General features: G+C 68.9%; 54 protein-coding genes, 2 tRNA genes, 1 pseudogene and 1 riboswitch (2 of these 58 cut by a window edge). Of the genes and pseudogenes, 36 read left to right on the plus strand and 21 right to left on the minus strand.

Features of this window, described 5'->3' with window-relative positions; genetic code table 11:
• The 3 genes from LR948_RS16465 to LR948_RS16475 all read left to right on the plus strand — a co-directional run.
• Positions 1-689, plus strand: the 3' portion of a protein-coding gene (locus LR948_RS16465; protein WP_232755180.1) for a hypothetical protein. 2,044 nt of this gene lie to the left of the window's left edge; only the last 689 of its 2,733 coding nucleotides appear in the window; its start codon lies off the left edge, out of view; the stop codon is at positions 687-689.
• The gene (locus tag LR948_RS16470; RefSeq protein ID WP_232755181.1) at positions 686-1,711 is read left to right on the plus strand and encodes an alginate lyase family protein; all 1,026 of its coding nucleotides are present in this window, start codon (positions 686-688) and stop codon (positions 1,709-1,711) included. The genes LR948_RS16465 and LR948_RS16470 overlap by 4 nt, the downstream gene beginning before the upstream one ends.
• A 377-nt stretch (positions 1,712-2,088) precedes the next feature.
• The gene (locus LR948_RS16475; protein WP_232755182.1) at positions 2,089-2,877 is read left to right on the plus strand and encodes a hypothetical protein; all 789 of its coding nucleotides are present in this window, start codon (positions 2,089-2,091) and stop codon (positions 2,875-2,877) included.
• A gap of 316 nt (positions 2,878-3,193) precedes the next feature.
• Here the strand turns inward: LR948_RS16475 and LR948_RS16480 are convergent, their stop codons facing one another.
• The 8 genes from LR948_RS16480 to LR948_RS16515 form a co-directional block, all read right to left on the minus strand.
• The gene (locus LR948_RS16480; protein WP_232755183.1) at positions 3,194-4,129 is read right to left on the minus strand and encodes a glyoxylate/hydroxypyruvate reductase A; all 936 of its coding nucleotides are present in this window, start codon (positions 4,127-4,129) and stop codon (positions 3,194-3,196) included.
• Complete coding sequence (gene rodA, locus LR948_RS16485; protein ID WP_232755184.1) at positions 4,129-5,268, minus strand: rod shape-determining protein RodA; 1,140 nt, start codon at positions 5,266-5,268, stop codon at positions 4,129-4,131. The genes LR948_RS16480 and rodA overlap by 1 nt, the downstream gene beginning before the upstream one ends.
• Positions 5,265-7,208 carry a penicillin-binding protein 2 gene (mrdA, locus tag LR948_RS16490; RefSeq protein WP_232755185.1) on the minus strand — a complete coding sequence of 648 codons (1,944 nt, stop codon included), beginning with the start codon at positions 7,206-7,208 and terminating at the stop codon, positions 5,265-5,267. Before mrdA ends, rodA begins: the two co-directional genes overlap by 4 nt.
• Complete coding sequence (locus LR948_RS16495; protein WP_232755186.1) at positions 7,205-7,741, minus strand: rod shape-determining protein MreD; 537 nt, start codon at positions 7,739-7,741, stop codon at positions 7,205-7,207. Before LR948_RS16495 ends, mrdA begins: the two co-directional genes overlap by 4 nt.
• Entirely contained in the window at positions 7,738-8,658 is a 921-nt protein-coding gene (gene mreC / locus LR948_RS16500) for a rod shape-determining protein MreC (RefSeq protein ID WP_232755187.1), read from the minus strand. The genes LR948_RS16495 and mreC overlap by 4 nt, the downstream gene beginning before the upstream one ends.
• Before the next feature lie 32 nt (positions 8,659-8,690).
• Entirely contained in the window at positions 8,691-9,737 is a 1,047-nt protein-coding gene (locus LR948_RS16505) for a rod shape-determining protein (protein ID WP_232755188.1), read from the minus strand.
• An 853-nt stretch (positions 9,738-10,590) separates the two neighbouring features.
• Entirely contained in the window at positions 10,591-11,286 is a 696-nt protein-coding gene (locus LR948_RS16510) for a DUF1194 domain-containing protein (RefSeq protein WP_232755189.1), read from the minus strand.
• Positions 11,287-11,315: 29 nt separating this feature from the next.
• Positions 11,316-11,750, minus strand: coding sequence for a VOC family protein (locus tag LR948_RS16515; protein ID WP_232755190.1), 435 nt, complete (start codon positions 11,748-11,750; stop codon positions 11,316-11,318).
• A 338-nt stretch (positions 11,751-12,088) separates the two neighbouring features.
• On the opposite strand from LR948_RS16515, the gene thyX reads away from it, so the two are divergent.
• The 5 genes from thyX (at position 12,089) to LR948_RS16540 (ending at position 15,700) form a co-directional block, all read left to right on the plus strand.
• Positions 12,089-12,997, plus strand: coding sequence for an FAD-dependent thymidylate synthase (thyX, locus tag LR948_RS16520; RefSeq protein ID WP_232755191.1), 909 nt, complete (start codon positions 12,089-12,091; stop codon positions 12,995-12,997).
• 131 nt (positions 12,998-13,128) lie between these two features.
• Positions 13,129-13,524 carry a DUF2177 family protein gene (locus LR948_RS16525; protein WP_232755192.1) on the plus strand — a complete coding sequence of 132 codons (396 nt, stop codon included), beginning with the start codon at positions 13,129-13,131 and terminating at the stop codon, positions 13,522-13,524.
• Between the two features lie 198 nt (positions 13,525-13,722).
• Positions 13,723-14,328, plus strand: coding sequence for an outer membrane beta-barrel protein (locus tag LR948_RS16530; RefSeq protein WP_232755193.1), 606 nt, complete (start codon positions 13,723-13,725; stop codon positions 14,326-14,328).
• Positions 14,329-14,518: 190 nt separating this feature from the next.
• Positions 14,519-14,839 (plus strand): hypothetical protein, encoded by a 321-nt coding sequence (locus LR948_RS16535; RefSeq protein ID WP_232755194.1) that lies wholly within the window; start codon positions 14,519-14,521, stop codon positions 14,837-14,839.
• 69 nt (positions 14,840-14,908) lie between these two features.
• Positions 14,909-15,700, plus strand: coding sequence for an inositol monophosphatase family protein (locus tag LR948_RS16540; RefSeq protein ID WP_232755195.1), 792 nt, complete (start codon positions 14,909-14,911; stop codon positions 15,698-15,700).
• Between the two features lie 602 nt (positions 15,701-16,302).
• On the opposite strand, the gene LR948_RS16545 is transcribed toward LR948_RS16540, so the two are convergent.
• Complete coding sequence (locus LR948_RS16545; protein ID WP_232755196.1) at positions 16,303-17,082, minus strand: rhomboid family intramembrane serine protease; 780 nt, start codon at positions 17,080-17,082, stop codon at positions 16,303-16,305.
• Between the two features lie 397 nt (positions 17,083-17,479).
• Positions 17,480-20,902, minus strand: coding sequence for a bifunctional proline dehydrogenase/L-glutamate gamma-semialdehyde dehydrogenase PutA (gene putA, locus LR948_RS16550; RefSeq protein ID WP_232755197.1), 3,423 nt, complete (start codon positions 20,900-20,902; stop codon positions 17,480-17,482).
• A gap of 116 nt (positions 20,903-21,018) precedes the next feature.
• On the opposite strand from putA, the gene LR948_RS16555 reads away from it, so the two are divergent.
• The 3 genes from LR948_RS16555 to LR948_RS16565 all read left to right on the plus strand — a co-directional run bounded on the left by LR948_RS16555 (position 21,019) and on the right by LR948_RS16565 (position 22,183).
• The gene (locus LR948_RS16555; protein WP_370634994.1) at positions 21,019-21,483 is read left to right on the plus strand and encodes an Lrp/AsnC family transcriptional regulator; all 465 of its coding nucleotides are present in this window, start codon (positions 21,019-21,021) and stop codon (positions 21,481-21,483) included.
• Between the two features lie 32 nt (positions 21,484-21,515).
• Positions 21,516-22,055: a tetratricopeptide repeat protein gene (locus LR948_RS16560; protein ID WP_232755199.1), complete on the plus strand. Its 540-nt coding sequence runs from the start codon at positions 21,516-21,518 to the stop codon at positions 22,053-22,055.
• A 42-nt stretch (positions 22,056-22,097) separates the two neighbouring features.
• Positions 22,098-22,183, plus strand: a tRNA-Leu gene (locus tag LR948_RS16565).
• Between the two features lie 35 nt (positions 22,184-22,218).
• Here the strand turns inward: LR948_RS16565 and irrA are convergent.
• Complete coding sequence (gene irrA / locus LR948_RS16570; protein WP_232755200.1) at positions 22,219-22,638, minus strand: iron response transcriptional regulator IrrA; 420 nt, start codon at positions 22,636-22,638, stop codon at positions 22,219-22,221.
• Positions 22,639-22,831: 193 nt separating this feature from the next.
• Here irrA and fabA point away from each other — a divergent pair, with 193 nt between their 5' ends.
• The 5 genes from fabA (at position 22,832) to LR948_RS16595 (ending at position 26,754) form a co-directional block, all read left to right on the plus strand.
• The gene (fabA, locus tag LR948_RS16575) at positions 22,832-23,341 is read left to right on the plus strand and encodes a bifunctional 3-hydroxydecanoyl-ACP dehydratase/trans-2-decenoyl-ACP isomerase (protein WP_232755201.1); all 510 of its coding nucleotides are present in this window, start codon (positions 22,832-22,834) and stop codon (positions 23,339-23,341) included.
• A gap of 43 nt (positions 23,342-23,384) precedes the next feature.
• Positions 23,385-24,614: a beta-ketoacyl-ACP synthase I gene (fabB, locus tag LR948_RS16580; RefSeq protein WP_232755202.1), complete on the plus strand. Its 1,230-nt coding sequence runs from the start codon at positions 23,385-23,387 to the stop codon at positions 24,612-24,614.
• A 25-nt stretch (positions 24,615-24,639) separates the two neighbouring features.
• A complete protein-coding gene (locus LR948_RS16585; RefSeq protein ID WP_232755203.1) occupies positions 24,640-25,431 on the plus strand; it encodes an enoyl-ACP reductase in 792 nt (263 codons plus the stop codon).
• A 140-nt stretch (positions 25,432-25,571) separates the two neighbouring features.
• Positions 25,572-26,246: an FAD-binding oxidoreductase gene (locus tag LR948_RS16590; protein WP_232755204.1), complete on the plus strand. Its 675-nt coding sequence runs from the start codon at positions 25,572-25,574 to the stop codon at positions 26,244-26,246.
• A gap of 73 nt (positions 26,247-26,319) precedes the next feature.
• Entirely contained in the window at positions 26,320-26,754 is a 435-nt protein-coding gene (locus LR948_RS16595; protein WP_232755205.1) for a thermonuclease family protein, read from the plus strand.
• A gap of 782 nt (positions 26,755-27,536) precedes the next feature.
• On the opposite strand, the gene LR948_RS16600 is transcribed toward LR948_RS16595, so the two are convergent.
• Positions 27,537-28,406 (minus strand): hypothetical protein, encoded by an 870-nt coding sequence (locus LR948_RS16600; protein WP_232755206.1) that lies wholly within the window; start codon positions 28,404-28,406, stop codon positions 27,537-27,539.
• Positions 28,407-28,514: 108 nt separating this feature from the next.
• Between LR948_RS16600 and miaB the strand changes: the two genes are divergently transcribed.
• A complete protein-coding gene (miaB, locus tag LR948_RS16605) occupies positions 28,515-29,843 on the plus strand; it encodes a tRNA (N6-isopentenyl adenosine(37)-C2)-methylthiotransferase MiaB (RefSeq protein ID WP_232755207.1) in 1,329 nt (442 codons plus the stop codon).
• An 86-nt stretch (positions 29,844-29,929) separates the two neighbouring features.
• Here miaB and LR948_RS16610 read toward each other — a convergent pair whose 3' ends face one another.
• Entirely contained in the window at positions 29,930-30,274 is a 345-nt protein-coding gene (locus tag LR948_RS16610; protein WP_232755208.1) for a hypothetical protein, read from the minus strand.
• 473 nt (positions 30,275-30,747) lie between these two features.
• On the opposite strand from LR948_RS16610, the gene LR948_RS16615 reads away from it, so the two are divergent.
• The 7 genes from LR948_RS16615 to metK all read left to right on the plus strand — a co-directional run bounded on the left by LR948_RS16615 (position 30,748) and on the right by metK (position 36,947).
• Entirely contained in the window at positions 30,748-31,245 is a 498-nt protein-coding gene (locus tag LR948_RS16615; protein WP_232755232.1) for an OmpA family protein, read from the plus strand.
• Positions 31,246-31,259: 14 nt separating this feature from the next.
• On the plus strand, positions 31,260-31,583 hold the full coding sequence (locus LR948_RS16620; RefSeq protein ID WP_232755209.1) for a hypothetical protein: 324 nt from the start codon (positions 31,260-31,262) through the stop codon (positions 31,581-31,583).
• Between the two features lie 151 nt (positions 31,584-31,734).
• Positions 31,735-32,712, plus strand: coding sequence for a PhoH family protein (locus tag LR948_RS16625; protein WP_232755210.1), 978 nt, complete (start codon positions 31,735-31,737; stop codon positions 32,710-32,712).
• A gap of 7 nt (positions 32,713-32,719) precedes the next feature.
• Complete coding sequence (ybeY, locus tag LR948_RS16630) at positions 32,720-33,235, plus strand: rRNA maturation RNase YbeY (RefSeq protein ID WP_232755211.1); 516 nt, start codon at positions 32,720-32,722, stop codon at positions 33,233-33,235.
• A 24-nt stretch (positions 33,236-33,259) separates the two neighbouring features.
• Entirely contained in the window at positions 33,260-34,186 is a 927-nt protein-coding gene (locus LR948_RS16635) for a transporter associated domain-containing protein (protein ID WP_232755212.1), read from the plus strand.
• Positions 34,179-35,699, plus strand: a complete 1,521-nt coding sequence (lnt, locus tag LR948_RS16640) for an apolipoprotein N-acyltransferase (protein WP_232755213.1) — start codon at positions 34,179-34,181, stop codon at positions 35,697-35,699. The genes LR948_RS16635 and lnt overlap by 8 nt, the downstream gene beginning before the upstream one ends.
• 15 nt (positions 35,700-35,714) lie before the next feature.
• Positions 35,715-35,762, plus strand: a riboswitch (SAM-SAH riboswitch).
• A gap of 6 nt (positions 35,763-35,768) precedes the next feature.
• A complete protein-coding gene (metK, locus tag LR948_RS16645; RefSeq protein ID WP_232755214.1) occupies positions 35,769-36,947 on the plus strand; it encodes a methionine adenosyltransferase in 1,179 nt (392 codons plus the stop codon).
• Between the two features lie 508 nt (positions 36,948-37,455).
• Here metK and LR948_RS16650 read toward each other — a convergent pair.
• A complete protein-coding gene (locus LR948_RS16650) occupies positions 37,456-38,181 on the minus strand; it encodes an NUDIX hydrolase (RefSeq protein WP_232755215.1) in 726 nt (241 codons plus the stop codon).
• A gap of 44 nt (positions 38,182-38,225) precedes the next feature.
• Positions 38,226-38,627, minus strand: coding sequence for a DUF983 domain-containing protein (locus LR948_RS16655; protein ID WP_232755216.1), 402 nt, complete (start codon positions 38,625-38,627; stop codon positions 38,226-38,228).
• A gap of 828 nt (positions 38,628-39,455) precedes the next feature.
• On the opposite strand from LR948_RS16655, the gene LR948_RS16660 reads away from it, so the two are divergent.
• The 11 genes and pseudogenes from LR948_RS16660 to LR948_RS19050 all read left to right on the plus strand — a co-directional run bounded on the left by LR948_RS16660 (position 39,456) and on the right by LR948_RS19050 (position 47,152).
• Positions 39,456-39,917, plus strand: a complete 462-nt coding sequence (locus tag LR948_RS16660) for an EF-hand domain-containing protein (protein ID WP_232755217.1) — start codon at positions 39,456-39,458, stop codon at positions 39,915-39,917.
• Between the two features lie 77 nt (positions 39,918-39,994).
• Positions 39,995-40,555 carry an RNA polymerase sigma factor gene (locus LR948_RS16665; RefSeq protein ID WP_255703037.1) on the plus strand — a complete coding sequence of 187 codons (561 nt, stop codon included), beginning with the start codon at positions 39,995-39,997 and terminating at the stop codon, positions 40,553-40,555.
• The gene (locus tag LR948_RS16670) at positions 40,545-40,940 is read left to right on the plus strand and encodes a hypothetical protein (RefSeq protein ID WP_232755218.1); all 396 of its coding nucleotides are present in this window, start codon (positions 40,545-40,547) and stop codon (positions 40,938-40,940) included. Before LR948_RS16665 ends, LR948_RS16670 begins: the two co-directional genes overlap by 11 nt.
• Positions 40,941-40,943: 3 nt before the next feature.
• On the plus strand, positions 40,944-41,414 hold the full coding sequence (locus tag LR948_RS16675; RefSeq protein ID WP_232755219.1) for a periplasmic heavy metal sensor: 471 nt from the start codon (positions 40,944-40,946) through the stop codon (positions 41,412-41,414).
• Positions 41,415-41,529: 115 nt separating this feature from the next.
• Positions 41,530-41,814, plus strand: a complete 285-nt coding sequence (locus LR948_RS16680; protein ID WP_232755220.1) for a DUF3572 domain-containing protein — start codon at positions 41,530-41,532, stop codon at positions 41,812-41,814.
• Complete coding sequence (locus LR948_RS16685; RefSeq protein ID WP_232755221.1) at positions 41,811-42,527, plus strand: HAD family hydrolase; 717 nt, start codon at positions 41,811-41,813, stop codon at positions 42,525-42,527. Before LR948_RS16680 ends, LR948_RS16685 begins: the two co-directional genes overlap by 4 nt.
• A gap of 63 nt (positions 42,528-42,590) precedes the next feature.
• Positions 42,591-43,184 (plus strand): heme NO-binding domain-containing protein, encoded by a 594-nt coding sequence (locus tag LR948_RS16690; protein ID WP_232755222.1) that lies wholly within the window; start codon positions 42,591-42,593, stop codon positions 43,182-43,184.
• Positions 43,181-44,221 (plus strand): diguanylate cyclase, encoded by a 1,041-nt coding sequence (locus LR948_RS16695; RefSeq protein WP_232755223.1) that lies wholly within the window; start codon positions 43,181-43,183, stop codon positions 44,219-44,221. Before LR948_RS16690 ends, LR948_RS16695 begins: the two co-directional genes overlap by 4 nt.
• Positions 44,222-44,234: 13 nt before the next feature.
• Positions 44,235-44,309: transfer RNA gene (locus LR948_RS16700), tRNA-Gln, on the plus strand.
• A gap of 32 nt (positions 44,310-44,341) precedes the next feature.
• A pseudogene (locus tag LR948_RS19045) lies at positions 44,342-44,596 on the plus strand (DUF6538 domain-containing protein); the annotation flags it as partial.
• Positions 44,597-44,623: 27 nt separating this feature from the next.
• Positions 44,624-47,152, plus strand: a complete 2,529-nt coding sequence (locus LR948_RS19050; RefSeq protein ID WP_232755224.1) for a tyrosine-type recombinase/integrase — start codon at positions 44,624-44,626, stop codon at positions 47,150-47,152.
• Between the two features lie 505 nt (positions 47,153-47,657).
• Here LR948_RS19050 and LR948_RS18920 read toward each other — a convergent pair.
• Entirely contained in the window at positions 47,658-47,783 is a 126-nt protein-coding gene (locus tag LR948_RS18920; RefSeq protein WP_255703032.1) for a hypothetical protein, read from the minus strand.
• Between the two features lie 698 nt (positions 47,784-48,481).
• Between LR948_RS18920 and LR948_RS16710 the strand changes: the two genes are divergently transcribed.
• The gene (locus LR948_RS16710) at positions 48,482-49,411 is read left to right on the plus strand and encodes a LysR family transcriptional regulator (protein WP_232755225.1); all 930 of its coding nucleotides are present in this window, start codon (positions 48,482-48,484) and stop codon (positions 49,409-49,411) included.
• A 4-nt stretch (positions 49,412-49,415) separates the two neighbouring features.
• Here the strand turns inward: LR948_RS16710 and LR948_RS16715 are convergent, their stop codons facing one another.
• The 5 genes in view from LR948_RS16715 to LR948_RS16735 are tightly spaced (at most 58 nt apart) and all read right to left on the minus strand, a layout consistent with a single transcriptional unit that may run on beyond the window.
• Positions 49,416-50,753, minus strand: coding sequence for a lyase family protein (locus LR948_RS16715; protein WP_232755226.1), 1,338 nt, complete (start codon positions 50,751-50,753; stop codon positions 49,416-49,418).
• Positions 50,750-52,570, minus strand: a complete 1,821-nt coding sequence (locus LR948_RS16720) for an ABC transporter ATP-binding protein (protein WP_232755227.1) — start codon at positions 52,568-52,570, stop codon at positions 50,750-50,752. Before LR948_RS16720 ends, LR948_RS16715 begins: the two co-directional genes overlap by 4 nt.
• 7 nt (positions 52,571-52,577) lie before the next feature.
• Complete coding sequence (locus LR948_RS16725) at positions 52,578-53,537, minus strand: ABC transporter permease (protein WP_232755228.1); 960 nt, start codon at positions 53,535-53,537, stop codon at positions 52,578-52,580.
• Entirely contained in the window at positions 53,534-54,451 is a 918-nt protein-coding gene (locus tag LR948_RS16730) for an ABC transporter permease (RefSeq protein WP_232755229.1), read from the minus strand. Before LR948_RS16730 ends, LR948_RS16725 begins: the two co-directional genes overlap by 4 nt.
• Positions 54,452-54,509: 58 nt before the next feature.
• Positions 54,510-55,306, minus strand: the 3' portion of a protein-coding gene (locus tag LR948_RS16735; protein ID WP_232755230.1) for an ABC transporter substrate-binding protein. Its footprint extends 733 nt past the window's final position; only the last 797 of its 1,530 coding nucleotides appear in the window; its start codon lies beyond the right edge, outside the window; it ends in the stop codon at positions 54,510-54,512.

Genomic DNA, 55,306 nt, shown 5'->3' on the forward strand with positions numbered 1-55,306 from the left:
TCGCCGAGGCGCTGCAGGCGCTGGACGAGACCGAGCGCGCGCAGCACTGGCTCGAGATCGCACGCAGCCAGGCGCAGGGCTCGGGCTGGCGGCTGGTCTCCCTCGCCGATGCGATCCTCGAGGAAGGCTTCTACGAGACGCCCATGCCGCGCGCCGAAGAGCTTTACCGCGCGGCCATCGAGCTGGGCTACCCGCAGGGCATGCGGCGGCTCCTGTCGCTGCGCCAGGAAGGCCGGATCGAGATGCCCGCGCCCGAGGCGACCGACCTCTGGGTCGACTTCCTGAGGGATGCGCCGATCGACGAGGTCGCCTCGGGGCTGAACCTGCTCGATTATTCCGACGCCGAGGTCGCCCGCGCGGTCCGGGACCGGGTGGACACCCGCGCCCTCTACGAGACCGCCGCCGAGAAGGGGAACCCGCTGGCGCAGCTTGAACTCGCCCGGATCCTGCGCGACGAGGCCCGCGGCCCCGAGGAGATGGCGCGCTACGGCAGCCTTCTGCGCGCCGCGGCCGGGCAGGGCAACGCCGAGGCGATGTTCCTGCTGTCCCAGGCCTATGCCTACGGCATCGGCGTCGACCGCTCGCAAAGCCGCTCGGACGACTGGTTGTTCCGGGCCGCCGAGGCCGGCCACGCGCCGGCGCAATCCACCGCACGCATGATCGACAACGCAAGGACCGAACCGCAATGAGACAGACTGTCCTCACCGCAACCGCGCTGGCGCTTCTCGCGCCCGCCGTCCCGGCCCTCGCACAGGAAGACGCCGCCCCCGGCGACTGCTTCGAGGTGCCCGACCCCGTGGTCTCGCTGTCCTACGGCAGCCGCTACACCGAAAAGAGCGAGGACCGCTCGGACATCGACAAGGAATCCGATGCCGCCGTCGACGAAGCCCTGGGCCCGATCGACGACTTCGTGCAGGCCCTGGCCCAGAGCGCGAACAAGGCGCTGCAGGGCAAGGAGGCCGAGCGCCGCGCCGGCTGCATCTTCGCCGCGCTCGACAGCTGGGCCGAGGCCGGGGCGATGAGCGAGCTGGAGACCATGAACGCGCGGATCTCCTCGCCCTCGCGCTGGGGCGGCATGGCCATGGCCTACCTGCAGGCCAAGGAGGTCGCCTCGGTCGATCCTGAACGCCAGGCCCGGATCGAGGACTGGCTGGGCGAGCTGGCCCGCGCCTCGATGCAGTATTTCGACGCCGAGGCCCCGCCGATGGCGAGCCAGAACAACCTGCGCGCCTGGGCCGGTTACGCTGTGGCCGCGGTGGGCGAGGCGACCGACGACGACATGCTGCGCGCCTGGGCCGCCTATTCCATCGCCGAGGTCGCTTGCCAGGCCGATGACGCCGGTGCCCTGCCGCACGAGATGAGCCGCGGTCCCCGGGCGATGAAATACCAGCTGCATGCCACCGGTGCGCTGGTGGTCGGCGCGGCGCTTCTCGACGACGACGGCTTCGCGCCCTTCGAGATGTGCGACGGCGCGCTGCACCGGATCGCGGGCTTCACGCCCGCCGCCTTCGAGGACAATTCGCTGGTCGAGGAGCGCGCGGGCGAGGCGCAGCTGATGTTCTCGGGCGAGGACGATCTGCAGAGCTTCGAGCTGGCCTGGGCGGAGGCCTATCTCTCTCTCTTCGACGCCCCCGAGATCGCGGCATTCGTCGAGGACTACCGCCCGCTCGGCAACTCCAAGCTCGGCGGCAGCCAGTCCGCGCTCTGGTAGGTTTTTAGGGCCTTCGGGCCCCTTCTCCCGGGGCCGCCTGTTCGTGGCGGCCCCGGTCGGCGGGCGGATGCATCCTGTCCCGCCGCATCGCGACAGCGTTTGATCTGCGGCACGCCGTGCCCCGCGCCGGCTGCCCTGGGCACTGTGACTTGAGCACTCTGCCCCGTGCACTGTGACCTGGGCATCCCGCCTCGCGCACCGTGACCCGAGCGCTGTCGGCCCCTCGCGATGACCCCGACATCACACCCGCGCCGCGCAGCCGTGGCACGGCCCCGTGCCGTCTGGCTTCGGTCCGCGCGGCCCCTTCATGGCGAGCTGGCGTCTGCGCCGGTCTCGCCGCCCAAACTTCATGTCCACGCTTCCGAAAGGAGGTCCCCATGCGCCCCAAGGCCGCCCCGCGCCTTGCGCTTTCGCTCTGCCTGTTCCTCGCAGCCCCCCTGGCCGAGGCCGCCCCGGCCGGCTTCGTGCCTCATGCCCACAACGGCCGCGACCCGGAGATGCGGGGCGGGGAAGTGCATGTCTCGCTGCCCGCCGCCGACTGTTCCGAGACCGAATACATCAACCGCGAGGTCAGCGACTGCTACAACGGCAACAGCCGCGCGATGCTGAAATCGACCCGGCTGATCGCCCCGGGCGAGGCCGCGCGCTACCGCTTCGAGGTGCTGGTCGAGGAGCCCCTGCGCTACGGCGGCGGCCCGAACCGCCGCAGCCTCCTGACCATCGCCGACTGGCGCCGCGACCGGACCAGCCAGAACAAGCTCTACGCCCTGCATCTCGACGCCCGCCGCGGGCTGCGCTTCGGCGACACGCCCTGCCTCTCGCCCGCGGATTTCGGCGACTGGGCGCAGATCGAGGTGCTGATCCGCTATGACGCCGAGCGCGGCCTGCTGCGAGTGCGCTGCGACGGCCGCCAGGTGATCGCCCGCCAGGGCATCGACACGCTGGTGCCCGCGGATTGCGCGGCGCCCTATACCTACCAGTGCCGCCCCGAGCTGCAGGAGCCCGACCACCCGGTCGAGATGCGCCTCGGCCTCCTGCACCAGGGCTACGGCCCGCTCGACCGCAAGCGCGGCCTCTCGCCCCGCGGACGGGTCCTGCGCGCACCGGTCGGGCTGCGCCTGCGGGAGCTGTCCGTCGAGCGGGTGCGCCTGGCGCCGGGGGTGTGATTGGTCTTTGGTCCGGGCCGCCTTCGGCGCCCCGGACCGGGGGAGGGGGCGCTGCCCCCTCTGCGGGCCTTTGGCCCGCATTCACCCCCGGAGTATTTTGGGCCCGGTCAGGCGCAAGAGGGGGGTGGTTTGGGGTGGTTGGTGGTTTTTCCGGGGGAGAGGTGTGGCGTTTTTTGTGGGTCCGGGCCGCCTTTGGCGTCCCGGACCGGGGGGCGCTGCCCCCTCAGCGGGCCTGCGGCCCGCATTCACCCCCGAGGTATTTGGACCAAGCTGAAGCATGTGGGGTGAGGCGCCCGGCTGAGGCGGCGCGCTTCGGTCAGTAGCCGGCGCTGCGGTCGACCTGGTGCAGGAGGGGGGCGCCGCTCTGGTGGCGGCGGATGTTCTCGGCCACGACGCGGGCGGCGGACGGGGGGCGCGTCTCCGAGGCGATATGCGGGGTCACGGTGACCTTGGGGTGCGCCCAATAGGGGTCGTCCCGGGGCAGCGGTTCCTCGCGGAAGACGTCGAGCGTGGCATGGCCGACCTGGCCCGTGTCGAGCGCGGCGAGGAGGGCGGCGTCCTCGATCAGCGGGCCGCGGCCGGGGTTGATCACCGCGGCGCCGGGGGCGAGGCGGGCGAGCGCCTGGGCATCGAGGATGTCGCGGGTCTCGGGCGTGTCGGGCAGGAGCAGGACCAGGATCTCGGCGCCCTCGAGCGCCGCGGCGAGCCCCTCGGGGCCGCTGTGGCAGGTCATGCCGGGGATCTCCTTGGGGCTGCGCGCCCAGCCGGCGAGGTCGAACTTCAGGGCGGAGAGCATCTCGGCGCAGGCGGTGCCGAGCGCGCCGAGGCCCAGGATCGTCACCTTCCGGTCGGTGGCGAGCGGCGGCACCTCGGGCGCCCAGCGGTGCTCGGGATTGACGATATGGGCATCCATCCCGAGGTGGTGGCGCAGCACATGGCCGGTCACCCATTCGACCATGCCCTGGGTCAGCCCCTCGGCGTCGACCATGCGGGTCAGCGGCACCGTCAGCGTCGGGTTGCCGGTCACCGCCTCGACGCCGGCCCAAAGGTTCAGCACCGCCTTCAGCCGGGTGTAGGGCGTGAAGTCCTGCACCGTGCTGTTCGGCGCATAGACCATGTAGTCGACCTCTTCGGGGGGCAGCTCGGTCGCGAGATGGTAGTCCAGCCCTGCGTCGGTCAGGGCCTTGTGGAGCGGGCGGGCGTAGTCCTCCCACCGGTCGGGACCGGCGGCAAACAGGATATTCAGGGTCATCAGCGGGGCCTGTGGATATGGGCGCTCTGGACGAGGCCGAATGCGATCATCAGGACCAGCATGGCCGACCCGCCGTAGCTCACCAGCGGCAGCGGCACGCCGACCACGGGGGCGAGCCCCATGACCATCGACATGTTGACCGCGAAGAACAGGAAGAAGGTCAGGCCGATCCCGAGGATCAGGAGCGAGGAGAAGCGGTCCTTGTTCTTCAGCGCCGAGACGATGCAGAAGACCAGGATCAGCATGTAGAGCACCAGGAGCGAGAAGCCGCCCACGAAGCCGAACTCCTCGGCGAGGGTGTTGAAGATGAAGTCGGTGTGTTTCTCGGGCAGGAAGTTCAGCCGCGACTGGGTGCCCTGCATGAAGCCGCGCCCGGTCCAGCCGCCCGAGCCCATGGCGATCTTCGCCTGGGTGATGTGATAGCCGGCGCCGAGCGGATCGGTGGAAGGATCGAGGAAGGTGTCGATGCGGCGGAACTGGTAGTCCTTGAGAAGCTGCCAGTCGGTGCCGCGGCTCTGGAAAACCGCCGCCACCGTGCCGGCGCCCGCGGCGATCACCGCGCCGAAATAGGCCCAGTGCACGCCCGCGAGAAACATCAGGAGCCCGCCCGCGGTCAGAAGCAGGATCGCCGTGCCGAGGTCGGGCTGGGTCAGCACCAGGCCGGTGGGCAGCACGATCAGCAGGATCGGCAGGAGCACCCAGAAGGGCCGCGAGGTCTTTCGCAGGGGCAGCCAGTCGTAATAGGCGGCGAGCGCCATGACGAGGGTGATCTTCATCAGCTCCGAGGGCTGGAGCTGCATGAACCCCAGGTCGATCCAGCGCTGCGCGCCCATGCCCACGGTGCCGATGAACTCCACCGCGACGAGCAAAGCCAGCGCGCCGAGATAGGCCAGGAAGGCCATGTTGCGCCAGAACCAGATCGGCACCAGCGCCACGGTGAACATCGCCATGAGGCCCAGGACGTAGCGCTTCATCTGCGGCTCGGCCCAGGGCGTCAGCGAGCCCCCGGCGACCGAGTAGAGCATCAGGAAGCCGACGCAGGCCACCGCGGTGACCAGCACCACCACCGGCCAGTTGAAATAGAAGACCTTGCGCCAGCCCGCGGGCGTCGTCTTGACGGAATACTCGAGGTAACTCATGCGCGGCTCTGCCACGCCCGGAGGCGCTCTTCGCGTTCGGCGGCCATGCGGTCCTGCTGTTCGCGGATCCGGTCGCGGTCCTTGGTGGGATAGGCGTCGAGCGGCGGGTCGCCTCCGAAAAGCGCCTGCAGCGTCACGTCGCGGGCGATGGGCGCGGCCGCCGCCGAGCCGCCGCCGCCGTGTTCGACCACCACCGCCACGGCGATGCGCGGCGCCTCGTAGGGGGCGAAATTCACGAAGAGCGCGTGGTCGCGCCGGTTCCAGGGCAGGTCCTCGTTGCGGGTCACGCCGCGCGCGCGTTCGGCGGCGGTGATGTTGCGCACCTGGCTGGTGCCGGTCTTGCCGGCCATGCGCATGGCGTCGTCGATGATCCGCGAGCCGTAGGCGGTGCCCCGGCGGTTGTTGGAGACCGCGAACATCGCCTCGCGGATCCGCTGCAGGTGGGTCTCGTTGAAGCCCATGGGCGCGCCGGGGCGGCCCGGGGCCTCGATGCCGTCGATGGATTTCACCAGCCGCGGCGAGATCGACCGCCCGGTCGCCAGCCGCGCCGCCATGACCGCCTGCTGCAGCGGCGAGGACAGGACGAAGCCCTGGCCGATCGAGGCGTTCACCGTGTCGCCGATCACCCATTCCGCGCCGCGGTTGGCGCGCTTCCAGGCCTTGTCGGGGATGAGCCCGTCGGTCACCGCCGACATCGGGATGTCATGCACCTCGCCGAGGCCCAGGCGCCGCGCGGTCTCGGCGATCTTCTCGATGCCGACCTTCAGCGCCAGGTCGTAGTAGTAGACGTCGCAGCTTTCGCGCAGGCTTTGCTCGAAGTTCATGTGGCCGTGGCCGGCGCGCTTCCAGCAGTGGAAGCGACGGCCGCCGACATCGAGGTGGCCCGGGCACCAGACCGTCTCGGAGGGGCTGACGACGCCCGCGTCCATGGCCGCCAGCGCGGTGACCATCTTGAAGGTCGAACCCGGCGGATAGGCGTCCTGCACGGTCTTCGAGGCCAGGGGGCGGCGCTCGTTCTCGCGGTAGATGCCGTAGTCGCCGACCGAGATCCCGCGCACGAACTTGTTGGGGTCGTAGGAGGGCGCCGAGGAGATCGCCAGGAGGTCGCCCTCGGCCAGGTCCATGACCACCACGCTGGCGCTTTCCTCGCCGAGGCGGGCCTGCACGTAGTTCTGCAGCTCGGCGTCGACGGTGAGCTGCACGTCGGCCCCGGCCTCGCCCTCGCGGCGGTCGAGCTCGCGCATGACCCGGCCGACGGCGTTGACCTCGACGCGCTTGGCGCCGGCGCGGCCGCGCAGCTCTTCCTCGTAGTTGCGCTCGACGCCGACCTTGCCGACCTGGAAGCGCGGGATGCGCAGCACCGGCTCGGGGTCCTCGTAGCGCGCCAGGTCGCGGTCGGAGACCGGGCCGACATAGCCCACCACATGGGCGAAGGTGCCGTCGTGGGGGTAGACCCGTGAGAGCCCCACCTCGGGGCTGACGCCGGGCAGGGCGGGGGCGTTGACCGCCACGCGGCTCACCTCTTCCCAGCTCACCCGGTCGGCCACGGTGACCGGCAGGAAGGGCGCTGACCGGGCCATCTCGGCGCGGGCGCGCTCGATCTCGTCGGGGTCGAGCCGGACGATCCGCCCCAGCGCCTCGAGCGCGGCGTCGACATCCTCGGCCTCCTCCCGAACGATGGTGATCCGATAGGCGGGCTCGTTGGCGGCGATCACCCGGCCTTCGCGGTCGAAGATCTGCCCGCGGGACGGCGGAATGAGCCGCAGGTTGATGCGGTTCTCCTCGGCCAGGAGCCGGAACTCGTCGGCCTGGTCGACCTGCATGTAGCGCATCCGAAGCGCCAGGGCGCCCGCGAAGCCCAGTTGCAGGCCCCCCAGGATCAGCCCCCGGCGCGAGATCCGCGCCCAGCTTTCGGATGTTTCCTTGGCGGTGCGTTTCATGCGCCTTGCCCCAGCCTGTCGCCGTCGCCCGGAGCGGCCCGCGCCACGCCGAGGATCCGGCTCAGCGCCACCACGCCGGGATAGATCAGGATCGAGGCCAGCAGCGAGGACAGGGCCAGCACCCAACCCATGGGCTCGATGATAAGGAGGAGCTTCACCAATTGATAGATCAGAACCATGGCCCCGAGGCTCACCGAGACCGAGAGCCATTCGAGCAGGAAGTTGGTCTCGCGCTGGCGCCGCTCGCCGGTTTTCAGGCTCTCGGCGACCATGACCGTGAGCGCCGCCCAGAGGCCCGGCGGGCGCTGGAAGATCAGATCGACGAGGAGCGCCACCACGGCGATCAGCCAGGCCGGCACGTATTCGGGGCGCCGCAGCGCCCAGGCGAAGACCAGCAGCGTGATGAAATCCGGCCCCGCCAGAAGCTGCGGCAGATGCGACAGAGGCAGGAGGTGGAAGAAGACCACCAGCCCCGCCAGCAGCACGAAGACGCCGCGCATCATCCAGATCCTGAGGCCGTCGGCGTCGATCATTGGGTGACCTCCGGCTCCGGCGCGGGCGGCCCCTCGAGCGGCATCTCGTCGGGCAGGGGCAGGCGCGGGGCGATCAGCCCGCCCTGTTCCGAGACCCGCCGCGCGCCGTGGTCGCGCAGCACCCGCAGGAACTCGAGCCGCTCGTAATCCGCCGCGAGCCGCACCCTCAGCCGGCCGTTCGGGTCCTCGGCGACCTGGCCGATCAGGAGGCCCGGCGGGAAGACCTCGCCGTCGCCCGAGGTCACGATCCGGTCGCCGGGGCGCACCAGGTCGGGGTTCTCAAGGAAGTCGATCGGCGGGGCGGCGGAATTGTCCCCGGCAATGAGCGCGCGCTGGCCCGAGGGCTGGATCACCGCCGGGATGCGGCTGGTCGCATCGGTCAGGAGCAGCACCCGCGAGGTATTGGCGCCCACGCCCGAGATCCGGCCCACCAGACCGATCCCGTCCATGGTCGCCCAGCCGTCGACGATGCCGTCGCGGCTGCCGACGTTGATCAGCACCGACTGCCGGAAGGGCGAGCCCGAATCGGCCAGAACGACGCCGGTGATATAGGTCAGCTTGGGGTCGAGCTGGACGTTGTTGAGGTCGCGCAGGCGGGCGTTCTCCTGCTCGAGCTGCAGCGCCGCCTCTTTCCAGGCGGTCATTTGGCGCAATTCGCGGCGCAACTCCTGGTTCTGGTCGTAGATCTGCTGGTAGCTGCGGAAGTCGCCGGCGAGGTTCACCACCGCGGTGACCGGCGCCATGGCCCAGGAGAAGCTCGGCACCACATGGTCGACGACCTGGGCGCGGAAGCGTTCGACCCGGGGGCTGTCGATGCGCCAGATCAGGAAGATGCCCAGCAGGCACAGGATCAGCACCGCCACAAGCAGACGCTTCAGCGGGCCGGTATAATCCTCGCCAGATCTGTCCCGTGCCATGTCGTCTCCCCTCGCCTCAGAGGGTCGGGCGCTCAGCTGTCGTAGTCAATCGCGTGGCGGAGCTGCTTTTCGTATTCCAGCGCCTTGCCGGTGCCGAGGGCGACGCAGTTCAGGCTCTCGTCGGCGATCGAGACCGCGAGCCCGGTCTGTTCGCGCAGCGCCAGGTCCAGATCGCCCAGGAGCGCTCCGCCGCCGGTGAGCATCACGCCGCGGTCGACGATGTCGGCGGCGAGGTCCGGGGGCGTGGCCTCGAGCGCGGTCATCACCGCCTCGCAGATCGCCTGCACCGGCTCCGAGAGCGCCTCGGCGACCTGCGCCTGGCTGATCTCGGTCTCCTTCGGGACGCCGTTCAGCAGGTCGCGGCCGCGGATCTGCAGCGAGGCGCCGCGCCCGTCGTCGGGCATCCGCGCGGTGCCGATCGAGGTCTTGATGCGCTCGGCGGTCGATTCGCCGATCAGGAGGTTCTGCTGGCGGCGCAGGTAGTTGATGATCGCCTCGTCCATGCGGTCGCCGCCGACCCGGACCGAGCGGGCGTAGACGATGTCGCCCAAGGACAGGACCGCGACCTCGGTGGTGCCGCCGCCGATGTCGACGACCATGTTGCCGGTCGGATCGGTGATCGGCATGCCCGCGCCGATGGCCGCGGCGATGGGCTCGGCGATGAGGCCGGCCTTGCGCGCCCCGGCCGAGAGCACCGAGGAGCGGATCGCGCGTTTCTCCACCGGGGTGGCGCCATGCGGCACGCAGACGATGATCTTCGGCTTATGGAAGGTCGAGCGGCGGTGCACCTTGCGGATGAAGTGCTTGATCATCGCCTCGGCGGTGTCGAAGTCGGCGATCACGCCTTCGCGCATCGGGCGGATCGCCTCGATCGAGCCGGGGGTGCGGCCGAGCATCAGCTTGGCGTCCTCGCCCACGGCCAGCACCTTCTTCACGCCGTCCTTGACGTGATAGGCGACGACGGAGGGCTCCGACAGGATCACGCCGCGTCCCTTGACGTAGACCAGCGTGTTCGCGGTGCCGAGGTCGATGGCCATGTCCGCCGAAAAGGCGCCCATGAGCTTGTCCAAACCAAACATAATGCGTTCCCCTAAAGCGTGATCGGCCCGCGACTCCGTCACGGGCCGAGCGGGGCGACTTATATGTGGGTCCCGCCGCTTGTGAAAGGGTGGCCATGCGGCAAATCAGCGTGAAATTGCCGCCCCGTGTCGCCGGCGGCTTGCGCCGGTGCATTTGCGACACCCCGACCGCGCCGGGGTAGGCCGCCCCGGGCGCTTCGCCCCGGGGTTGCGCGGGCGGCGGGGGTGGTTGGGGTTGGTGTGGGGGAGTTTGGTGGGGTGTTGGGTGTGGGTGCTGCGGGTGAGTCGGTTTGGTTTGCAGGTGGCGGTGGGGGCGGATGCTTAGCTTGGGCTAGGCGTTGAGGGCGGTTCATGGGTGCTGCATTGGCTAAGTTCGAACAGCCCGATGCGAAGCGCCGCGTCGACACCCAAAGCGCCCCCTTGCGCCCGAATAGCACCGCAGGTGCCGGGCGCGCGCCGGACCGGCCCCTTGGGCCGGCGCTCCTTGGGATGGCGTGCTTAGCTCTCAGTGAGCAATGACCTTGTTGCCATAAAGCGCATAGCCCTGATGTCGGTAGCGCCGGCCCCCGGTCCGGCGCGCGCCCTCTACCTTCGCGTTAAACGAGGAAACTGCTCTCGGTGTCTCGGCCTCTGATGGCGGAGGCGCGCATCTGGTCTCGGAGAATGGGGCAACGACATGAGTTCTTGGCCAGGCCGGATGGGAGCTGAGCCCTGCTTGTAGAGGCGGCCCCGTGGACGCCCGGGCTCTTTCCCGCGGCACCTTGCACGCAACGCGCCGCTCAACCGCGTCGCTCAACCGCGTCGCTCAACCGCGCCGCTCTACCGAGCCGCACCTCTCACACACCACCCCCCTCTACCCCCGCGGCACCAGAGGCGGATGCGGCACCCGGCGGGTCTCCCCGACCACCAGGTTGTTGATCTCGCGGAACAGCTTCCGGGTCATCGCCCTGCGATAGCCGACGTAGCCCTCGGAAAGCTCCACGAAGGCGCCGGGGCCGCGGGCGACCTGGCGGATGTAATACTCCGCCACCATGGGCTCGGCCCCGAGGATCGCCAGCCCGTTCACCGTCACCCCGGTGAAGGGGAAATGCTGATAGGCCAGCTCCGGCCCGAAGCCGTCGTTGGTGATCCCATCGCCGGAGACGTCGATCACCCGGCGCGCACAATCCGGCCCGCGGGCGAGCAGCGTCGCGCCGTAGCCGAGCGCATAACCCATGGCGGTCGGGAAGCGGGTCTGGCTGCGGGGAAAGCCGCGCAGGGTCGCCACGGCGCGGTCGATGTCACCCTCGGAGCGGACCGCCATCCAGTCGAGCACCAGCGCATTCTGCCGCCGTCCGCTCCATTCGTAGATCGCCAGCGCCACATGGCCGGGCCCGGCGAGAAGCGCGCGGCGGATGTCGGGGTCATCCAGCGCCGCCGCCGCGCCATCGCGTTGCAGGATATACTCGCGGTCGTCGACCGAGCTCGAGACATCCAGGGCCAGCACCAGGGCCAGCCGGCAGCCGGCCTCCTGCGCCGCGGCGGAGCCGGGCGCGAACGCCGCGGCCATCCAGAGGGCCGCGGCGAGGAGGCCCTGCCTCACCAATGTCCGGTGTTCTCCATCGAGGCCCAGGGCTCCTGGGGTTCCTTGGCCTCACCCTTCTGCAGGAGCTCGACCGAGATATTGTCGGGCGAGCGCACGAAGGCCATGTGCCCGTCGCGCGGCGGGCGGTTGATGATCACGCCGTTGTCGTGAAGCTTCTGGCAAAGCGCGTAGATGTCATCGACGCGGTAGGCCAGGTGGCCGAAATGGCGGCTGTCGTCGGGCAGCGCGTCGTCGCCATCCCAGTTGTAGGTCAGCTCGACGTCGTTGTGGCCGTCGTCCTGGCCCGGCGGGCAGAGGAAGACCAGCGTGAAGCGGCCCTTCTCGTTCTCGATCCGGTTGCGCTCTTTCAGGCCGAGAAGCTCGTAGAAGGCGATGGAGGTCTCCAGGTCCTTCACGCGGACCATGGTGTGCAGGTATTCGATCGACATTGCTGTCCTCTTTCGGTCGGTCTTTTTGGTCGTCGTCTCGGGTTGTCGTCGCGGGTCTGTCTCGCGGGTCGTGGCGCGCCTGTCGCACGCGGCGGAGAAGGGCGCCAGCCAGGAGCGCGGCCTGGGCGACAGGGTAGGGGCTTTCGCGCCCCTGTCGAGCCGGAGCGCGCGCCCGGGCCATCACAATCGCGCAGAACCGTGCCCGCGCTGACCCCGCATCGGGCCCCCGCCGCCGAGCCACGCGCCAAAATCGCAAAAACCCACCCTCATATGGTGGTTTTCATCGACCGGCTCTGCAAGATATAGTGAGAACGATTCCTCAGAACCGGAGCCCCGCCATGCCCCTCAGCGCCGAGCAACAGGCCGAGATCGACGCCCTCCGCCAGGACAGCCGGCCCACGCTGCGCGCCACCGTGCCGGGCATGGAGCAGCACCTCTACCACGCGCGCCCGGTGCTCGACCACGGCTTCGTGCGGGTGGTCGACTACATGGGCGACGACAGCGCCATCTGCCAAGCCGCCCGGGTCAGCTACGGCCGCGGCACCAAGTCGGTGTCGAACGACGAGGGGCTGATCCGCTACCTGATGCGGCACTGGCATTCGACGCCTTTCGAAATGTGCGAGATCAAGCTGCACGTGAAGCTGCCGGTCTTCGTGGCGCGCCAGTGGATCCGCCACCGGACCGCCAATGTGAACGAATATTCCGCCCGCTACTCGATCCTCGACCGCGAGTTCTACATCCCCGCCCCCGAGGCGCTGGCCGCCCAGTCGGTGGTCAACAACCAGGGCCGGGGCGAGGCGCTCTCGGGCGAGGAGGCCGAGCGGGTCCTGCGCTGGCTGCGCGACGATTCCATGCGCGCCTACGACCACTACGAAGAGATGATCTCGCAGGAGGGGCAGCAGGGCCTCGCGCGCGAGCTGGCGCGGATGAACCTGCCCGCCAATATCTACACCCAGTGGTACTGGAAGGTGGACCTGCACAACCTTCTGCACTTCCTGCGGCTGCGCGCCGACGCCCATGCGCAATACGAGATCCGCGTCTATGCCGACGCCATCGGCGAGATGGTCCGCGACTGGGTGCCCTTCGCCTACCGCGCCTTCGAGGATTACCGCATGGGCGGGGCGACCCTCTCGGCCACGGCGCTCGACTGCCTGCGCCGGATGCTGGCGGGCGAAGAGGTCACCCAGGAGACAAGCGGCATGTCCAAGGGCGAATGGCGCGAGTTCCATGGCTTGCTGAAGGGCTGAGGGGCTGATGCGTCTAGGGGGCTGAAGTCCTGACGGGGCGTCGCGACGCGCGCCGCGCGGCACATCGGCGTGGCCGACCTCGGCGCCCGGCTTAGATTGCCGGGCAACGCTTTCTCATCCGCGAGGCCCCCATGCTGATCCTCTATATCTCCACCGCCCTGATCTTCCTGGTGCTGGACGCGATCATGCTCACCGGCGTGATGAAGCCGCTCTTCTCGCGCCACCTCGGGGACATGATGCGCGACAACCCGATGATGCTGCCCGCCGTGGGCTTCTACCTGGCCTATGTCGCGGGGCTCCTGTTCCTGGTCTCGGCGCCGGCCTTGCGCGACGGCGACCCCTTGCGGGCGGCGCTGCAGGGCGCGGTGCTCGGGGCCATGGCCTATGGCACCTATGAGTTCACCTCCATGGCGGTGATGAAGAACTGGTCCTGGCAGATGGTGGCCGCCGACACGCTCTGGGGTGCGGCGCTGACCGGCATCTCGGCGGGGGCCGGCGTCTGGATCACCCTGCGATTCGCGGCCTGAGAAGGGGCGGCCCTTCGGCCTCTCCCCGCTCATAAAGCCCCGTAAAGTCGGCTGTTTTCCGCCTCTGTTGTCTCTCTGCAACGGCAAGAATTCGTGACCGGGGCGTGACGGAACGAAGCCCGCATCATCCCCATTTCTGTCGCGACGCTCCCGAACGGGGGCAGTCGGAAGTGAAGAATAACCTCACGGAGCAGACACATGTTCAAGACCATGACCGCCGCCACGGCGCTCGTCGCCGCGACCGCAACCGCCGCCATCGCGGGCAGCCCGCAGCCGACCCAGCCCGAGCCCGCACCCGCCGCGCCGGTTCCGGCCCCGGCGCCCGCACCGGCCTATGACTTCACCGGTCCCTCGGTCGGTCTGCAGTTCGGCTACAACGACCTGTCCGGCGATCCCGGTGACTTCGACGAAGAAGGCGGCAGCATCGGTGTGCGCGGCAACTACGACCTGCGCCTCGGCAACAACCTGATCGGCGGTGTCGGCCTGCAGTACGACGAGGCGAACATCGACCTCGACGGCGCGGCCGAGCTCGACAACATCCTGCGCGTCGGCGGCCGTCTCGGCATCGATAGCGGCCGGAACCTCTTCTACACCACCGGCGGCTATGCACGCGCCACCACCGAGGAAGACGCGGTCGATCCGGGTTCCTCGAACGGCTACTTCGCGGGTCTCGGCTACGAGGTCTTCCTGCAGGAAGACGTCAGCGTCGGCACCGAGGTGGTCTACCAGGAATTCGACGAGTTCGACGATGGCGTCGAGGTCGACGCGACCACGGCGAACGTCTCGCTGAACTACCGCTTCTGATCGGGTCCAAGACCTATCGGACAAGACGCCCGGTCGCCTCGCGGCCGGGCGTTTTCATGTGCGGGTGGGCGGCGCGCCGAGCCGCAACCAAGGCGGCAGCGTTTACCGCCAAGTCCCGATAAAAATTGACGGAGTGCCCCGCAGCCGTAACACTTCCCGCGTGTATTTCTTGCAACCGGGGCTTATCACCATGTTTTTCAGAACCGCCGCGCTGGCCATGGCCGCGCTCTGCCTCTCGGGCGGGGCGGCGCTTGCCTGGGACGATGCCTACAAGGGCACCCACAATGACCCCAATTCCAACTTCCGCTACAACGCCGTGCCGAATGTGGCCAATTATTGCCCCGCGGGCCTCGCGCCGGTGCAGATCGGCGGAGAGATCTGCTGCGGCGTCGCCAATGCCGGCCCCTACGTCGACCGCGCCGGCGGCGCGCGGCAGTATCGCGCCAGTCACGCGGGCGCCAAGGGCAGCTATTACGCACCGGTCGGCGAAAAGGGCGTGATGCGCCGGTAGCGCCCCTTCACATCCCGCGCCCCCTTGCGTATACGCCCGCCCTGACCAGAAGCATCGAGGCCGGAGCACATGCAGGGCAGCGCGAACATCAACATCATGATCAAGGCCGCGCGGAAAGCCGGGCGGTCGCTGGTGAAGGATTTCCGCGAGATCGAGAACCTGCAGGCCTCCGCCCGCGGCGCCTCGGATTTCGTCAACCGCGCCGATGTCGCGGCCGGGAAGATCCTCAAGGCCGAGCTGACCGAGGCGCGGCCGACCTACGGCTGGCTCTCCAAGGGCGAACCCGAGACCCCGGGCGAGGATCCGACCCGCCGCTGGATCGTCGATCCGCTGGACGGGGCCTCGAATTTCCTGCACGGGCTGCCGCATTGGGCGATCTCCATCGCGCTCGAGCACAAGGGCAAGATCGTCGCGGGCGTGGTCTATGACGCCGCCAAGGACGAGCTCTTCTACACCGAGAAGGGCGCCGGCGCCTGGCTCAACGACAACAAGCGGATGCGGGTCTCGGGCCGGGCGCGGATGCACGAGGCGGTCTTCGCCACCGGCGTGCCCTTCTCGGCCAAGCACACGCTGCCCGCGACGCTGAAGGACCTGGCCAAGCTGATGCCCGCCTGCGGCGGCGTGCGGCACTGGGGCGCGGCCTCGCTGAACCTCGCCTATGTGGCGGCGGGCCGGTTCGACGGTTTCTGGCAGCGCGAGCTGAACGTCTGGAACCTGGCGGCGGGCTCGCTGCTGGCGCTCGAGGGCGGTGCGCTGGTCTCCGGCGTGCGCGAGGGCCAGGACCCGCTCGAGAGCGGTGCGATCCTCTGCGCGAACGGGCAGCTCTACGACGCCTTCGCCCGGGTGATCCGCTCGGAGTGAGGGCCGGAGGGGTTTGGGGGCTTGGGTGTCGGTCCGGGCGCTACCTCGCTGAGGCGCCACGCTCCTCGTCAGACGCCCCAATCACGCTGAGGCGCCACCACCCCTCGCCAATCATCCCAAAAGTGCGCGGCGGACAAGCTGGGCGCTCAACCCCCTGTCAACCAGCCCAACAGAGGGCGCGCACCGGACCGGGGGCCGGCGCTGCCGACTTCCGAGCGGCGCGCTTTATGGAAGCAATGTTCCTCCTAGGGCTGAGCTACGCACGCCACCCCAAGGAGCGCCGGCCCAAGGGGCCGGTCCGGCGCGCGCCCGGCACCTTCGGTGCTATTCGGGCGCAAGAGGCGCTTTTCACTGCGGGGTCTCTTCACGCATTGACGGAGAGGCGGTTTGGAGCCGTCAGTGGTCAGTGGTCAGTGGTCAGTGGTCAGTGGTCAGTCTTCGGTCTTCAGTCGCCAGCCTTCAGTCCTCGCTCGTCACCCGCTGGGTTCTGTGTTTCTTCGACACGGGTTGCCCTGACGGATGAGGTGATCGGTTCCGGCGCAAGATTGCTCCCACAGGCTCACAACCCCACCGCCACAGCCGACACCACACCGCCAACGCCCCTACCGCCCCCAGGGCCCCGCCCGGCGGCTGCGGCGGGCGGAGCGCCCCGCGCGGGGCACGTTGGTGCGGCGGAACTGGTAGCGGGCCTCGGGGTGGGGCGGCGCGCCGCGGGTGCGCTGCCAGAAGGCCGGGCCGCCGCGCTTCAGCCAGAGCGGCAGGGCCAGCACCAGCCCGATCACGAAGCCCCCGGCATGGGCCCAATAGGCCGTCCCCCCGCCGTCGGCGGCGGAGTTGAAGCCGCCCAGGAACTGCATCCCGAGCCAGAGCGCCAGCATGATCCAGGCCGGGATGGTGATCATCCGGAAGATGATCACCAGGATCACCAGGATATCGACGCGCGCCTTGGGGAAGAGCAGCAGATAGGCCCCCATCACACCCGCGATGGCGCCCGAGGCGCCGACCATGGGCACCGGGCTCAGGGGCGCGGTCACGTATTGCGCCAGCCCCGCACCCAATCCCGAGGCGAGGTAGAACCCGGCATAGGCGGCATGGCCCATCTCGTCCTCGACGTTGTCGCCGAAGATGAAGAGGAAGAGCATGTTCCCGGACAGATGCATGATCCCGCCATGCAGGAACATCGAGGTGACAAACCCCGTCAGTCCGCCGCCCGAGGAGACCTCCGCGGGCACCAGCGCCCAGGTCGAGAAAAAGGCGCCGAGCGCGGCGGGATCGGCAAAGAGCCCGTAATAGCCGAAGAAGATCAGCACATTGGCCGCGATCAGCCCATAGGTGACGAAGGGCGTCCGGCCCGAGGGGTTGTGATCGCGGATGGGAAACATCCCCGGTAGCTTGGCACGCCGCGAAGCGGCGTCAAGCGCGTCCGGGGCGCGGCGGGGCAATTTCCGGGGGATTTCTTGGGTCAGGGCAGGGGAGGGCGCTTGGCGCGTGCCCGAGGCCCGAGCGGGTGAGGGAACCGCCGCGCTCTACGTGTGGCGACACTGTCTTTGCGCAGGCCGCAAGGGTCAGCGGCGGCCTCACCGAGACACTCAGTTTTGGGAGGGAGCGGACCAAAGCCCGCGCCGCTGCCGCGGGGCGGGCCACACAGACCCGCCCCGCCAAATCATGCGGCGCATCCATCGCCCCGCAGCGGCGGCTCCATGGCCCCGCAAAATCAGGCGACGGATCGATCGCCCACAAAGTCAGACGGCGCACCCACCGGCCCGCCGCCCTCCTGCCTCAAACCCCGCTCAGCAACTTCGCGTTGCCGCCCGCGGCGGTGGTGTCGACGCAGACGTGCCGCTCGAGCCGGGCGTGGCCGCGGTCGGGCGCGCCGGTGATCAGCGGCAGGATCGCGCCCTCGCGGCGCGACAGCGCGGCGCGGTAGGCGCGGGCGGTCTTGGTCTCGCCCCACCAGATCGCGGCGGAGAAGCCCGAAAGACGCTCCAGCACCTCGGGCGCCACATGGCCCCCGGCGCTGACCGCCGCGCCGCCGAGCGCGCGCACCGCCTGGGCCTGGGCCTCGGCGGCCTCGCGGCCCGGCCCGAGGCAGAGGACCGGCGGACGCGCGCGGGTGTAGAACATGTTCGACTCCCCCGTCGGCCCGGGCAGCTCCTCGCGGTCGGGCGCGCGGCCGGGCTCGGCGGTCCCCAGCGCGCGGGAAATGCGCTCGAGGCTGGCCTCCTCCTGCCACTCACCGGGCTGCGCCTCGGCGGGATGCCGGCGGAAGCGGTCCACGTAGAGCGGCCCGCCCGCCTTCGGCCCGGTGCCCGAGAGCCCCTCGCCGCCGAAGGGCTGGGAGCCGACGATGGCGCCGATCTGGTTGCGGTTGACGTAGATGTTGCCCGCCTCGATGCGCTCCGAGACATGCTGCACGCGGTCGTCGATCCGGGTCTGCAGACCGAAGGTCAGCCCGTAGCCTGTGCCGTTCACCGCGTCGATCACCCGGTCGAGGTCCTCGGCGCGGTAGGTCGCCACATGCAGGACCGGGCCGAAGATCTCGCGCTCGAGATCGCCGATGCCCGTCACCCGGATCAGCGCCGGGGGCACGAAGTAGCCCTGCGAGGGGATCGGGCAGTCGTTCAGCAACCGACCCTCGGCGCGGGCGGCCTCGATATAGGCGGTGATCTGGTCATGCGCCTCGGCGTCGATCACCGGGCCGACGTCGGTCGAGACATCCCAGGGCGCGCCGATCTGCAGCGCGTCCATGGCGCCTTTCAGCATCTCCAGGAAGCTCTCGGCGATGTCCTCCTGCACGTAGAGGCAGCGCAAGGCCGAGCAGCGCTGGCCGGCGGACTGGAAGGCCGATTCCACGATCGCCGCCACGGCCTGTTCCGGCAGGGCGGTGGAATCCACGATCATCGCGTTGAGCCCGCCGGTCTCGGCGATCAGCGGGGTGCCGGGCTCGAGGTTCTCGGCCACCGAGCCATGGATGATCTGCGCGGTCTCGGTCGAGCCGGTGAAGGCCACGCCCGAGACGCCCTCGGCGCCGGTCAGCGCGCCGCCGACCTCGCCCGCGCCGGGCAGGAGCTGCAGCACCTCGCGGGGGACGCCCGCCTCGTGCATCAGCTCGGCCGCGCGCCAGCCCATGATCGAGGTCTGTTCGGCCGGCTTGGCCAGAACCGCGTTGCCCGCCGAAAGCGCCGCGGCGATCTGGCCGGTGAAGATTGCCAGCGGGAAGTTCCAGGGGCTGATGCAGACCACCTTGCCGAGCGCCGGGTCGCCGGCGGTCTTGGTGGCGTAGTAGCGCAGGAAGTCCACCGCCTCGCGCAGTTCGGCCACCGCGTCGAAGAGCATCTTGCCCGCCTCGCGGTGCAGGATGGCGAAAAGCTCGCCGTAATGCGCCTCGTAGGTGTCGGCGACCTGGTTGAGGATCTTCGCGCGCTCCTCGGGGCTGGCGTCCCAGGGCCGCGCGGCATCGACCGCGGCGCGCACCGTGGTGGGCGTGGCCCAGGTCACCGTGCCGACCTTATCGGCGGGATCGGCGGGGTTCACCACGTCCTCGGTCGCGCCCTTGGGCGCCTCTCCGGCGGTCAGCGGCGCGGCCTGCCAGGCATGGCCCCGGAAGGCGCCGCGCCGGCTGTCGATCTCGGCCAGAGTGGGGCGGTGCCGGGTGTCCCAGCCCATGGAGTTCTTGCGCTCGGGCGAGAAAAGCTCGGGCCCGGTGGCCAGATCGGGGAAGCTCACGTCGTCGAAGGGATCGGCGGCCACGGTCTCGGGCGGCACCTCCTCGTCGACGATCTGGTTCACGAAGGAGGAATTGGCGCCGTTCTCGAGCAACCGCCGCACCAGGTAGGCCAGGAGATCGCGATGCGCGCCGACCGGGGCGTAGATTCGGCAGCGGGTGCCGTTCTCGCGCATCATGATGTCGTGCAGCGCCTCGCCCATGCCGTGCAGGCGCTGGAACTCGTAGACGCCGGTATCGGCGCCCATGGCCAGGATCGCCGCGGCGGTATGGGCGTTATGGGTGGCGAACTGCGGATAGATCCGGTCGGTCATGCCAAGCAGTTTCTTGGCGTTCGCGATATAGGAGATGTCGGTGGCCGACTTCGACGTGAAGACCGGGAAGCCGTCGACGCCCAGCACCTGGGCGCGCTTGATCTCGGTGTCCCAATAGGCGCCTTTCACCAGCCGGACCATGATCCGGCGGTCGAGCCGCTCGGCCAGTTCGTAGAGCCAGTCGAGCACCGGGCCCGCGCGCTTGCCGTAGGCCTGCACCACGACGCCGAAGCCGTCCCAGCCCTTCAGCGCGGGGTCCGAGAGCACCTCTTCGATCACGTCGAGCGAGATCGACAGCCGGTCGGCCTCCTCGGCGTCGATGTTGAGCCCGATGCCCGCCGAGCGCGCGATGCCGCAAAGGGTGCGCAGCCGCGGCACGACGTTCTGCATGACCAGCTCGTGCTGCAGCTCGTCGTAGCGCGGATGCAGCGCCGAGAGCTTGACCGAGATGCCGGGATTGTCGCGGGTGTCCTTGGAGTGGGCCGCCCCGGCGATGGCGTTGATCGCCTTGGAATAGGCCAGGTGGTAGCGGCGGGCGTCCTCCTCGGTGCGGGCGGCCTCGCCCAGCATGTCGTAGGAGTAGGTATAGCCCTTCTCCTCCATCTTGGCGGCGCGCTTCATCGCCGCCTCGATCGACTCGCCCAGGACGAACTGCTGGCCCATGACGCGCATGGCCTGGCCGACGGCGCGGCGGATCACCGGCTCGCCCAGGCGTTTGATCGCGCCGCGCAGGTGGCTGGCGACGCCCGGGTCGCGGTCCTTCAGCACGTTGCCGGTCAGCATCAGCGCCCAGGTCGAGGCGTTGACCAAGGGCGAGGCCGAATGGCCCATATGCTTGCCCCAGTCCGAGGGGGCGATCTTGTCCTCGATTAGCGCGTCGATGGTCTCGGCGTCGGGCACCCGCAGGAGCGCCTCGGCCAGGCACATGAGCGCGATGCCCTCTTCGGTCGAGAGGCCGTATTCGGCCAGGAAGACCTCCATCAGGCCGGGCCGCGCGTTGCCGCGGATCTTGCGCACCAGGTCGGCGCCGGAGCGCGAGATCGCGGCGCGCTCCTCGGGCGACAGGCCCGAGGCCTCGCGCAGCTCCTCGACCAGGGCGATCTCGTCGGCATAGGTTCGGGCGTCGATGTCGTGGCGCAGCTCGCCGGTGGCGTCTCTGGGCATGGTATCCTCCGAAATTTGGCCTAGTCTATTGCCGTATCAGCGGGAAAGCTGACTGAATATCGTTTGAGTTTTGGGCAAAGCGACCGAAGAAAGGGTTATGTGCAATGCAATCGGATATGGCTGAGCTGGACCGCTTCGACCGGGCGATCCTCACCACGCTCGCCGCGGAAGGCCGCCTCTCTGTCACCGAGCTAGCCCGCCGGATCGGCCTGTCGAAATCCCCCACCCAGGCGCGGCTGAAGCGGCTGGAGGAGAGCGGCACGATCCTGGGATACCGGGCCCTGCTGGACCCGATCCGGCTGGGGCTCGACCATGTGGCCTTCGTCGAGGTGCGGCTGCACGACACCTCGGAGCCGGCGCTGGCAAGCTTCAACGAAGCCGTGGCGCGGATCCCCGAGATCGAACAGGCGCATCTGATCGCGGGCAATTTCGACTACCTCCTCAAGGTGCGGACCTCGGACATGCGCAGCTACCGCCGGGTGCTGGCCGATCACATCTCCGCTCTGCCGCATATCGCCTCGACCTCCACCTATGTCGCGATGGAGGCTGTAAAGGAGGACGGTCTCGCCGATGTGACTTGACCGCGCGTCATGCCGGGGCGTCCTCTGGACCCATGATCCGCCTGATCCTTGTCCTCGGCCTCGCGCCGCTTGCCGCCTGGGCCGAGTGCCCGCCGGCCCCGGACCACTCCGAGGAGATCGCGGGGCTTCTGGCCGAGATCCAGTCCGCCGAGCGCGAGATCGAGGCGCAGCGGCTGTCGAACGCGCTCTGGGCGCTCTGGGCCGATGCGCCCGATGCCGCCGCGCAGGAGCTTCTGGACGCGGGCATGCGGGCACGGGAAAGCTACGACTTCCTGCGCGCCGAGGAGAGCTTCGACCGGCTGGTGGCCTACTGCCCGGACTACGCCGAGGGCTACAACCAGCGCGCCTTCGTGGCCTTCCTGCGGGGCGATTTCGCCGCCGCCCTGCCGGATCTCGAGCGCGCGCTGGCGCTGAACCCGCGCCATGTCGCGGCGCTTTCGGGCAAGGCGCTGACGCTCATGGGCCTCGGCCGCGACGCCGAGGCGCAGGAGGCGCTGCGCGCCGCACTGGCGCTCAACCCCTGGCTCTCCGAGCGCCACCTACTGACCGAGCCGCCCGGCCAGGAGCTCTGACACCTTTTCACCGCCCGCCACCCCGGTTAGAGATCGCCCCGGGCCCGCGTGGTGGAATGGTAGACACAGGGGACTTAAAATCCCTAGGCGTAACAGCCGTGCCGGTTCGAGTCCGGCCGCGGGTACCATCCAGAAAAATTGTCAGTGAACGAGGGTTAGCCCCTCACCCCCGCCGGCGCAGGCGGATCACCACGTCGACGCTGGCGATCTCGGCGCCTTCCGGGGCCTCGGGCAGGCGGGCGATCTCGAGCTCCTCGGAGGGGGCGTCGGTCAGCGTGCCGTTGTCTTCCCAGAAGAAATGCGGGTGATCATGGGTGTTGGTGTCGAAGTAGCTCTTCGAGCCGTCGACCGTCACTTCCTGGATCAGGCCTGCGTCGCAGAAGGCGCGGAGGGTGTTGTAGACGGTGGCGAGCGAGACCTTCTCGCCCTGGCGCTCGACCTCGGCAAAGAGGCTCTCGGCGGTGAAATGGCGGTGCTGGCCGTCGCCGATCAGCAGCGCGGCAAGCGTCGCGCGCTGCCGCGTCGGGCGCAGATCCGCCCGGTTCAGCCATTCCGTGCCACGCTCGATTGCCGCAGGGGTCATGGGCGCCCGCATCCTTTCCCGTCTGTCCTTTAGGAATATAGGGTGCGCCCCGCCCTGATTTCAAACGCTTTCCCGTGATCCGCCGCGCGGCTTCGCGGCACTGCGGCGGGCGCGCCGCAGGCTTGCATGGCGCGCAGCCACGGTGATAGTGGGGCAGAAATCTCGACGCCTAGAAAGAAGGGGTGCCCGGCGCATGGCCGATTTTCCGACCAGCTTCGACAGGGACGACCTGCTCAAATGCGCACGCGGCGAACTGTTCGGCGAGGGCAATGCCCAGCTTCCCGAACCGCCGATGCTGATGATGAACCGCATCACCGATATCTCCGGGGACGGCGGGCCGAACGGCAAAGGCCATGTGGTCGCCGAATTCGACATCCGCCCCGACCTGTGGTTCTTCGAATGCCACTTCCCGGGCAATCCGATCATGCCCGGCTGCCTCGGGCTTGACGGGCTCTGGCAGCTCACCGGCTTCAACCTGGGCTGGCGCGGCTGGAAAGGCCGCGGCTACGCGCTGGGCGTCGGCGAGGTGAAGCTGACCGGCATGGTCCGTCCCGACCGCAAGATGCTGACCTATTACGTCGATTTCACCAAGGCGGTGCAGACCCGGCGGCTGACCATGGGTGTCGCCGACGGCCGGGTCGAGGCCGACGGCGAGACGATCTACCAGGTCAAGGACATGAAGGTCGCCCTGTCGGAGAGCTGAGGCCCGCCGCCAGAGACTTATCGAGCAAAGGAGAGAGAGCGCCATGCGCCGTGTCGTCGTCACCGGACTGGGCATCGTCTCGTCCATCGGAAACAACGCCGAAGAAGTCCTGGCCTCGCTGAAGGCCGGCCGTTCGGGCATCACCGCCAACGAGGACATGAAGGAACACGGCTTCCGCTCCCAGATCGCGGGGGACGTGAAGCTCGACGTAAAGGACCATGTCGAGAAGCGCACCCTGCGCTTCATGGGGCCGGGCGCGGCCTATGCCCATATCGCCATGACCCAGGCCATCGCCGACGCGGGCCTCGAGGAAAGCGACGTGGTGAACCCGCGCACCGGCCTGGTCGCGGGCTCGGGCGGGCCCTCGACCTCGGCCATGTTCGCCGCGCATCAGACCGTGCTGAAATCCGGCGCGCCGAAGCGCATCGGCCCCACGGCGGTGCCGAAGTGCATGTCCTCGACGATCTCGGCGAACCTTTCGACCGCCTTCAAGATCAAGGGCATCAACTACTCGATCACCTCGGCCTGCTCGACCTCGCTGCACTGCATCGGCAACGCCGCCGAGCAGATCATGCTGGGCAAGCAGGACGTGATGTTCGCCGGCGGCGGCGAGGAGCTGGACTGGACCCTCTCCTGCCTCTTCGACGCCATGGGCGCGATGTCCTCGAAGTACAACGACACCCCCGAGAAGGCCTCGCGCGCCTTTGACGCGGGCCGCGACGGCTTCGTGATCGGCGGCGGCGGCGGCATCCTGGTGCTCGAGGATCTCGAACACGCCAAGGCCCGCGGCGCCAAGATCTACGCCGAGGTCACAGGCTATGCCGCAACCTCCGACGGCCACGACATGGTGGCGCCGTCGGGCGAGGGCGGCGAGCGCGCCATGCGCCTGGCGCTCGACGGGCTGCCCGAGGGCCGCAAGGTCGGCTATGTGAACGCCCATGGCACCTCGACGCCGGTCGGCGACGTCGGCGAGATCGAGGCCCTGCGCCGGGTCTTCGGCGACGGCCAGACCCCGCCCGTCTCCTCGACCAAGTCGATGACCGGCCACAGCCAGGGCGCCACCGGCGCGCAGGAGGCGATCTACTGCCTCCTGATGCTCGAGCATGATTTCATCACGCCCTCGATCAACGTCGAGACCCTCGACCCGGCGCTCAAGCCCGAGGAGATCGCGACCGAGCTGGTCGAAGGCGCCGGGCTTGATACGGTGATGACCAATTCCTTCGGTTTCGGCGGCACCAACGGCTCCATGCTGCTGTCCCGCTTCACGGATTGACCACAACGGATTACGGACGGAACGCATGAGCGGACAACTGACGGGCAAGCGCGGGCTTGTCATGGGTGTGGCGAACGAACGTTCGATCGCCTGGGGCATCGCCAAGGCCTGCGCCGAGGCGGGGGCCGAGCTGGCCTTCACCCACCAGGGCGAGGCCTTCGGGCAGCGCCTGAAGCCGCTCGCCGAAAGCGTGGGCTCCGACCTCCTGATCGACGTGGACGTGACCGACGACGCCTCGCTCGACCGCGCCTTCGCGGCGCTGGAAGAGCGCTGGGGGCGGCTCGATTTCCTGGTCCATGCCATCGCCTTCTCGGACAAGTCCGAGCTGCAGGGGCGGTTCATGAACACCAGCCGGTCGAACTTCAAGAACTCGCTCGACATCTCGTGCTACAGCTTCATCGAGGTCGCCCGCCGCGCCCATCCGCTGATGGCCGAGAGCGGCGGCACGCTGATGACCCTGACCTACCAGGGTTCGAACAAGGTGGTGCCGAACTACAACGTCATGGGCGTGGCCAAGGCCGCGCTCGAGGCCTCGGTGCGCTACCTCGCCAATGACCTGGGCCGCGACGGCATCCGGGTGAACGCGCTCTCGCCGGGGCCGATGAAGACCCTTGCCGGCGCGGCGATCAGCGGTGCGCGCAAGACCTTCAAGCACACCGACCAGAACGCGCCGCTCGGCGGCAACGCCACGCTCGAGGCCGTGGGCGGCACCGCGGTCTGGCTCGCCTCGGACGCGGGCGCCTGCACCACGGGCGAGATCGTGCATATCGACGGCGGCTTCCACGTGCTGGGCATGCCGCAGTTCGAGAACCTCTGAGCCGGGGAGGGGCCGCCTGGTCGGCCCCTTCGACGGTGTGTGCCCACTCCGCGCCCGCGCATTTGGTCGCGCCCCCGCGCCCCCGGGGAACCCCCTTCCTTCGCTGTCGTTGACAGGGACCATCAACAGGAGGTCCCGCCATGACCGAGCGGCTCACGCTCACCTCGATCACTCCCGTCACCCATGACACCTATCACCTGGTCTTCGACCGGCCCGAGGGGTTCGACTTCACGCCCGGGCAGGCGGTGGACCTGGCGCTCGACCGCGAGGGCTGGCGCGAGGAGAAGCGGCCCTTCACCTTCACCTCGCTGCCCGAGGACGACACCCTCGAGTTCGTCATCAAGTCCTACCCCGACCACGACGGGGTGACCGAACAGATCGCCAAGCTGAGCCCCGGCGACGCGGTGCTGATCGACGAGCCCTGGGGCGCCATCGCCGACAAGGGCCCGGGCTGGTTCATCGCCGGCGGCGCGGGCGTGACGCCCTTCATCGCGATCCTGAAGAAGCGCCTGCGTGACGAGGGCACGCTCAAGGGCTCGACGCTGATCTTCTCGAACCGGACCGAGCGCGACATCATCCTGCGCGAGACCTTCACCGAGATGCGCGGGCTCGACTGCGTCTTCACCGTGACCGACGACCCCGAAAGCCCGCTCTGCATGGGCATGATCGGCCAGGAAATGCTGGCCCAGCATGTCACCCCGGGCGAGGGCAAATGCTACATCTGCGGGCCCGACGCCATGCTCGAGGATATCTCGGCCTCGCTGCGCGAGATCGGCGTGCCCGAAGAGGACATCATCACCGAGGAATTTGACTGAGAGACGCCCCGCGCGCGCCATTCTGCCGCCGCATTCCGTTGCAATCTTTCCGCGCATGGCACGGGTAAAATACATGCGCGATCAGGTCAGCCGCCGGCGGCGGCGCAAGCTCGCCCTCTCTTTCCTGCCGCTCTGCTTCTGCGGGGTGGTGGCCTATGGGGTCTCGCTCTGGGACACCGATCTGGCGCAGGCCTCGAACCAGGCGGCGAGTTTCGTCGCGCCGGGGCCCGGGGCCGAGCTGATCGGCCGGGTGAGCCATGTGCGCGACGGCGACACCATCGAGGTCGGCGGCGTGCCGATCCGGCTGTCGGACGTGGATTGCGCCGAGCTCGGCACCCGCGAGGGCGAGGCCGCACGGCGCGAGATGGACCGGATCACCCGCGGACGGGTGCTGGTCTGCGCGCTGGAAGGCCGGATGAGCTACGACCGCCACATCGCCCGCTGCGAGCGCGACGATGGTTTGGCCCTGCGCGAGGCGATCCGCGAGAAGGGGTATTGCGCGTTGTGAGGGGGGGCTTCGGGGATTCCCGGGGCGTCTGGTGGTTGGGCTGGTGAGGTCCGGCGTTTGATGTGTTGGCCCCTCGTATCGGTGCTCTGCCGGACCTGAGAGGTGAGCGGGCTTCGGAGGTCCCGGGGCGGCTGGTGGTTGGGTTGGGGAGGTCCGACCTTAGGTCCGACCTTCAGACTTTCATCCACTTGTATCGATGCCGTGCCCACCCTGAGAGCAGAAGAGGCTTCGGGGATCCCGGGATGGCTGGCGATCGGACTGGCGAGGTCCGGCGTTCGGTGTTTTCGCCGTGGTAGCGATGCCGTTCCCGCCCTTCTCCCGCCGTGTTGTCCGCCCCCTCCTTCGAGACTGCGCCCCTTAGTGCGCCATCGCAGCAGAGGGCGCGCGCCGGACCGGGGGCCGGCGCTGCTGCCCTTTGAGCGGGGCGCTTTATCCACGCAAGGTCAGGACTAAAGATGAGCTATGCGCTTCGCCCACAAGAGCGCCGGCCCATCGGGCCGGTCCGGCGCGCGCCCGGCACCTTCGGTGCTATTCGGGCGCAAGAGGGGGCAGGTGGCGCTTTAGGTGCGACGGCCGTAGCGTCTTGCACAGCTTGGAAATTGTGTGGCGCGCCGTCCGCGATGACTTCAATGCATGACGTCCTTCACCGCGCGTCCCACGGACGCCTCAAAGAAACGCGCTCCCGGTCAGATCCGCAGGACACCTGCCCCACGGCGACCCCCGCCCCCCACGGCGACACCCACCACCACCAAGACGCCCGTCTCCAACGACCAAGCCCCCCCTCAAAACCACTGCCCCGGCTCCATCAGCCCCAGGTCCAACAACTGCCGCGAGTGCCACTCGAAGGGCACCGAGTTGTGCCAGGTGAACCCGTGGATGTCGAAGGTCGAGCCAGGGTTCTTCTTCAGCGCCTTGGCGGTGCGGAAGGAGACCAGCGCGGCGGTCAGGTTGTTGTGCCAGGGGCAGGCATAGGTGTTGTATTCCTCCTCCGAGAAGGTGTGGTCCTCGCGCAGGATCAGCCCTTTCTTGGCGCGGAAGATCGAGATCCGGTCGATCTTGCGGCGCGCGGCGGGGACGTGTTCCTCGAAGCGCCAGCGCAGCCCGCCGAAGAAGTCGAGCTGCCGCTCCTTGGGGTAATTGTGGTTCGCCGGGTCCTTGCGGGCCAGCGCGTAATATCCCGAGCGGTCGAGGCAGGCCTCGTCGAGCGACACCGCCTCGGGCGCCCGGGCCAGATCGGCGGCGTAGAGGTCGACCACATAGGTCAGCATGGCGTCGCGCCGCTCTTCGGTGTGGAAGGTCAGCATCTCGCCGATGCTGCGGGTCTCGCAGTAGGGGTAGAAGAGGTATTCCGCGTTGTAGCAGTAGAACATCCAGAGCCCCGGCGCGGCCTCGCTCACCCGGGTCACCGCCGCCTGAACCGCGCCCTCGGCCTTGGTGTCGAAATCCACGCGGATCACCTCGGGCACGAGGTCGGGCGGAAGGCTCAGCGCGGGCGGCATGAAGACCAGCACCCGGGCAAAGCCCGAATGCATGTGGTGCCGGATCGTGGTGTCGAGCTCGACCCCGTCTTCGGCGAAGATCATCGCAAGCGGGCCCTGCGACAGCGCCCCGCCGGGGGCGCGCAGGAAGGCGCTGAGGGATGTGAACTGCATGGCTGTCCGCGGCTTTTCCGCGAAGCGTCCCGAAATTCGCCCCGCATTGCAAGCCAAAGGGATTCTGCGTTATGAGCCGCGCTCATCCCGGCCTCGAAGGAATGTCGCATGACCCAGCCCAAGAAGCTCTTCGTCAAGACCTATGGCTGCCAGATGAACGTCTATGACAGCGAGCGCATGTCCGAGGCGCTGGCGGGCGAGGGCTACGTCGAGACCGACAGCCCCGACGACGCCGACATGATCCTGCTCAACACCTGCCACATCCGCGAGAAGGCGGCCGAGAAGGTCTATTCCGAACTGGGCCGCTACAAGGGGCTCAAGGCCGAGAAGCCGGACCTCAAGATCGGCGTGGCGGGCTGCGTCGCCCAGGCCGAGGGCGCCGAAATCATGCGCCGCCAGCCCATGGTCGACATGGTCGTGGGCCCGCAGAGCTATCACCGGCTGCCGGCCCTGCTGAAGCAGACCGGAGAGGGCGCCAAGGCGCTCGACACCGATTTCCCCGAGGAAGACAAGTTCGAGCACCTCAAGGCCCGCCCCAAGGCGCGCCGGGCGCCGGCGGCCTTCCTGACCGTGCAGGAGGGCTGCGACAAGTTTTGCGCCTTCTGCGTGGTGCCCTATACCCGCGGCGCCGAGGTCTCGCGCCCGGTCGAGCGCATCCTGCGGGAGGCCCGCGACCTGGTGGAGCGCGGCGTGCGCGAGATCACCCTTCTGGGCCAGAACGTGAACGCTTACCACGGCGTCGGCCCCGATGGCGCCGACTGGTCGCTGGCGCGGCTGATCCGGGCGCTCGACGGGGTCGACGGGCTGGAGCGGATCCGCTTCACCACCTCGCATCCCAACGACATGGACGACGACCTGATCGCCGCGCATGGCGAGGTCGCCAAGCTGATGCCCTATCTGCACCTGCCGGTGCAGGCAGGCTCGGACAAGATCCTGAAGCGGATGAACCGCCAGCACACCGCCGAGAGCTACCTCAAGGTGATCGAACGGCTGCGCGCGGCGAGGCCCGACCTGCACCTCTCGGGCGATTTCATCGTGGGTTTCCCCGAGGAGACCGAAGAGGACTTCCAGGCGACCATGGATCTGGTCCGCGCGGTGGAATACGGCTCGGCCTTCTCCTTCAAGTATTCGCCGCGCCCCGGCACCCCGGCGGCAGAGCGCGCCCAGGTGCCCGAGGACGAAAAGACCGACCGGCTGCAGCGGCTGCAGGCGCTGCTGACCGAGCAGCAGCGCGCGCTTCAGGACGCCATGGTCGGCCGCGAGGTCGGTGTGCTGTTCGAGAAGGCGGGAAGGCTGCCGGGCCAGATGGTCGGCAAGTCGGAATACCTGCACGCGGTGCATGTGGCGGGCATCGAGGGCCAGGTGGTCCCGGGCGACCTGCGCCGGGTGCGGATCACCGAGAGCGGGCCGAACTCGCTGACCGGCGAGCTGGCCTGAGCCGCGCGCCGCGCGCAAAGGCGCCCGGCCGGGCAGAGGCCCGGGCCAGGGCGGCCCTTACGTTTCCCTTGGGCTGAGGCCCCCGCTCAATGCGGCAGGGGCTTCCGCGACCGGGCGTCGTAATAGATCCGCAGCATCTCGGACTTCAGCCCCTCGGGGTTGTTCACCAGCCGGTCGTCGCGGCAGATGCGCTCGGCGATGGCATGGGCGGTCGGGAAGTCGTAGCCGATGGCCACGAGGCTATCCACGAAGTTGGAATTCGGGCGGTCCCAGATGACCTCGTTCCAGGGGCCGCGGAAGCAGCTGACCACGATGGTCCCGCCCTTGAACCGCGGCAGGTCGTCCTTGTGATAGCCCGATTTATGCCCCCCGGCGAAGGCCGGAAGCGCAAGCCCGGCCGCCAGGACCAGGGTAACAAGTGCCGTCTTCATGTGATTTCCCCCTCACATCCGCGCGGTCGCAGGGCGACGCGAGGAGAGGGTAGCCAGAAAGCCCGCAAGCGCCCAATAAAAACCACGTTTCAACCGCATGAGCGCCGCTTTTCACGCCCGATTCCCGCATAGCGGGAATATTTGTCCGGCATTTGACGACAATTGCGACCTTTAATCACGATTGTTCCGCCGATGCGGGCCCGCCCATGCCGCCAGGCCACAGCCCGCGCGGCGAATCTAGTTTTTCCTTCCCAGCCGGGCTTTTGTCGGTAATGTGTTGATCACAGTGGCTAAAGGCCTCTCGTTGCCAAACCTGCGAGGCCGGGCCAAAGGGCATTGGGTTAACGGATAGGGGAACGAAGGCTGTGCCGCATTCCATTTACAATTGTGCCAGGGCCGCCCTGCTGAGCGTCGCGGTCGCCGCGACGGCCCTGCTGCCCGGCGTCACCCGGGCCGACACCGCCGAGGCGCGGGTGCCGGTGATCTCCTCGCAGAGCACCACCACGATCCGGGGCGAACGCTACATTCCCGGCATCTGGGTCGATCCCGACGGCTGCGAGCACTGGGTCATGGACGACGGCGTCGAGGGCTACATGAGCCCGCACGTCAACCGGAAGGGCATCCCGGTCTGCCGGCGCGGCAACCTCTGCGGGGTGATGAACACCGACCAGTTCTTCGCCACCGACAGCTACCGCATCAGCCCCGCGGGCCAGGCCCGGCTGGCGGAATTCTTCCGCTCGGCCAGCGCCACCGCCTATGTGATCGTCGGCCATACCGACAGCCGGGCCAGCGATGCCTACAACATGAAGCTCAGCTACAACCGCGCCAATTCGGTCGCGGCGGTGGCCTCTTCGGTCGGGGCGCGGATCTCCGATGTGCGCGGCTACGGCGAACGGATGCCGGCCGCCTCCAATGCCACGGCGGAGGGCATGGCCAAGAACCGCCGGGTCGAAGTGATCTGCATCCGCTGAGGGGAACGAGGGACATGGATATCAAGAAATTCGCTCTGCTGAGCCTCGGTGCGCTGGCGCTCGCGGGCTGCGAGGTGGTCGACGGCTTCGGCGCCTACGGGCCGGACAAATCGGTCGATCGCGGCATCGATTCCGACGACCTGTCGACCATGCGCGCGGGCATCTGGGTCGATCCCAACGGCTGCGACCACTGGATCATCGACGACGGCGTGGAGGGCTACCTCTCGGCGCGGCTCGACAAATACGGCCGCCCGGTCTGCTCGGGCTCGGCGCCGCCGACCGTGGCCACGGGCGACTTCAAGCAGGGCTCGACCTCGATCATCGGCGACCCGCTCTGAGCGCTCGCCTCATCCCGGCTGACGCGCCGCGCGGAGTGTTGCTTCGCGCGGCGTTTTTACCTGCGAAGCGCCGCTCCGCAGCGTCAAGAGGCTTGCCCTTTCCGGGCCCGCTTGGGACACTGAACCCAGACTCGCGACAACGGAGCATTGCGTGACGACAGGCACCCTGACCGACGCCTCAATCGAATTTCCCGACAACCGCTTGCTGATCGAGCTCTGTGGCGAGTTCGACCGCAATCTCACCGACATAGAGGGCCGCCTGGGCGTGCAGATCCTGCGCCGCGGCAACCAGCTTGCGATCCACGGCGAAGCGGAGGCGCAGAAAGAGGCCGTGGAGGTGCTGACCAGCCTCTACAACCGCCTCGAACAGGGCAAGGAGGTGGGCCGCGGCGACATCGACCGCGAGTTCCGCACCAGCAGCCCCGAAGAGCCGGGCGAGGACCAGCTCGAGATGTTCGGCGGCGGCACCATCGAGATCAAGACGCGCAAGAAGCTGGTCGAACCCCGGACCGAGGCGCAGAAGGCCTATGTCCGCAGTCTCTACGAGCACGAGCTGGCCTTCGGCATCGGGCCCGCGGGCACCGGTAAGACCTATCTCGCCGTCGCGGTGGGCGTGAACATGTTCATCAACGGGCTGGTGGACAAGATCATCCTCTCGCGTCCCGCCGTCGAGGCGGGCGAGCGTCTGGGCTTCCTGCCCGGCGACATGAAGGAGAAGGTCGATCCCTACATGCAGCCGCTCTACGACGCGCTGAACGACTTCCTGCCCGGCAAGATGCTGGCGCGCATGATGGAGGAAAAGACCGTCGAGATCGCGCCCCTGGCCTTCATGCGCGGGCGCACGCTCTCCAATGCCTTCGTGGTGCTCGACGAGGCGCAGAACGCCACCTCGATGCAGATGAAGATGTTCCTCACCCGCCTGGGCGAGGGCTCGCGCATGGTGATCACCGGCGACCGCAGCCAGGTCGACCTGCCGCGCGGGGTGCAATCGGGCCTGAAGGACGCCGAGCGGCTGCTGACCGGCATCCCGAACATCTCGTTCAACTATTTCACCGGCAAGGACGTGGTGCGCCATCCGCTGGTCGCCGCGATCATCGACGCCTACGACAAGGACGCCGAGGCCGGGTGAGAGATCCGTGCTGACCGAGACCATCCTCGAAGACGAGAAATGGCTGGCGCTGGACCTTCCGGCGCTGGCCGAACGCGGAGCCGAGGCGGCGCTGCGGCACCTGGGGCTGGACCCGGAGCTCTTCGAGATCGCGGTCCTGGGCTGCACCGACGGGCGGATCGCCGCGCTGAACGCCGATTTCCGCGGCAAGGCGGCGCCGACCAACGTGCTCTCCTGGCCCGAGGAGGACCTCGCCCCCGAGGCTCCGGGCGCCGAGCCGCATCTGCCGCTGCCGGGCACCGCCGAGGAGCCCTGGTTTCTCGGCGACATCGCCATCGCGCGCGAAACCTGCCTGCGCGAGGCCGCCGAGGAGCGGCTTCCCGCCGAGGATCACGTCCTTCATCTCATCGTGCATGGCGTGCTGCATCTTCTGGGCCACGATCACATCCGTGACGAGGACGCCACATTGATGGAACGGCGCGAGGCACAAATACTTGGCACATTGGGGGTCCCGGACCCATATCCTCGGGACGGGGCCCCATGAGGTCCGATCAGAACAGGAACAGGAATGGGCGACAGCGACGCATCGTCTAGCGCGGCGCCGGGCGCGCACGAAGACAACGACACCGACAGGCCGGGGTTCTTCCGCCGGCTCTTCGACGGCTTCGGCGGCAGCGCCGAGCCGCAGGAGGACGCACCCCCGGGCACGGGCGAGGTGCGCCACCGCAGGCATGGGCTGGCGAACCTGCGCCGGATGCGGGTCGACGACGTGTCGATCCCCAAGGCCGACATCGTCGCCGTGCCGGACACGATCACCAAGGACGACCTGGTCAAGGTCTTCCGCGAAAGCGGGCTGACCCGGCTGCCGGTCTATTCGGGCACGCTCGACACGCCGGTGGGCATGGCGCACCTGAAGGATTTCGCGCTGATGCACGGGTTCAACGGCGCGGGCGCGCGGTTCAATCTCAAGAAGATCCTGCATCCGCTTCTCTTCGTGCCGCCCTCCATGCCGATCGGGGTCCTGCTGACCAAGATGCAGACCGAGCGGCGCCACATGGCGCTGGTGATCGACGAATACGGCGGGGTCGACGGGCTGGTGACCATCGAGGACCTGATCGAACAGGTCATCGGCGAGATCGAGGACGAACACGACACCGAAGAGGGCAAGAACTGGCGGCTGGAAAAGACCGGCTGCTATCTCGCGCTCGCGAAGACCAACCTCGAGGAGTTCGAGCAGGAGATTGGCATCGGCCTGACCGAAGAGGAAGAGATCGACGGCGAGGAGATCGAGACCCTGGGCGGGCTGGTCTTCGTGCTGGCCGGCCATGTGCCCGCGCGCGGCGAAGTGGTGCCGCATCCCGCCGGCCTCGAGTTCGAGGTGGTCGATGCCGACCCGCGCCGGATCAAGCGGCTGCGCGTGCGCCTGCCGGGCGCGCTGGGCGCGGCCACGGCCGGCGCCCGCGTGGTGGAGGCCCAGGCGCGCCAGGATGGCTGAGACCGGCCTGGCGGCGCTGACCCGTCTCGGCCGGGACCGCCCGGCGCTTTGGGGCCTGGGCTTCGGCCTGGTCTTCGCCGCGGGGCAGGCGCCCCTGAACCTCTGGTATCTCGCGCTTCCGGCCCTGGTGGGGCTGCTGGTCGTCTTCCGGCGGCAAAGCGCCCCGCGGGCCGCCGGCTGGACCGCCTGGGCCTTCGGGGTCGGCTATTTCGGCCTCTCGATGTCCTGGCTGGTCGAGCCTTTCCTGATCGAGGCGGCGGTGACCGGCTGGATGGCGCCCTTCGCGCTGGTGCTGGCGGCGGCGGGGCTGGCGCTTTTCTGGGCCTGGCCCGCCTGGGCCGCGGCGCGGCTCGGGGCGCCCTGGCTCATCGTGCCGCTCTGGGCGCTGTCGGAGCTGGCGCGAGCCTATGTGCTGACCGGCTTTCCCTGGGGGCTCCTGGCCTATCTCTGGGCGCCGACGCCCGCCGCGCAATGGCTGGCCTTCATCGGTCCGCACGGGCTGACGCTGGCGACCCTGGCCCTGGCCGCGCTGGCGGCCGCGGGCCTCGCCACCCGCCGGGCGGCGCCGCTTTTGGGCGCGCTGGCGCTGGGTGCGCTGCTCTTGGGCGGCGGGGCGCTGCGGCTGCCCGCGCCTGCGCAAGACGAAGGCCGCCCCGTGGTCCGCATCGTCCAGCCCAACGCCCCCCAGGACGAGAAATGGCAGCGCGAGAACGCCCGGCGTTTCTTCGCCCGGCTGATCGAGGCCAGCGCCGCGGGGCCGCGCCCCGAGTTGATCCTCTGGCCTGAGACCGCGCTGCCCATGCTGCTCAACCACGCGGGCGAGGCGCTCTCCGTGGCCTCCGAGGCGGCGGGCCCGGTGCCCTTGGTCTTCGGCATCCAGCGCGAGGAGGGCGGGCGCTACTACAATTCCGCCGCGCTGATGACCGCCGAGGGCGAGATCGCCCAGACCTACGACAAGCATCACCTGGTGCCCTTCGGGGAATACATGCCCGCCGCCTGGTTCTTCCGGCACATCAATGTCTCGGGCCTCGCCCAGCGGGCGGAATACGGCTATTCCGCCGGGCCCGGTCCGGCGCTTCTGGACCTTGGAGACCTGGGCCGGGCGCTGCCGCTCATCTGCTACGAGGCGGTCTTTCCCCAGGACGTGGGCGGCGCGCCGGGGCGGGCCGCGATGATCCTGCAGCTGACCAATGACGCCTGGTTCGGCACCTGGTCGGGGCCCTACCAGCACCTCATGCAGGCGCGGATGCGGGCCATCGAACAGGGGCTGCCGGTCCTGCGCGCGGCCAACACCGGGGTCTCGGCGGTGATCGACGCCCACGGCCGGACCACCGCCGCGCTGGGCCTCGGCGAGACCGGATACATCGACGCGGCGATCCCCGCGCCGCTGCCGCCGACGCCCTATGCGCGCACGGGCGACCTGCCGGCGCTGCTGTTGCTTCTGGGTGTCGCGGGGCTCGGCCTCCTTCTGGCCCGGCGCAATCGCATTGACCCCGGCGCGGCGGGGCTCTAGCAGTTCAGGTCATAGATCCTGTCACAACGGCTTCCTGGCGTGGCAGCAGACCCTAATGGAGCACTTCTCATGTCCCGGAACGACTATATCTTCACCTCCGAATCGGTTTCGGAGGGGCACCCCGACAAGGTGTGCGACCGCATTTCCGACGCGGTGCTCGACGCGCTACTGGCCGAGGACAGCCTCGCGCGTGTCGCCTGCGAAACCTTCGCCACCACCGACCGCGTGGTGATCGGCGGCGAGATCGGCCTGACCGATCAGGCCAAGCTTGCGGAATACATGGAGCGCATCCCCGAGATCGCGCGCGCCTGCATCAAGGACATCGGCTACGAGCAGGACAAGTTCCACCACGCCACCTGCGAGATCACCAACCTCTTGCACGAGCAGTCGGCGCATATCGCCCAGGGCGTGACCGGCCAGCGCGGCGACGAGGGCGCGGGCGACCAGGGCATCATGTTCGGCTATGCCACGAACGAGACCGACGCGCTCATGCCCGCGCCGATCCAGTTCGCCCATGACATCCTGCGCACCCTGGCCGAGGCGCGGAAATCCGGGCGCGAGCCCTTGCTGCGCCCCGACGCCAAGTCGCAGCTCTCGGTGCGCTACCGCGACGGCAAGCCGGTGGGCGTGGAGCAGATCGTGCTTTCCACCCAGCACGCTGACGAAAGCCAGACCTCCGAGGACATCCGCGCCATCGTGGAGCCCTACATCCGCGAGGTCCTGCCCGAGGGCTGGATCACCCCCGAGACCGAATGGTGGGTGAACCCCACCGGCACCTTCGTGATCGGCGGGCCGGACGGGGATGCGGGCCTGACGGGCCGGAAGATCATCGTCGACACCTATGGCGGCGCGGCGCCCCATGGCGGCGGGGCGTTTTCGGGCAAGGACCCGACCAAGGTCGACCGCTCGGCGGCCTATGCCGCGCGTTACCTGGCGAAGAACGTGGTGGCCGCGGGGCTGGCCGAGCGCTGCACGATCCAGCTCTCCTATGCGATCGGGGTGGCCAAGCCCCTGTCGATCTACTGCGACACCTTCGGCACCGGCGCGGTCGACCCCGCCGCGATCGAACGCGCGATCCCCAAGGTCATGGACCTGACCCCGCGCGGGATCCGCACGCATCTCGACCTCAACAAGCCGATCTACCAGCGGACGGCGGCCTACGGGCACTTCGGGCGCACGCCTGATGCGGATGGCGGCTTCTCCTGGGAGCGCACCGATCTGGCCGAGGCGCTCAAGAAAGAGGTCTGATCCGGGCCCCGGTTTGCCGGGGACTGGGACAGGACGTGGTGGCCGGGGGAGATCCGGCCCTTGGGGCCCGGCGCCAGCGCCGGGCCTTTTCTTTGGGCTGTGGGGCGGGGCGCAGTTTCTTGGAGAAGCTGCTGCGCGTCTGTTCCTTGCTGATTGGCACCGGAGGCTCGCGCTGCCACTCGCACCCCGACTCGCACCCACCCCGCAAAAGCCCGCGCCCGCGGATTTCACGAACTGCCATCTCCAAAAGCGGGCCGAACAGCACCGCAGGTGCCGGCCCGCGCGCCGGACCGGCCCGACCGGTCTGGCGCTCCTGCGCCGTCAGGCGCAGCTCGGGCGATACGGCGGAGCTGATGGATAAAGCGCGCCACGCAACCCGTGCAGCGCCAGCCCGCCGGTCCGCCGCGCGGGCCTCGGGTGAGACGGTGCGCCCTCAGGCCTCCGGGCGAGCGTCCCTCATGCTCGCAGCGCCGGTCCGGCGCGTGGGCCTTGGGTGAGACAGAGCCCCTCAGGCCCCGCGCGCCAGCGGCCCCCGGCCCTTGAGCATCAGGAACAGGCTCTCTTCGTCGTTGTTGCGGAAGAAGGGCACCGAGGCGGGCGGTGCGGGGTCCTCCGCGCGGGCGGCGACCTCGGCCAGCACCACCTCGGTGATGAAGGGCATGTCCAGCGCCCGCACCTCGTCGAGCGCAACCCAGCTCAGGTGGGACAGCTCGTCGGAGGCGGCGGAGAAATCGTCGGGATCCGAGGCCAGGGCCTCGGCATCGACCAGGAAGAACCGCGCGTCGAAGCGGCGCGGGCGGCCCGGCGGGGTGATCGCGCGGAAGACGAACTGCATGCCGTCGGCGGCGGGCCGGTGGCCGGTGGCCGCGAAGTCGCGCCAGTCCTCGGGTGCGTCGTCCCAGGCGCCGGGGCGGCCCAGGACCTGGCCGGTCTCCTCGAAGAGCTCGCGGATGGCGGTGAGCGGCAGGGCCTCGGCGACGCCCGGCGCCTCGGTGTCCTCGCGCAGCCGTGCCGCGCAGAGCGGGTCGAGCGCCGCGGAGAGCGGCACCGCGCCGTCACCGGGATCGCGCGCGCCGCCGGGAAAGACGAACTTCGAGGGCATGAAGGCGGCTTTCGCGCCGCGCTGCCCCATGAGCACCCGCGGCCGCGTGGCTCGGTCGCGCAGGACGATCACAGTCGCCGCGTCGCGAATGGCGCTTTTGGCCCCGGGGGCCTCGACCGTGCCGCCTGTCATCTGTCCTGCTCCTTCCGGCGCGTCTTCAGCCGGGCGCGGAGCCGTCACTGACTGCCGCCGAACCCATGCATGCCGCGTGCCCATTGGAACGCGACGATGGCGCCTTTCAACCTGGGCAGAAGGTAGAGGGAAAGCCCGATGCAGCCAACCGCGAAGATGGTGAAGAGCGTCAGGGGCTCGGGCCGCCAGGTCTCGAAGACGATCAGCAGGAGCGGCGCCATCAGGTGGCCGACGATCAGGATGGTCAGATAGGCCGGCCCGTCGTCGGCGCGGTGGTGGTGCAGCGGCTCGCGGCAGACCGGGCAGCTCGAGCGGACCTTGAGATAGCCCGAGAGCAGGGGGCCGGTGCCGCAGTTCGGGCAGCGGCGGCGCCAGCCCTTGATCAGGGCGGGCATGGTTTCGCGCTCGGCGGGGTCGGCGCTGGTGTCTTGCGGCGCGGCGGACATTCCGGTCTCCCGAATGAGGTCGCGGGGACCATGGACCTTCCGCGCCCGCGCCGAAAGGTGCCATGCCGTCCTTGCGGCGGCATGTCGCGCAGGTGGGAGGGCAGGGGGAGGGGGTGTGTGGAAACGCGTCAGGCGTGGTGCGGATCGCTCTCCGCTCTCCGCTCTCCGCTCTCCGCTTTCCCATCTCCCATCTCCCATCTTCAATCCACTCTGTCCCCTGTCCCCTGTCCCCTGTCCCCTGTCCCCTGTCCCTTGTCCCCTCCCCCTCTCCCCTCGCCACCAGTGCCAACAGAGGGCGCGCGCCGGACCGGGGGCCGGCGCTGCCGACCTCCGAGCGAGGCGCTTAATGGCAGCAAGGTCAGGACTAGCGACGATCTAAGCGCTTCGCCCACAAGAGCGCCGGCCCAAGGGGCCGGTCCGGCGCGCGCCCGGCATCTTCGATGCTATTCGGGCGCAAGGGGGTGCGCTTTTGGGAACGACGCTCTGCTGTTCCTGGGGCAGGTGGAGGAGTGTTTGCGGGCAGAGTGGGCGTGTTGTGCGGGCAAGGGTAAGGCTCGATGGGGGTGGCTTGCAGTTGGTCCTAGGCCATCGGCCATTCTTTAGACTCAAGCGAGCGCGGCCCTTGCTCCGGCCGCACCTCTTCGCCCCGGACACTGCCGCCCACGGTCACTGGCGCCCACGGATATTGCCGGGCCCGGACACTGCCGCCCAAGCAACCGCTCACCCCCCCCCCAAAAAAAACGCGACGGAAATCCGCCGCCCCGCCGTGTAACCCCCATGCGCCGCTCGAAACCGAGCCGGCGCGCAGGCAACACAAGGACCCACGCCATGACCAGGATTTCCGCCCCGCCCGCCGTGCTCGCCGCGCTGATCGCGCTCGGCGCCCTCGCTCCCGCCGTCACCCAGGCCGACGAGGGCCCGCGCGGCGCCGCCTTCGAGACGCTCGACACGGACGGCAACGGCAGCCTCAGCCAGGCCGAGCTCTCCGCCCGGGCCGAGGCGCGCTTTGCCGAGGCCGACACCGATGGCGACGGCCTCCTCACTGCCGAGGAAATGCAGGCCGCCCGCGAGGCGCGCCGCGCCGCCCGCGAGAGCCGCATGATCGAGCGGCTCGACACCAATGGCGACGGCGCGCTCTCCTTCGCGGAGCTGACCGACCGCCGCGACCCCGCCCGGCTCTTCGAGCGCCTCGACACCGACGGGGACGGCGCGCTCAGCCCCGAGGAATTCGCCGAGGCGAAGAAACGCATGGGCCGTCACGGGCCCCGCGACGGGCACCGCCGCAACTGAGCCCGGCCAAGCGCCCTTGCCCGAGGGGCAGGGGCGCCTTAACCCGGAGAGGCAGGATCGCGGTGGCACTGGACAACATGGGCGAGGACAGCGACGACGCGTTGATCGCGCGGGTCTCGGCGGGCGACACGCGCGCCGCCCAGGCGCTGACCCTGCGCCTGGCGCCGCGGGTCTATGCCCATGCGACGCGGCTCCTGGGCGATGCCGCCGAGGCCGAGGATGTCACCCAGGAGGCGCTCCTGAAGCTCTGGCGCATCGCGCCCGACTGGCAGCCGGGGCGGGCGCAGGCCTCGACCTGGCTCTACCGGGTGACCGCGAACCTCTGCATCGACCGGCTGCGCCGCCGCAGGCCCGCCGCGCTGGACGAGGCGCCCGAGCCGCAGGACGCGACCCCGCCGGTCACCGAGCGGCTGACCGAGGCGGCCCGCGCCCGGGCGCTCGACCAGGCGCTCGCCGCGTTGCCCGAGCGGCAGCGCCAGGCGGTGGTGCTGAAACATCTCGAGGGGCTGCCCACCGAGCGGGTGGCCGAGATCATGGACATCGGCCCGCGCGCGGCCGAGAGTCTGATAGCCCGCGGCAAGCGGGCGCTGACCGCGCGCCTCGCCGGCCTGCGGAAGGAGTTGGGTTATGACGACTGAGCATCGCGACCCCGAAGACATCGGGCCCGAGGCGGAAGCCGCCCTGGAGCGCTACTTCTCCGCCGGGCGCGCCCATCCGCCGGCCCTCTCGCCCGAGATGCTGGCCCGGCTCACGGCCGAGGCGCAAGGTCAGGCGCGCGCCCATGGCCGGGCGCGGCGACCAGCCCGCGCCGGGCTGGCGGGGCTGATCGCGGCGCTCGGCGGCTGGCCGGCGCTGGCGGGGCTCGCCACCACCGCCGTGGCGGGGTTCTGGATCGGCCTGGCGCCGCCCGATCTGCTTGCCCCTTCGGTCGAGGCGCTCTGGAGCGGCGACAGCGAGCTGGCCTTGTACCTCGCCCCGGCGCAGGGGCTCGAGGCGCTCGACACGCTGGACGGGGAGGGCTGAGCCATGGCCGAGACGCAAGGCACGCCCCCGGCCCCCCGCATGCCGCGCTGGCTGAAGCTGGTGCTTTTTGCCTCGCTGGCGCTGAACCTCGCGGTCCTGGGCCTGGTCGCGGGCACGGTGATCAACCGCGGGCCGCCGCATCGCGCCGAGGCTCCGCCGGGCGTGGTCTACATGCGCGCGCTGCCCGCCGAGGACCGCCGCGCCGTCTTCCGCAGCCTGCGCGACGCGCGGCGCGGGCTCGATCACCCGGGCCGCGAAGGTGCCCGCGCGCTGGAGATGCTGCGCGCCGATCCCTTCGACGCGGCGGGCTTCGCGGCGCTGATCGAGCGGCAGAACCGCCAGGGCGATGCGCTGCGCGACGCCGGGCAGGCGGCACTTATCGCCAGGCTCGACGAGATGGGTCCCGAGGGCCGCGCCGCCTATGCCGACCGGCTCGAGGAGAGCTTCACCCAAGGCCCGAGACGCAAACGCTGACGGCGCGCGGGGGCCTCATGCCTCGCGCGCGCTCGGGCCTCGTTTAAAGGGTTGCAGCAGTGCCCGCCCTCGGGCTTAAACAAGGCGAGTTTGTCCATGACCCGGAGCCCCCGCCATGTCCTACAGCCGTGACAACGCCGAGCTTGTCGGCCTGCGCGCGGTCGGCTGGCTGGCCGGGAACGACGACCTCCTGCCGGTCTTCCTGGGCGCCACCGGCGCCGACGAACGGCAGTTCCGCGAGCATCACGCCGACCCCGACTTCCAGGGCTCGGTCCTCGATTTCATCCTGATGGACGACGCCTGGATCAGCGCCTTCTGCGAGGAGACGGGCCTTGACTACAGCGCGCCGATGGAGGCCCGCGCGGCCCTGCCCGGCGGCGAGGCGGTGCACTGGACATGAGCCCGGGCCCGGGCGCGCAGGAGATCGCCGCGCTGCTTTTCGACAAGGACGGCACGCTGCTCGATTTCCGCCGCACCTGGGAGGGCTGGGGCCGCGAGGTGCTGACCGATCTCTCGGGCGGCGACCCGGCGCTTGCTTCGGCGCTGGGCGCGGCCATGGGCTTCGATCCCGCGCGGGGCTTCGCGCCGGACAGCCCGGTGATCGCGGGCACCGCCGCCGAGGTCGCGGACTTGCTTGCCGGGGTTCTGCCCGGGCTGACCCCCGAGGAGATCATCACGCGCCTCGACACCCTCGCCGCGCGCATCACGCCGGTGCCGCCCCTGCCGCTGGAGCCGCTGCTCTCTGAGCTCGTGACGCGCGGGCTGGCGTTGGGCGTGATGACCAATGACACCGCGGCGGTGGCCCGCGCGCATCTCGGCGCGCTGGCGGTGACGCAGCATTTCGAGCGCATCCTCGGGGCCGATTCGGGCTTCGGCGCGAAACCCGCGCCCGGCCCGCTGCTGGCCTTTGCCGAGGCGCTGGACCTGCCGCCCCACCGCGTCGCCATGGTGGGCGATTCCACCCATGATCTCCTGGCTGCGCGGGCCGCGGGCATGCGCCCGGTCGCGGTGCTGACCGGCATCGCCAAGGCCGAGACGCTGGCCCCCCTGGCCGAGGTCGTGCTGCCCGATATCGGCGCTTTACCCCGCTGGCTCGACGCCGCGCGGGGCTGATCTTGGCGATTTGTTAACCCCGGGGGCGTAGCAAGGAGGCGAAGGATCGGACCCGGGGGGCGCATGCACGGCCTCGTCAATGCCACGCTGCAATGCTTCGTCGCGGATACCTATGGCGCCAAGACCTGGGGCGCCGTGTTGCGGCGTGCGGACCTCTCGGGCACCGAGTTCGAGGCCATGCTGGTCTATGACGACGCGGTGACCGCGCGGCTGGTCGCGGGGATCGCGGCGGAGCTGGCGCGGCCCGCCGATACGGTGCTGGAAGACGTGGGGCACTACCTCGTCTCCCATGCCCGCCGCGCGGGGCTGCGGCGGCTCCTGCGCTTTTCCGGGCGGGATTTCCGCGACTTCCTGCATGCGCTGGACGAGCTGCCCGACCGGGTGCGCCTGGCCGTGCCCGACCTCGATCTGCCGCGCATCGAGCTGCGCGCGCTCTCGCCCGAGGGGGCGCTGATCGCCTGCCGCAACGACCTGCCGGGGGCGAGCCACGTGCTTTTGGGCCTCTTGCGCGCCATGGCCGACGACTACGGCGCGCTGGCCTATCTCGACCTCGCGCGCGGGGAGGGCGGGACCGACGTGATCTCGGTCCGCGTCGCCTCGGAGGCCTTCTCCGAGGGCCGCGCCTTCAGCCTCGCGGCGGAGGGCGCGCGGCGATGAGCCCCGGCGAGGATCTCTTGTCGGCCCTGCGCCCGATGTTCGTCTCGGTTGACGCCGCGGGGCGCATCGCCGCGCTGGGCCCGACGCTGGAAAAGGTGCTGGGCCGGGTCGCGGGGCGCCCCTTCTTCGAGGTGCTCGAGGTGGTCCGCCCGCGCGACGTGCAGGACGCGACCGGTCTCTGCGCCTCGGCCGGGCGGCGGCTGCACATCACCGCCCGCGCCGCGCCCGAGACCGGGCTGGTCGGCCTCGCGGTGCCCGACGGGGCAGGCGGGGTGGTCCTGGACCTGGGCTTCGGCATCGGCGTCGCCGAGGCGGTGCGCCGCCACGGGCTGACCGGCAGCGACTTCTCCCCGACCGATCTGACCATGGAGATCCTCTTCCTGATCGAGGCGCAGCGCGCCGCGATGACCGCCTCGCGCCGGCTCAACAACCGGCTGCATGCCGCCCGCCAGACCGCCGAGGCCGAGGCCGCGACCGACATGCTGACCGGGCTCGCCAACCGCCGCGCCGCCGACCTCGCGCTGGCCGCGCTGGGCGAGGGCGACGCCGCCTTCGGGCTGGTGCATCTCGACCTCGACCGCTTCAAGCAGGTCAATGACCGCTTCGGCCATCACGCGGGCGACATGGTGCTGAAGGACGTGGCGCTCGCGCTGAAAGGCGCGATCCGCCCCGAGGACCTGGCCGCGCGCAACGGCGGCGACGAGTTCCTGATGATCTTCCCGGGCCTTTCGGACCTGGCGCGGCTCGAAGGGCTCTGCGCCCGGCTGATTGCCCGGATCGAGCGGCCCCACGCCCATGGCGCGGCGCGCTTCGCGATCTCGGCCAGCGCCGGCATCGCGGTCTGGCCCGGCGGCCCCGGCAGCGACCCCGGCGCGCTTCTCGCCCGGGCCGACGCCGCGCTCTACGCCGCCAAACGCGCCGGCCGCGGCCGCGCCGCCAGCGCCCCCGCCCCGACCGGCGCCAGCGGCGCAGAAAGCGGCAAATCCGGTCGGAAATTTCTCCCCGAGGGCCTTGATCCCCCCGGCCGGAAGCCGTAGATAGCCGCGCAGTTGGGGTGTAGCCAAGCGGTAAGGCAGCGGTTTTTGGTACCGTGTACCGTAGGTTCGAATCCTACCACCCCAGCCATGCATCCAAAAAAATCCATCCCTTCCAATGGGATGGCCGTTGATCAAGCGGCGATCCTCCCGTCTCCACGCGGTCGTGGTTCACAAACTGGTTCACATCGTCAGGGGTGTAGAACGCGTGAGCCCTCGAGGAAGTGGGGGCTTCACCTCGTTCGAAGAAATGGGATCTTCTACTTCCGGCGTCGCTGGCCGAAAAAAATCTGCGCTTTCGGCGCGCCCGCGTTTTTGTCGGTTTCGCTGCACACACATCTCCTCGCCGAAGCGGTAAAGCGGTCGGCTGACCTGCTGTCCGCAGTCGAGGCAGGAGAGAAACACGTGCTCAAAGAACTACAGGATAGCGCCATCGACGAGACCCGCGTCCAGGCGATGCTGAGAGAGATGGTCCGGCGGGCCGTGGCTGGCATGATTGCCCGGCAGGAAAGCGCAGCTGTGTCTGAGATTTCCGAGGCCTACCTCGGCCGGATCGATACAGAGACTGGTCGCATCCGGGACGCTCAGCGGGCTCGGGAGTGGTCGGTGGCCTCGACGTTCGCTGGAGAGATCGCGCGGCAGCACGGTCTTGACCGTGAGGCCGTCGAAGCACCCGCAGTTGCCCGGCAAGTGCTCTTCCTTCTACGCCGCCTCAACGACTTGAGCGCCCGCGTCGAGAGGGACTTCGATGACCCGCTCGATGTCGGGCGGGATCTGCTAATCGATCATGGGCTGAAGCCGGCCCGAGACGCCATGAAGCCGCCCATGCTGCTGTCGGAGGCGATTGAGAGGGCCTGCGAAGAGGCGCCGCAAGACGTGGAGACCAAGATCCGGGTCGCAGGGAAACTCGCCCTGGCGTATTTCGGCGACGTGCCCGTGGCATCGATCGTGCTCGAGGAGGCCTTCGAGTTCCTCTTCAAAGTGTGGATGCTGCCGAAGGGTTGGGGGAAAGGCCACGGCCGGAACAGGCATGAGAAGATCGGCAAGGACCTGTGCCCCCTTCAGGAGATCCGCGAGGCCGACGAGAAGGATGCGCAGCTGCTCGAGGAAATCATGCGCCTCGACACCTTGTCGGTGCCTGACAAGCGCCGTCGGCTCGTGCAGGAGCTCACGCCGCGCCTCACGGACGGATACCTGTTCGTCCAACGCGACATGATCAATCGTATATTCCGAGCCGCGCTTGGGCGAAAGCACGTCGGCAGGGATGTCGATGACGACGCTCGCGTTGTGCCATCCCATGCGCAGCTCAAGAAAAAATTGATCTCTTGGCACAAGTCTCAAAAGACACCCTGCAAGCTCCCCAAGCGCGTGTCGCGCCCGAAGCGGCGGATGTCCTGGTCACTCGAGCACGTGTCGCGGCTCCTGCGCTCGCCGATCTATCTCGGCACTTCGTCAAAGAAACAGCGCAGCCGCAAGGCCACCGCGCGCAATCGCATCATCATCCGAGACGCGATCTATTGGGTTCCGCTCGTCATGATTACCATGGGTGTCCGTCCGGAGGAGATCTTGCAGGCCGCCGTCTCGGACCTGGTGCGCCGCGATGGGATCCTCTGTTTGTTTGTCGGAGACGAGGAAGACGCCGTTCTGAAGAACGAACAATCGCGGCGCGTCCTGCCGATCCCGGAGATTCTTCTTGAACTTGGCTTCCGGGAGTGGGTCGTGAAGAAACGAAGGGATGGTGAAACCTGGCTTTTTCCTGAGATCCAGCCAGACAAGAGCCACGGTCGTCGGTCACAGATCTTCGGCGATCGACTGCGGAACCTCCTTGAGAGGTTGAAACTCCGGGACGCGCGCGAAGACATCTACGCCATGCGGCGCACGCTGTCCTCCAAGCTCTTGAGCCTGGGCATCGATACCGGGACACGCCAGAAGATCCTGGGCCACCTGGAGGGTACGACCGTTGATCGGCACTATTCGGATCACGGTCTTCTGGAGCTGAAGGACCTCCTGGATGCCGTGGATTACGGGATAGAGGTCGGTCGCGACAAGCGGTTCGATTTCCCGATCATCGTGGGCAACCGCACCGCTCTGCAGACGGCCATCGATGTCGAGGTGGCGCTGACCGATCAACGGGAGGTTTCTGCCGTTCAATTTCGGGATTCGGAAACAGACGAGATCGTGTTCGAGGCCGCTATCTCCGGACGCAAGGCACCTGCGGCATACCCGTGGAATGAATGTAGTGCACTCGATGAGAAAGAAGTTGCGTCTCAGATCATCGCGCTCAGCCGACAATACTCGCTCACGATGCCGGCCAGTGAAGAAGCCACGGCAGCGCTCGAGCATTTGTTGATCCTCGTCGACGACAAGCCGTTCTACCTTCCTGCCGCAAAGCGCAACGTCGCCAAGGAGGCGCCGGAAACGGACCGTGAGCCCCTGGCTGATGCTGAACCGGTGGTTCAGGAGCCGGGCCGTCGGCTGGCCGATCTCGCGACCGGGGATCTTGTGGTCTGCGTTTTTCCGAGCCGTCGCCCCGGCGTCACAGAGGCGGCGGCGCGCCCAGGAGTTGTCGTAACCACCCGAAGCATGGCTGGTCGGAAGTTCCTCGATATCGCTTGGGGCGGCCCGATGACTCCCGACAGAGCTGCGCGGCATGTACTCGCCATCGCCCAGCCCGTGGAGATGGCCGAGGCCAAGCTCGACATTCCCACGCGCTTCAATTTGCGGCGGCGCGTTCTTGTGCCTGCTGAGGATACGACAAGGCTGCATGGTCGCTTGGGGCGCATCGGTAAGAGCGCCGAAGCAAGGCTTAGGGAGAGCCTCATCCATGCCGGTGACGTCTCCCCGGAACCCATCGAAGAACCCGTCAGAACGTCTCGACCACTGGTCGTGGCGCGGAGGCGCAGCAAGAGCGTGCGGCCGCCAAATTCAAGGTAGAGGACGCTGCAGAAATCGCTCCCAGCTCCCGGCCTATCGTGATGTTGATACAAGGCATTCGCTGTCGTATCGCTCGATTTCCACTGACCCGGTTGCCTTGCTGGCTTGGTCTGTCATGCTGCGATGCCGGTCGCGCGCCGGGCCAAGAAACAGGTTGATCTGCAGGATGCCGCTGACGCGGCCCCTGCGCGCGGTCAAGAAAAACATCCTGCGATTCCGAGACTTGGATGCACTAATGGGATGCTGACCCTTTCCAGCCGGGAAGGCTTTCCGGGAAAAGCCAGATTTCAACGAAGCCTTCTGAATGCGGCAGAGCATCATGTGTCCAGGGTCCAGCGATGATGGGAAACCGAGCTGCCATCGGCCAATACCAAGCTGCAATCGGCGGATCGGCGGAAGCCGAACGGCCGGCCTTCCGGAGTTCTCGCGATGTTTGTTCAAATCGCAGCGCTTTTTTCGCTCGGTCCGCGGGCGGAGGGCATGGCTGGTCTGGTGTCCGAGGCCTTCACACCTTGAACGCCGCAACCGCCATGCGAGCCAGTGCTCCTATGGAGGCCACCTTCGCGCTTCTCATAGGATTGTTGAACCGCCAGCGGTCAGCAGCCAACTGAGCAGAGAAATATGTCGCCATGGAGCTGTCTTTCGGCGATCCTGGGCCGCTCTGACCTCACGAGTATATGGCCGGTATTCCGGCTTCTATACTGGTATTGTGGATCAGACCTCAGAAAGACCCCGAACACGCCGAGCTGTTTGGTCTTTGTGTGTCCGGCGGATCCTGGAACTCGTGCTTGAGATACAGACATACATGACTGTCCGCCATCCGCACTCCTTGGGAGAAGGTCGATGGTCACAGAATAAGACACACAACTGCGCAATCTGGATCTCAGATCTGACAGCGGTGAAGGTCGCATAGTGCCCAGCGTCGTCATAGAAGTCCGACGTGACGAACGATGGCTCAGAGCCCCGGCCAGATTCTTTTCGTCGCGCCGATCCCGCAAACACCAGAGACCCGTGCATCTCGGGGTTGGCTCTTTGCGAGCATCACAGCTCTATACCTCGAAAGGCAGCCACCATATCGTAAGCGGCTGTTGCCGCGCGGTTTTCCGATTGAAGCACTTTGTGCGAAAACCGTGGACTTTGTGAGCCTTCGGTCGCCTTGATTGCTCTTTCTCACCATCGCAGTATTGCCTCGGTGGGAGCCGAGAAAGTGAAACCGTCGAGGTGTTACGTCGGGTGCTGCGGATCTCCGAGAAGAGGGTGCCCTCCAACAGTGACGCGAGATCTCCGCGCCTCGGCGCATGAAACCAGGCCGAAGGCGCGGTCGACTGCATGAACCTAAAGTCTCTTCAGCTCTTTCGGCAGATCGTGCTGACAGGCTCGCTGGCCGAGGCGTCGCGCCAGCTCAATGTCTCGGCCTCGGCGGCAAGCCGGCTGTTGTCGCTTCTGGAGCAGGAGCTCGACATCTCTCTGTTCAGCCGCGAAAAGCGCCAGCTCGTGCTCACCGATGACGGCGATATCTTCTACCGGCGGGTGGTGCAGACGCTCGACGGCCTCGATGAAATCCCCACGCTGGCCGCCGATATCCGAAATCGCTCGCACCGTCGGCTGTCCCTGGTCACGGCCGCGCCGATCGCCCGCTCGCTGGTGTCTCCGGCGCTGGCGCATATGGAGGCCGGGGGGCGCTCGATGCAGTGTTCGCTCAACGTCGAGACCCGCTTCGACATCGAAAGCAAGGTGGCCGCGCGCAGCTACAACCTGGGCCTCATCTCGCTGCCGGTCGAAAACGCGATCCTCGATGTCGACGTGGAGCCGATCCTCGAGGCGGGCACCGAGGTGCTGATGCCGTCCGATCACCCGTTGGCGGCGCGCGACGAGCTGACGGTCGAGGATATCGCCCGGGAGCGCTTCGTCGCTCTGCGGCCCGGGCAGCGCTGGCGCGACCGGCTGGACCAGGTGCTCGGCGTCAGCGGGTATGAGCCGCAGGTGGCGGTCGAGACGAGCTCCAGCATCGTGGCGCTGCAACTCGTGCGCGACAGGCTGGGGATCACCCTGACCGACCGCGCCTCGGTTGAGCTGTTGCCCGGCGACCAGGCGGTGCTGCGCCCGTTGGTGGGCCCGCGTCCGGTCACCTATGCGGCAATCCATGCGCCGGGGCCGCGCGCGCCTTTGGCGACGGCCTTTCTCGACGCGGTGAGCGCGGTGATCGAGGCGCGGCGTGCCACCGATCCGGCGGCCGCCGCCATGCTCGAGCTGATCTGACGGCTCAGCCGCGAAGCGCCGCGGCACGCGCCTCGGCGGTCTCGGCCAGGCGCCGCGCGATGGCCGCGCTTTGGCCGGTGTAGCCCGCGGGATCGAGAAGCGCCTGCACTTCGGCTTCGCCCAGGGCGCGCACCTCAGGGTGTTCGAGCAGCCGGGTTTCCAGCGCGCAGCCGCTCGCCAGCGCCTCCTCGACGGCGTGATGCACGAGGTCATGCGCCTCCGCCCGCCCGGTCGCGGGCGCCAGCGCCATCATCAGCCTCTCGGTGGCGACCAGCCCGCCCGAGCGCATCAGGTTCTCGCGCATCTGCTCCGGGTGGACCTCGATCCGATCGAGCAGCCGTGCGAGGTCGCGGGCCACGGTCCAGCCAAGGGGCAGGGCGGTGTCGATCACCGAGGACAGCAGGTGGTTCGCCGCGGCGTCGCCCTCGTGGCTGGTCAAACCCGACTCCATCGCAGGCGCCGCCTGAGAGCGGAGCCGCGCGCAGTCGGCCTGGAGCCGGACCACGTGCTTGGGATTGACCTTGTGCGGCATGGTGGAGCTTCCGACGACGCCCTCGTCGAGACGTTCGCTGAGCTCGCCGATCTCCTCGGTCATGAGGACGTAGGCCTCGCGGGCGATGCGTTCGGTCGTCATCCCGAACATTCCGAGTTGCATCACGAACTCGACGAAGAGGTCGTTCACCGTACGGCCAGGCACCGCGAGCTCGCCCAGGTCCAGCTCGCGCGAGAGCGCCGCCATGAGCGCGGGGCCATCCTCGCCGTAGCCATGGAAGGCGCCCACGGCGCCGCCGAAGGGCAGCCGGAACGCGCGCCGCCCGGCATCGTCCAGGCGGTCGGCCGCGCGGGTCAGCTCTTCGATCCAGCCGGCGATTTTGAACCCGAAGGTGATCGGCACAGCGTGGCGGCGGTTGGTGCGCCCGGCCATGGGCGTCTCCGCATGGCTCCGGGCCAGCGCGGCCAGCCGGTCGAAGGCCTCGGCGAGGGCCTGGTCGAGCCCCCGGCGGGCCCGGCGGATCAGCAGGAGCCGTCCGGTCTGCATGACGTTCTGCGTCGTGGCCCCCCAATGCACGTAGCGGCCCGCGTCGCCGGCATCCTCGGCAAGGCAGCGGGTCAGCGACAGAACCGGGGCCATGGTGCGAGAGATGGAGGCGCGCATGCGATCCTCGCCGATCGCCTCGATCCGGGCGTGGCGGCTGATGTCCTCGGCCGCCCAGGCCGGGATCATGCCGATCTCCGCCTGCGCGCGGGCGAGGGCGGCCTCGACGTCGAGCCAAGATTGCCAGAGCGAGGCTTGGGAAAACAGCGTCTCCGGCGTGACGGTCTGCGCGCGGTCGTGCTTCATGGCGCCATGTCCTCGCTCGCTGCCTCGTCGTGTTCGAACCTCGGCGCCGCCGCGAGAAGGCGCCTGGTGTAGGTCGTCTGGGGCCGAACCAGCACGTCCTCGGCCAGGCCGGTCTCGATCAACTGCCCGTTCAGCATCACCGCGACACGGGTGGCGATCTGGTGGACCACCGCCATGTCATGCGTGATGAGCAGGCAGGTCAGGCCCAGATCGCGCTGCAACTCGCTGAGAAGGTTCAGGATCTGCGCCTGCACGCTGACATCGAGCGCGGAGGTCGGCTCGTCGCAGACCAGCATCCGCGGGTCGGTGACCAGCGCGCGGGCGATGGCCACCCGCTGCCTTTGCCCGCCCGAGAGCTGCGACGGATAGGAGTGCAGCAGGCGGTCCGGCAGGCGCACGAGCTCCATCATCTCGCGCGCCTTCCTGCGGCGCGCCCCGGCGTCGCCTTCGCCGCGCAGGGCCAGCGGGCGGGCGATGATCTCGGCCAGGGTTCGGCGCGGGTTGAGCGAGGAATAGGGGTCCTGGAAGATCGGTTGCACCCGGCCGGCCCGGTCCATCGGGGCCATGTCAGAGACGGGGATGCCATCGAGCAGGATCTCCCCGGAGGTCGGCGCATCGAGGCCGAGCAACATGCGCGCGAGCGTTGATTTGCCCGACCCGCTTTCGCCCACGAGGGCGAGGATCTCGCCCCGGTGCACGCTGAGATCGACATTGTCGACGGCGCGGATTTCGTGCGGCGGGCCGAACAGACCCTTGCGGCTTTGGAAGACCCGGCTGACGCCCCGGGCCTCGAGCGCGGTCTCGGCAGCACCGGTCCGCGCGCGCTCGATCACCTCGGGGGCCTGCTGCGCCGCGCGCAGCTCGGCGTCGGCCAGCACGCAGCGGCGCCAGTGATCCGCGTCTCCCTGCACCGGCGGGCGGGACGCGGTGCATTCGGGCCGGGCCTGTGCGCAGCGCGGCGCGAAGACACACGACCTGGGGCGCGCGTAGAGCGACGGCACCGTGCCGGGGATCGCCTCGAGCTTGCGCACCGGGCCGTCGGTGCGCGGGATCGCTCCGAGAAGCGCGCGGGTATAGGGGTGGCGCGGTTGGCGCAGCACGGAGGCGGCCGCGCCGGATTCCACCACCTCGCCGCCATACATCACCGCGACGCGGTCGACGTTGCGGGCCACCACGGCCAGATCGTGGGTGATGAGGATCATTCCCATGCCCATCTCGCGGCGCAGATCGGCCAGCAGCTCCATGATCTGGGCCTGCACCGTGACGTCGAGGGCGGTCGTGGGCTCGTCTGCGATCAGCAGGTCAGGCTCCATCATCAGTGCCATCGCGATCATCACGCGCTGGCGCTGCCCGCCCGAGAGCTGGTGGGGATACTGCGCCATGCGCGCCCTGGGCTCGGGGATGCCGACGCGGTCCAGAAGCTCGATGGCGCGCTCCCGGGCTGCAGAGGCCGAGAGCTTGCCGCTCCGGACGCTTGCCTCGGTCAGCTGCCGCCCGATCCGGTAGACCGGGTTCAGCGAGGTCATCGGTTCCTGGAAGATCATTCCCAGCTTCGGGCCCAGGTAGTCGCGGGCGAATGTCGCCTCGTCCACCCGGGTGAGCTCCGTGCCGTCGAAGCGCATCGCATCGGCCGTCATGCCCGCGCGCCGGGGCAGGAGCCGCATCAGCGCCAGGGCGGACATGGACTTGCCCGAGCCGCTTTCGCCGACGATGCCGAGGCTCTCGCCACGGTCGAGGCTAAGCGAGACGTCGCGCACCGCGTGCAGCGGGCCGGCCGGCAGGTCGAGGGAGACGGACAGGTTGTCGATCTCGAGCATGGGCATATCAGTTCCTTCCGTCGGGCGAGGTCACGTCGCGCAGGCCGTCGCCAAGAAGGTTGGCACCGATCACCAGCGCGAAGAGGCAGAGGCCGGGCAGCACCACCAGCCAGGGGCGGTAGAACATCGCCTGCTTGCCCTCGGCGATCATGAGGCCCCAGGAGGGCATCGGGGGCTGGATCCCCACACCGAGGAAGGACAAGCTCGATTCCGCGAGGATCGCGATGCCGAGCTCGAAGGTGAAGATCACGATGATCGCGCTGACCAGGTTGGGCAGGATCTCGTGGCGGATCACCTGGCCGGGGCTGGCGCCCGCGGCCCGCGCGGCGGCGACGAAGTCCAGGCTGCGGATGCGCTGGGTCGCGGCGCGGGTCACTACCAGGTAGTAGGTCCAGTGCAGCACGCCCACGATGCAGATCACCACCCAGACCGACGGCCCGATGATGAAGACCAGCGCCATGGCCAAGAGCAGCCCTGGCAGTGCCAGCTGGGCGGTCAGAAGGAAGCTCACCGCGTGGTCGATCCAGCCGCCGAAATATCCCGCGATCACGCCCAGGGTGACGCCGATCACCATGCCGATGCAGGCGGCGCCGAGGCCGATCATCAGCGAGATACGCGCGCCGTAGATCAGCCGGCTCAGGTAGTCGCGGCCGTTTTGGTCGGTGCCAAGCAGATATTCCGGGTTGCCGCCCTCGGCCCAGACGGGCGGCAGCATCCGCGCGCTCAGCGACTGGGCGAAAGGATCGTGCGGCGCGAGCAGCGGCGCGAAGATCGCCACCAGCACCAGAAGCGCGATGATCGTGCCACCGATCAAGAGCCCGCCGTGGCCGCGCGCCCGGGTCAGGGCCAGCCGGCGCGGCGTCGGCGGCAGAGCCTCGGGGGTGCGCTGGGTGGCCTCGGCCGCGCTTTCCGCGGCCAGAGGCTGGGTCGGGTCGGTCTGGGCGGGGGTGGTCCGGGTCAGGCTCATCCGATGCGGATCCTCGGGTCCAGGGCAGCGTTCAGGATGTCGGCCAGGAGGTTCATGGCCACGAAGACGAGGGCGAAGACGAAGATCAGCATCTGCACCGTGGGGATGTCCGAGCCGAGGATCGACTCGAGCGCCAGCCGCCCCAGCCCGTTGATGGCAAAGATGCTCTCGGTGATCACCGAGCCGCCGAACTTCTGGCCAAGCTGCACCGCCAGAACCGAGACGACCGGCAGGATGGCGTTGCGCATGGCGTGGCGGGTCAAAAGCGGCATGCCGCGGAACCCCTTGGAGCGGGCGGTGCGGATGTAGTCGCTGTCCATCACCTCGATGAGGCCGGTGCGCGTCAGGCGCATCACCGCGGGCACCGAGCTGGCGCCCAGCACGAAGGCGGGCAGCACGAAGTGCAGCCAGGTGTCGTCGCCCGAGACCGGGAAAATCGGCACGGTCACCGCGAAGAGGATGATCATGATCAGCCCGAGCCAGAAGTTCGGCACCGCCTGCGCCGAGACCGCGACGCCGAGCGCGAAGCGATCGGCCCAGGAGTTGGGCTTGAGCGCCGCCAAGGCCCCCAGCGGGATCGAGATCAGGATGGTCACCGAAAGCGCCGAAAGGGCCAGCGCGATGGTCGTCGGTGCGCGGGAGGCGACCAGTTCCGCCACCGGCTTGTTCCAGTAGTAGCTTTCGCCAAAGTCGCCGGTCAGCACGCCGCCGAGCCAGTCGAAATAGCGCGTGGCGAGCGGCCGATCGAGCCCGTAGGTCTCGCGGATCTGCGCCAGCACCTCCGGCGTCGCGTCCTCGCCGGCGATGGCATAGGCGGGGTCGGTCGCGACATTCAGCAGGAAGAAGGTCGCCAGCGAGACCGTGAAGGCCACCGCGAGCGCCAGCGCGCCGCGTTGCAGGATGTATCTGAGCATGTGGTCTCCTCCGCCTCGTGCTGGTCCCGCGCCATCATGGGCGCGGGACCACGTCAGGTCACTTCCAGGACGCGTTGTCGAGACGCGGCAGCCCGTCGGGGCTGAGCGGGAAGTCGAGGTCGGGGTTCACGAGATAGTTCTGCGAATAGGAGAACAGCGGCGCCCAATAGGCCTGATCGGCGATGGTCGTGAGGGCCTCCTCGTAGAGCGCCTTGCGCTGCTCGGGGTCCGCGGTCTGCTCGGCGGCGAGCACGGTTTCGGTCAGTTCCGCGTCGCCGGAGAGATTGCGGTCGCTGTCGCTCGAGAAATGCACGCGGGCGATGGCCGCGGTATCGGCGGTGCCGCCCGAGCCCCAGGTCCCGAAATAGGCCGGGATCTCCTGCTGCGCGCGCGCCTGGTTGAGCGAGGCGAGCTTCACGTAGCGCAGGTTCACGTCGATGCCGACGGCCTCGAGATCGGCGGCGATGGCCTCGGCCGCGGGTTTGTCGCGATAGGCCCAGAGCTCCAGCGGGAAGCCATCGGGATAACCGGCCTCGGCGAGCAGCGCGCGCGCTTTCTCGGGGTCGTAGGGATAGGCCGCGATATCCTCGGTGCAGCCGAACTGAGCCGGGTGGCAGGGCGTGTGGATGCCCTCGGATGAGCCGCCGATGAGGTATTCGGCCATCTCCTCGCGGTTCAGCGCGTGGTTGACCGCCTGCCGGACCTTCACGTTGGTCAGCGGGCCGTCCGCGTCGGTGTAGCCAGCGGCATCGAGGACCAGGAAGCCGACGCGCAGGTCGGGACCGGAGAGATGCGTTGCCTGCGGCGTGCTGCCGAGGGATTCAGCCACGTCGAGCGGCACCTTGAACATCCAGT

The organism is Roseivivax sp. GX 12232, assembly GCF_021272185.1.
Classification (GTDB): domain Bacteria; phylum Pseudomonadota; class Alphaproteobacteria; order Rhodobacterales; family Rhodobacteraceae; genus Roseivivax.

Excerpts from the sequence above, each read along its gene's own strand:
- LR948_RS16470 (WP_232755181.1), top strand. The coding sequence starts at position 686 with ATGAGACAGACTGTCCTCACCGCAACCGCGCTGGCGCTTCTCGCGCCC.
- LR948_RS16475 (WP_232755182.1), top strand. The coding sequence starts at position 2,089 with ATGCGCCCCAAGGCCGCCCCGCGCCTTGCGCTTTCGCTCTGCCTGTTC.
- LR948_RS16480 (WP_232755183.1), bottom strand. The coding sequence starts at position 4,129 with ATGACCCTGAATATCCTGTTTGCCGCCGGTCCCGACCGGTGGGAGGAC.
- rodA (WP_232755184.1), bottom strand. The coding sequence starts at position 5,268 with ATGAGTTACCTCGAGTATTCCGTCAAGACGACGCCCGCGGGCTGGCGC.
- mrdA (WP_232755185.1), bottom strand. The coding sequence starts at position 7,208 with ATGAAACGCACCGCCAAGGAAACATCCGAAAGCTGGGCGCGGATCTCG.
- LR948_RS16495 (WP_232755186.1), bottom strand. The coding sequence starts at position 7,741 with ATGATCGACGCCGACGGCCTCAGGATCTGGATGATGCGCGGCGTCTTC.
- mreC (WP_232755187.1), bottom strand. The coding sequence starts at position 8,658 with ATGGCACGGGACAGATCTGGCGAGGATTATACCGGCCCGCTGAAGCGT.
- LR948_RS16505 (WP_232755188.1), bottom strand. The coding sequence starts at position 9,737 with ATGTTTGGTTTGGACAAGCTCATGGGCGCCTTTTCGGCGGACATGGCC.
- LR948_RS16510 (WP_232755189.1), bottom strand. The coding sequence starts at position 11,286 with ATGGCCGCGGCGTTCGCGCCCGGCTCCGCCGCGGCGCAGGAGGCCGGC.
- LR948_RS16515 (WP_232755190.1), bottom strand. The coding sequence starts at position 11,750 with ATGTCGATCGAATACCTGCACACCATGGTCCGCGTGAAGGACCTGGAG.
- thyX (WP_232755191.1), top strand. The coding sequence starts at position 12,089 with ATGCCCCTCAGCGCCGAGCAACAGGCCGAGATCGACGCCCTCCGCCAG.
- LR948_RS16525 (WP_232755192.1), top strand. The coding sequence starts at position 13,129 with ATGCTGATCCTCTATATCTCCACCGCCCTGATCTTCCTGGTGCTGGAC.
- LR948_RS16530 (WP_232755193.1), top strand. The coding sequence starts at position 13,723 with ATGTTCAAGACCATGACCGCCGCCACGGCGCTCGTCGCCGCGACCGCA.
- LR948_RS16535 (WP_232755194.1), top strand. The coding sequence starts at position 14,519 with ATGTTTTTCAGAACCGCCGCGCTGGCCATGGCCGCGCTCTGCCTCTCG.
- LR948_RS16540 (WP_232755195.1), top strand. The coding sequence starts at position 14,909 with ATGCAGGGCAGCGCGAACATCAACATCATGATCAAGGCCGCGCGGAAA.
- LR948_RS16545 (WP_232755196.1), bottom strand. The coding sequence starts at position 17,082 with ATGTTTCCCATCCGCGATCACAACCCCTCGGGCCGGACGCCCTTCGTC.
- putA (WP_232755197.1), bottom strand. The coding sequence starts at position 20,902 with ATGCCCAGAGACGCCACCGGCGAGCTGCGCCACGACATCGACGCCCGA.
- LR948_RS16555 (WP_370634994.1), top strand. The coding sequence starts at position 21,019 with ATGGCTGAGCTGGACCGCTTCGACCGGGCGATCCTCACCACGCTCGCC.
- LR948_RS16560 (WP_232755199.1), top strand. The coding sequence starts at position 21,516 with ATGATCCGCCTGATCCTTGTCCTCGGCCTCGCGCCGCTTGCCGCCTGG.
- irrA (WP_232755200.1), bottom strand. The coding sequence starts at position 22,638 with ATGACCCCTGCGGCAATCGAGCGTGGCACGGAATGGCTGAACCGGGCG.
- fabA (WP_232755201.1), top strand. The coding sequence starts at position 22,832 with ATGGCCGATTTTCCGACCAGCTTCGACAGGGACGACCTGCTCAAATGC.
- fabB (WP_232755202.1), top strand. The coding sequence starts at position 23,385 with ATGCGCCGTGTCGTCGTCACCGGACTGGGCATCGTCTCGTCCATCGGA.
- LR948_RS16585 (WP_232755203.1), top strand. The coding sequence starts at position 24,640 with ATGAGCGGACAACTGACGGGCAAGCGCGGGCTTGTCATGGGTGTGGCG.
- LR948_RS16590 (WP_232755204.1), top strand. The coding sequence starts at position 25,572 with ATGACCGAGCGGCTCACGCTCACCTCGATCACTCCCGTCACCCATGAC.
- LR948_RS16595 (WP_232755205.1), top strand. The coding sequence starts at position 26,320 with ATGCGCGATCAGGTCAGCCGCCGGCGGCGGCGCAAGCTCGCCCTCTCT.
- LR948_RS16600 (WP_232755206.1), bottom strand. The coding sequence starts at position 28,406 with ATGCAGTTCACATCCCTCAGCGCCTTCCTGCGCGCCCCCGGCGGGGCG.
- miaB (WP_232755207.1), top strand. The coding sequence starts at position 28,515 with ATGACCCAGCCCAAGAAGCTCTTCGTCAAGACCTATGGCTGCCAGATG.
- LR948_RS16610 (WP_232755208.1), bottom strand. The coding sequence starts at position 30,274 with ATGAAGACGGCACTTGTTACCCTGGTCCTGGCGGCCGGGCTTGCGCTT.
- LR948_RS16620 (WP_232755209.1), top strand. The coding sequence starts at position 31,260 with ATGGATATCAAGAAATTCGCTCTGCTGAGCCTCGGTGCGCTGGCGCTC.
- LR948_RS16635 (WP_232755212.1), top strand. The coding sequence starts at position 33,260 with ATGGGCGACAGCGACGCATCGTCTAGCGCGGCGCCGGGCGCGCACGAA.
- lnt (WP_232755213.1), top strand. The coding sequence starts at position 34,179 with ATGGCTGAGACCGGCCTGGCGGCGCTGACCCGTCTCGGCCGGGACCGC.
- metK (WP_232755214.1), top strand. The coding sequence starts at position 35,769 with ATGTCCCGGAACGACTATATCTTCACCTCCGAATCGGTTTCGGAGGGG.
- LR948_RS16650 (WP_232755215.1), bottom strand. The coding sequence starts at position 38,181 with ATGACAGGCGGCACGGTCGAGGCCCCCGGGGCCAAAAGCGCCATTCGC.
- LR948_RS16655 (WP_232755216.1), bottom strand. The coding sequence starts at position 38,627 with ATGTCCGCCGCGCCGCAAGACACCAGCGCCGACCCCGCCGAGCGCGAA.
- LR948_RS16660 (WP_232755217.1), top strand. The coding sequence starts at position 39,456 with ATGACCAGGATTTCCGCCCCGCCCGCCGTGCTCGCCGCGCTGATCGCG.
- LR948_RS16665 (WP_255703037.1), top strand. The coding sequence starts at position 39,995 with ATGGGCGAGGACAGCGACGACGCGTTGATCGCGCGGGTCTCGGCGGGC.
- LR948_RS16670 (WP_232755218.1), top strand. The coding sequence starts at position 40,545 with ATGACGACTGAGCATCGCGACCCCGAAGACATCGGGCCCGAGGCGGAA.
- LR948_RS16675 (WP_232755219.1), top strand. The coding sequence starts at position 40,944 with ATGGCCGAGACGCAAGGCACGCCCCCGGCCCCCCGCATGCCGCGCTGG.
- LR948_RS16680 (WP_232755220.1), top strand. The coding sequence starts at position 41,530 with ATGTCCTACAGCCGTGACAACGCCGAGCTTGTCGGCCTGCGCGCGGTC.
- LR948_RS16685 (WP_232755221.1), top strand. The coding sequence starts at position 41,811 with ATGAGCCCGGGCCCGGGCGCGCAGGAGATCGCCGCGCTGCTTTTCGAC.
- LR948_RS16690 (WP_232755222.1), top strand. The coding sequence starts at position 42,591 with ATGCACGGCCTCGTCAATGCCACGCTGCAATGCTTCGTCGCGGATACC.
- LR948_RS16695 (WP_232755223.1), top strand. The coding sequence starts at position 43,181 with ATGAGCCCCGGCGAGGATCTCTTGTCGGCCCTGCGCCCGATGTTCGTC.
- LR948_RS18920 (WP_255703032.1), bottom strand. The coding sequence starts at position 47,783 with ATGGCGACATATTTCTCTGCTCAGTTGGCTGCTGACCGCTGGCGGTTC.
- LR948_RS16710 (WP_232755225.1), top strand. The coding sequence starts at position 48,482 with ATGAACCTAAAGTCTCTTCAGCTCTTTCGGCAGATCGTGCTGACAGGC.
- LR948_RS16715 (WP_232755226.1), bottom strand. The coding sequence starts at position 50,753 with ATGAAGCACGACCGCGCGCAGACCGTCACGCCGGAGACGCTGTTTTCC.
- LR948_RS16720 (WP_232755227.1), bottom strand. The coding sequence starts at position 52,570 with ATGCTCGAGATCGACAACCTGTCCGTCTCCCTCGACCTGCCGGCCGGC.
- LR948_RS16725 (WP_232755228.1), bottom strand. The coding sequence starts at position 53,537 with ATGAGCCTGACCCGGACCACCCCCGCCCAGACCGACCCGACCCAGCCT.
- LR948_RS16730 (WP_232755229.1), bottom strand. The coding sequence starts at position 54,451 with ATGCTCAGATACATCCTGCAACGCGGCGCGCTGGCGCTCGCGGTGGCC.